The 54,671-nt window shown below is 58.2% G+C and carries 62 protein-coding genes and 3 pseudogenes (1 of these 65 running past the window's edge); 24 read left to right on the forward strand and 41 right to left on the reverse strand.

Features of this window, described 5'->3' with window-relative positions; all coding sequences use genetic code 11:
- Positions 1–1,907 precede the first annotated feature (1,907 nt).
- Positions 1,908–2,222: a DUF6678 family protein gene (locus KX729_RS30310; RefSeq protein WP_246617983.1), complete on the forward strand. Its 315-nt coding sequence runs from the start codon at positions 1,908–1,910 to the stop codon at positions 2,220–2,222.
- A 78-nt stretch (positions 2,223–2,300) separates the two neighbouring features.
- Here KX729_RS30310 and KX729_RS30315 read toward each other — a convergent pair whose 3' ends face one another.
- The 5 genes and pseudogenes from KX729_RS30315 to KX729_RS30335 form a co-directional block, all read right to left on the reverse strand.
- The gene (locus KX729_RS30315; RefSeq protein ID WP_219746181.1) at positions 2,301–2,510 is read right to left on the reverse strand and encodes a DUF2147 domain-containing protein; all 210 of its coding nucleotides are present in this window, start codon (positions 2,508–2,510) and stop codon (positions 2,301–2,303) included.
- 989 nt (positions 2,511–3,499) lie between these two features.
- A pseudogene (locus KX729_RS30320) lies at positions 3,500–3,769 on the reverse strand (transposase); the annotation flags it as partial.
- A 188-nt stretch (positions 3,770–3,957) separates the two neighbouring features.
- Complete coding sequence (locus KX729_RS30325; RefSeq protein ID WP_219746182.1) at positions 3,958–4,257, reverse strand: DUF6894 family protein; 300 nt, start codon at positions 4,255–4,257, stop codon at positions 3,958–3,960.
- 243 nt (positions 4,258–4,500) lie between these two features.
- Positions 4,501–4,614, reverse strand: a complete 114-nt coding sequence (locus tag KX729_RS34705) for a DUF6894 family protein (protein WP_376776099.1) — start codon at positions 4,612–4,614, stop codon at positions 4,501–4,503.
- A 1,850-nt stretch (positions 4,615–6,464) separates the two neighbouring features.
- Complete coding sequence (locus tag KX729_RS30335; RefSeq protein WP_219746183.1) at positions 6,465–6,782, reverse strand: hypothetical protein; 318 nt, start codon at positions 6,780–6,782, stop codon at positions 6,465–6,467.
- Between the two features lie 417 nt (positions 6,783–7,199).
- Here KX729_RS30335 and KX729_RS30340 point away from each other — a divergent pair.
- The 4 genes and pseudogenes from KX729_RS30340 to KX729_RS30355 form a co-directional block, all read left to right on the forward strand.
- A pseudogene (locus KX729_RS30340) lies at positions 7,200–7,718 on the forward strand (DDE-type integrase/transposase/recombinase); the annotation flags it as partial.
- Between the two features lie 185 nt (positions 7,719–7,903).
- Positions 7,904–8,230 carry a hypothetical protein gene (locus KX729_RS30345; protein WP_219746185.1) on the forward strand — a complete coding sequence of 109 codons (327 nt, stop codon included), beginning with the start codon at positions 7,904–7,906 and terminating at the stop codon, positions 8,228–8,230.
- Between the two features lie 392 nt (positions 8,231–8,622).
- Positions 8,623–8,913: an SOS response-associated peptidase family protein gene (locus KX729_RS30350; RefSeq protein ID WP_376776103.1), complete on the forward strand. Its 291-nt coding sequence runs from the start codon at positions 8,623–8,625 to the stop codon at positions 8,911–8,913.
- A 24-nt stretch (positions 8,914–8,937) separates the two neighbouring features.
- Positions 8,938–9,582, forward strand: a complete 645-nt coding sequence (locus KX729_RS30355) for an SOS response-associated peptidase (protein WP_219746187.1) — start codon at positions 8,938–8,940, stop codon at positions 9,580–9,582.
- A 140-nt stretch (positions 9,583–9,722) separates the two neighbouring features.
- Here the strand turns inward: KX729_RS30355 and KX729_RS34490 are convergent, their stop codons facing one another.
- From KX729_RS34490 to KX729_RS30375, 4 genes are all read right to left on the reverse strand, one after another.
- Positions 9,723–9,920, reverse strand: a complete 198-nt coding sequence (locus KX729_RS34490) for a hypothetical protein (protein WP_312992804.1) — start codon at positions 9,918–9,920, stop codon at positions 9,723–9,725.
- 198 nt (positions 9,921–10,118) lie between these two features.
- Positions 10,119–10,535, reverse strand: coding sequence for a hypothetical protein (locus KX729_RS30365; protein WP_219746189.1), 417 nt, complete (start codon positions 10,533–10,535; stop codon positions 10,119–10,121).
- A gap of 18 nt (positions 10,536–10,553) precedes the next feature.
- Positions 10,554–11,180, reverse strand: a complete 627-nt coding sequence (locus tag KX729_RS30370; RefSeq protein WP_219746190.1) for a hypothetical protein — start codon at positions 11,178–11,180, stop codon at positions 10,554–10,556.
- Positions 11,181–11,587: 407 nt separating this feature from the next.
- Positions 11,588–11,902, reverse strand: a complete 315-nt coding sequence (locus KX729_RS30375) for a hypothetical protein (RefSeq protein WP_219746191.1) — start codon at positions 11,900–11,902, stop codon at positions 11,588–11,590.
- A 240-nt stretch (positions 11,903–12,142) separates the two neighbouring features.
- On the opposite strand from KX729_RS30375, the gene KX729_RS30380 reads away from it, so the two are divergent.
- Positions 12,143–12,613 carry an Hsp20 family protein gene (locus KX729_RS30380; RefSeq protein ID WP_219746192.1) on the forward strand — a complete coding sequence of 157 codons (471 nt, stop codon included), beginning with the start codon at positions 12,143–12,145 and terminating at the stop codon, positions 12,611–12,613.
- 156 nt (positions 12,614–12,769) lie between these two features.
- On the opposite strand, the gene KX729_RS30385 is transcribed toward KX729_RS30380, so the two are convergent.
- Complete coding sequence (locus KX729_RS30385) at positions 12,770–13,000, reverse strand: hypothetical protein (protein WP_219746193.1); 231 nt, start codon at positions 12,998–13,000, stop codon at positions 12,770–12,772.
- A 102-nt stretch (positions 13,001–13,102) separates the two neighbouring features.
- On the opposite strand from KX729_RS30385, the gene KX729_RS30390 reads away from it, so the two are divergent.
- The 3 genes from KX729_RS30390 to KX729_RS30400 all read left to right on the forward strand — a co-directional run bounded on the left by KX729_RS30390 (position 13,103) and on the right by KX729_RS30400 (position 16,131).
- Positions 13,103–13,552, forward strand: coding sequence for a DUF892 family protein (locus tag KX729_RS30390; RefSeq protein WP_109460060.1), 450 nt, complete (start codon positions 13,103–13,105; stop codon positions 13,550–13,552).
- Between the two features lie 159 nt (positions 13,553–13,711).
- Complete coding sequence (locus KX729_RS30395) at positions 13,712–14,308, forward strand: alpha/beta hydrolase (protein WP_219746194.1); 597 nt, start codon at positions 13,712–13,714, stop codon at positions 14,306–14,308.
- A gap of 104 nt (positions 14,309–14,412) precedes the next feature.
- The gene (locus tag KX729_RS30400; protein WP_219746195.1) at positions 14,413–16,131 is read left to right on the forward strand and encodes a GAF domain-containing sensor histidine kinase; all 1,719 of its coding nucleotides are present in this window, start codon (positions 14,413–14,415) and stop codon (positions 16,129–16,131) included.
- Here the strand turns inward: KX729_RS30400 and KX729_RS30405 are convergent.
- Positions 16,128–16,520 (reverse strand): response regulator, encoded by a 393-nt coding sequence (locus KX729_RS30405; RefSeq protein WP_219746196.1) that lies wholly within the window; start codon positions 16,518–16,520, stop codon positions 16,128–16,130. The two genes, KX729_RS30400 and KX729_RS30405, sit on opposite strands and share 4 nt — an antisense overlap.
- 1,113 nt (positions 16,521–17,633) lie before the next feature.
- Here KX729_RS30405 and KX729_RS30410 point away from each other — a divergent pair.
- Positions 17,634–17,870, forward strand: coding sequence for a DUF6894 family protein (locus KX729_RS30410; RefSeq protein ID WP_219746197.1), 237 nt, complete (start codon positions 17,634–17,636; stop codon positions 17,868–17,870).
- Positions 17,871–17,891: 21 nt separating this feature from the next.
- Here KX729_RS30410 and KX729_RS30415 read toward each other — a convergent pair whose 3' ends face one another.
- The 5 genes from KX729_RS30415 to KX729_RS30435 form a co-directional block, all read right to left on the reverse strand.
- A complete protein-coding gene (locus tag KX729_RS30415) occupies positions 17,892–18,212 on the reverse strand; it encodes a hypothetical protein (protein WP_219746198.1) in 321 nt (106 codons plus the stop codon).
- Between the two features lie 59 nt (positions 18,213–18,271).
- Entirely contained in the window at positions 18,272–18,829 is a 558-nt protein-coding gene (locus KX729_RS30420; RefSeq protein WP_219746199.1) for a DUF4142 domain-containing protein, read from the reverse strand.
- A 14-nt stretch (positions 18,830–18,843) separates the two neighbouring features.
- On the reverse strand, positions 18,844–19,947 hold the full coding sequence (locus KX729_RS30425) for an alpha/beta hydrolase (RefSeq protein WP_219746200.1): 1,104 nt from the start codon (positions 19,945–19,947) through the stop codon (positions 18,844–18,846).
- A gap of 39 nt (positions 19,948–19,986) precedes the next feature.
- Positions 19,987–21,786 carry a YbhB/YbcL family Raf kinase inhibitor-like protein gene (locus tag KX729_RS30430; RefSeq protein WP_219746201.1) on the reverse strand — a complete coding sequence of 600 codons (1,800 nt, stop codon included), beginning with the start codon at positions 21,784–21,786 and terminating at the stop codon, positions 19,987–19,989.
- Positions 21,787–22,500: 714 nt separating this feature from the next.
- Positions 22,501–22,755, reverse strand: coding sequence for a hypothetical protein (locus KX729_RS30435; RefSeq protein WP_219746202.1), 255 nt, complete (start codon positions 22,753–22,755; stop codon positions 22,501–22,503).
- A 436-nt stretch (positions 22,756–23,191) separates the two neighbouring features.
- On the opposite strand from KX729_RS30435, the gene KX729_RS30440 reads away from it, so the two are divergent.
- Together KX729_RS30440 and ligD are read left to right on the forward strand one after the other, a co-directional pair.
- Positions 23,192–23,500 carry a hypothetical protein gene (locus KX729_RS30440; RefSeq protein WP_219746203.1) on the forward strand — a complete coding sequence of 103 codons (309 nt, stop codon included), beginning with the start codon at positions 23,192–23,194 and terminating at the stop codon, positions 23,498–23,500.
- Positions 23,501–23,557: 57 nt separating this feature from the next.
- On the forward strand, positions 23,558–26,221 hold the full coding sequence (gene ligD, locus KX729_RS30445) for a DNA ligase D (protein ID WP_219746204.1): 2,664 nt from the start codon (positions 23,558–23,560) through the stop codon (positions 26,219–26,221).
- A gap of 7 nt (positions 26,222–26,228) precedes the next feature.
- On the opposite strand, the gene KX729_RS30450 is transcribed toward ligD, so the two are convergent.
- Positions 26,229–26,612: a GFA family protein gene (locus KX729_RS30450; protein ID WP_219746205.1), complete on the reverse strand. Its 384-nt coding sequence runs from the start codon at positions 26,610–26,612 to the stop codon at positions 26,229–26,231.
- 2 nt (positions 26,613–26,614) lie between these two features.
- Positions 26,615–27,571: an SDR family oxidoreductase gene (locus tag KX729_RS30455; protein ID WP_219746206.1), complete on the reverse strand. Its 957-nt coding sequence runs from the start codon at positions 27,569–27,571 to the stop codon at positions 26,615–26,617.
- Between the two features lie 174 nt (positions 27,572–27,745).
- Between KX729_RS30455 and KX729_RS30460 the strand changes: the two genes are divergently transcribed.
- Positions 27,746–27,979, forward strand: coding sequence for a DUF2934 domain-containing protein (locus tag KX729_RS30460; protein WP_219746207.1), 234 nt, complete (start codon positions 27,746–27,748; stop codon positions 27,977–27,979).
- A gap of 49 nt (positions 27,980–28,028) precedes the next feature.
- Here the strand turns inward: KX729_RS30460 and KX729_RS30465 are convergent, their stop codons facing one another.
- A complete protein-coding gene (locus KX729_RS30465; protein WP_219746208.1) occupies positions 28,029–28,547 on the reverse strand; it encodes a metallophosphoesterase family protein in 519 nt (172 codons plus the stop codon).
- Between the two features lie 6 nt (positions 28,548–28,553).
- Complete coding sequence (locus KX729_RS30470; protein ID WP_219746209.1) at positions 28,554–28,955, reverse strand: DUF2177 family protein; 402 nt, start codon at positions 28,953–28,955, stop codon at positions 28,554–28,556.
- A 134-nt stretch (positions 28,956–29,089) separates the two neighbouring features.
- Between KX729_RS30470 and KX729_RS30475 the strand changes: the two genes are divergently transcribed.
- Complete coding sequence (locus KX729_RS30475) at positions 29,090–29,287, forward strand: hypothetical protein (protein ID WP_219746210.1); 198 nt, start codon at positions 29,090–29,092, stop codon at positions 29,285–29,287.
- Positions 29,288–29,464: 177 nt separating this feature from the next.
- On the opposite strand, the gene KX729_RS30480 is transcribed toward KX729_RS30475, so the two are convergent.
- From KX729_RS30480 to ku (KX729_RS30490), 3 genes are read right to left on the reverse strand one after another with little or no spacing between them, the layout of a single operon-like run.
- Positions 29,465–29,797 (reverse strand): hypothetical protein, encoded by a 333-nt coding sequence (locus KX729_RS30480; protein ID WP_219746211.1) that lies wholly within the window; start codon positions 29,795–29,797, stop codon positions 29,465–29,467.
- Position 29,798: 1 nt separating this feature from the next.
- The gene (gene ku / locus KX729_RS30485) at positions 29,799–30,614 is read right to left on the reverse strand and encodes a non-homologous end joining protein Ku (RefSeq protein WP_219746212.1); all 816 of its coding nucleotides are present in this window, start codon (positions 30,612–30,614) and stop codon (positions 29,799–29,801) included.
- 13 nt (positions 30,615–30,627) lie between these two features.
- A complete protein-coding gene (ku, locus tag KX729_RS30490; RefSeq protein ID WP_219746253.1) occupies positions 30,628–31,533 on the reverse strand; it encodes a non-homologous end joining protein Ku in 906 nt (301 codons plus the stop codon).
- 201 nt (positions 31,534–31,734) lie between these two features.
- Here ku (KX729_RS30490) and KX729_RS30495 point away from each other — a divergent pair, with 201 nt between their 5' ends.
- The 3 genes from KX729_RS30495 to KX729_RS30505 are packed head-to-tail and all read left to right on the forward strand — an operon-like array spanning position 31,735 to position 32,917.
- Entirely contained in the window at positions 31,735–31,914 is a 180-nt protein-coding gene (locus KX729_RS30495) for a hypothetical protein (RefSeq protein WP_219746213.1), read from the forward strand.
- Positions 31,911–32,705, forward strand: a complete 795-nt coding sequence (xth, locus tag KX729_RS30500; RefSeq protein ID WP_219746214.1) for an exodeoxyribonuclease III — start codon at positions 31,911–31,913, stop codon at positions 32,703–32,705. Before KX729_RS30495 ends, xth begins: the two co-directional genes overlap by 4 nt.
- Positions 32,706–32,707: 2 nt before the next feature.
- On the forward strand, positions 32,708–32,917 hold the full coding sequence (locus KX729_RS30505) for a hypothetical protein (protein WP_219746215.1): 210 nt from the start codon (positions 32,708–32,710) through the stop codon (positions 32,915–32,917).
- A gap of 31 nt (positions 32,918–32,948) precedes the next feature.
- On the opposite strand, the gene KX729_RS30510 is transcribed toward KX729_RS30505, so the two are convergent.
- From KX729_RS30510 to KX729_RS34710, 13 genes are read right to left on the reverse strand one after another with little or no spacing between them, the layout of a single operon-like run.
- Positions 32,949–34,967 carry a type IV secretory system conjugative DNA transfer family protein gene (locus KX729_RS30510; RefSeq protein WP_219746216.1) on the reverse strand — a complete coding sequence of 673 codons (2,019 nt, stop codon included), beginning with the start codon at positions 34,965–34,967 and terminating at the stop codon, positions 32,949–32,951.
- On the reverse strand, positions 34,964–36,004 hold the full coding sequence (gene virB11 / locus KX729_RS30515; RefSeq protein WP_219746217.1) for a P-type DNA transfer ATPase VirB11: 1,041 nt from the start codon (positions 36,002–36,004) through the stop codon (positions 34,964–34,966). Before virB11 ends, KX729_RS30510 begins: the two co-directional genes overlap by 4 nt.
- Positions 35,967–37,214 (reverse strand): type IV secretion system protein VirB10, encoded by a 1,248-nt coding sequence (gene virB10, locus KX729_RS30520; protein WP_219746218.1) that lies wholly within the window; start codon positions 37,212–37,214, stop codon positions 35,967–35,969. The genes virB11 and virB10 overlap by 38 nt, the downstream gene beginning before the upstream one ends.
- The gene (locus KX729_RS30525) at positions 37,214–38,041 is read right to left on the reverse strand and encodes a TrbG/VirB9 family P-type conjugative transfer protein (protein ID WP_376776100.1); all 828 of its coding nucleotides are present in this window, start codon (positions 38,039–38,041) and stop codon (positions 37,214–37,216) included. Before KX729_RS30525 ends, virB10 begins: the two co-directional genes overlap by 1 nt.
- Positions 38,038–38,730, reverse strand: a complete 693-nt coding sequence (locus KX729_RS30530) for a VirB8 family type IV secretion system protein (RefSeq protein ID WP_219746219.1) — start codon at positions 38,728–38,730, stop codon at positions 38,038–38,040. The genes KX729_RS30525 and KX729_RS30530 overlap by 4 nt, the downstream gene beginning before the upstream one ends.
- A 20-nt stretch (positions 38,731–38,750) precedes the next feature.
- Positions 38,751–39,761 (reverse strand): TrbL/VirB6 family protein, encoded by a 1,011-nt coding sequence (locus tag KX729_RS30535; RefSeq protein WP_219746220.1) that lies wholly within the window; start codon positions 39,759–39,761, stop codon positions 38,751–38,753.
- Positions 39,762–39,768: 7 nt separating this feature from the next.
- Positions 39,769–39,966 carry a hypothetical protein gene (locus KX729_RS30540; RefSeq protein WP_219746221.1) on the reverse strand — a complete coding sequence of 66 codons (198 nt, stop codon included), beginning with the start codon at positions 39,964–39,966 and terminating at the stop codon, positions 39,769–39,771.
- Positions 39,967–39,969: 3 nt separating this feature from the next.
- Positions 39,970–40,683, reverse strand: a complete 714-nt coding sequence (locus tag KX729_RS30545; protein ID WP_219746222.1) for a type IV secretion system protein — start codon at positions 40,681–40,683, stop codon at positions 39,970–39,972.
- A gap of 15 nt (positions 40,684–40,698) precedes the next feature.
- On the reverse strand, positions 40,699–41,790 hold the full coding sequence (locus KX729_RS30550) for a lytic transglycosylase domain-containing protein (protein ID WP_219746223.1): 1,092 nt from the start codon (positions 41,788–41,790) through the stop codon (positions 40,699–40,701).
- On the reverse strand, positions 41,787–44,201 hold the full coding sequence (locus tag KX729_RS30555; RefSeq protein WP_219746224.1) for a VirB4 family type IV secretion/conjugal transfer ATPase: 2,415 nt from the start codon (positions 44,199–44,201) through the stop codon (positions 41,787–41,789). The genes KX729_RS30550 and KX729_RS30555 overlap by 4 nt, the downstream gene beginning before the upstream one ends.
- A gap of 2 nt (positions 44,202–44,203) precedes the next feature.
- Positions 44,204–44,503 carry a VirB3 family type IV secretion system protein gene (locus KX729_RS30560; protein ID WP_219746225.1) on the reverse strand — a complete coding sequence of 100 codons (300 nt, stop codon included), beginning with the start codon at positions 44,501–44,503 and terminating at the stop codon, positions 44,204–44,206.
- A 3-nt stretch (positions 44,504–44,506) separates the two neighbouring features.
- Positions 44,507–44,860, reverse strand: a complete 354-nt coding sequence (locus tag KX729_RS30565; protein WP_246617984.1) for a TrbC/VirB2 family type IV secretion system protein — start codon at positions 44,858–44,860, stop codon at positions 44,507–44,509.
- A 17-nt stretch (positions 44,861–44,877) separates the two neighbouring features.
- Positions 44,878–45,315: a lytic transglycosylase domain-containing protein gene (locus KX729_RS34710; protein ID WP_376776101.1), complete on the reverse strand. Its 438-nt coding sequence runs from the start codon at positions 45,313–45,315 to the stop codon at positions 44,878–44,880.
- Between the two features lie 594 nt (positions 45,316–45,909).
- Here KX729_RS34710 and KX729_RS30575 point away from each other — a divergent pair.
- The 4 genes from KX729_RS30575 to KX729_RS30590 all read left to right on the forward strand — a co-directional run bounded on the left by KX729_RS30575 (position 45,910) and on the right by KX729_RS30590 (position 49,487).
- Positions 45,910–46,524 (forward strand): hypothetical protein, encoded by a 615-nt coding sequence (locus tag KX729_RS30575; RefSeq protein WP_246617985.1) that lies wholly within the window; start codon positions 45,910–45,912, stop codon positions 46,522–46,524.
- Complete coding sequence (locus tag KX729_RS30580; protein WP_376776102.1) at positions 46,524–47,063, forward strand: thermonuclease family protein; 540 nt, start codon at positions 46,524–46,526, stop codon at positions 47,061–47,063. The genes KX729_RS30575 and KX729_RS30580 overlap by 1 nt, the downstream gene beginning before the upstream one ends.
- Positions 47,064–47,383: 320 nt before the next feature.
- The gene (locus KX729_RS33965; RefSeq protein WP_246617986.1) at positions 47,384–47,731 is read left to right on the forward strand and encodes a thermonuclease family protein; all 348 of its coding nucleotides are present in this window, start codon (positions 47,384–47,386) and stop codon (positions 47,729–47,731) included.
- A 1,276-nt stretch (positions 47,732–49,007) separates the two neighbouring features.
- Complete coding sequence (locus KX729_RS30590; protein WP_219746229.1) at positions 49,008–49,487, forward strand: helix-turn-helix domain-containing protein; 480 nt, start codon at positions 49,008–49,010, stop codon at positions 49,485–49,487.
- 99 nt (positions 49,488–49,586) lie between these two features.
- Here the strand turns inward: KX729_RS30590 and KX729_RS34875 are convergent.
- Positions 49,587–49,982: pseudogene (locus KX729_RS34875) on the reverse strand (transposase); the annotation flags it as partial.
- Between the two features lie 120 nt (positions 49,983–50,102).
- On the opposite strand from KX729_RS34875, the gene KX729_RS30600 reads away from it, so the two are divergent.
- From KX729_RS30600 to KX729_RS30610, 3 genes are all read left to right on the forward strand, one after another.
- A complete protein-coding gene (locus tag KX729_RS30600) occupies positions 50,103–50,528 on the forward strand; it encodes a hypothetical protein (RefSeq protein WP_219746231.1) in 426 nt (141 codons plus the stop codon).
- Positions 50,529–50,551: 23 nt separating this feature from the next.
- Complete coding sequence (locus KX729_RS30605; RefSeq protein WP_219746232.1) at positions 50,552–50,833, forward strand: hypothetical protein; 282 nt, start codon at positions 50,552–50,554, stop codon at positions 50,831–50,833.
- Between the two features lie 697 nt (positions 50,834–51,530).
- Positions 51,531–51,680 (forward strand): hypothetical protein, encoded by a 150-nt coding sequence (locus tag KX729_RS30610; protein WP_219746233.1) that lies wholly within the window; start codon positions 51,531–51,533, stop codon positions 51,678–51,680.
- Between the two features lie 29 nt (positions 51,681–51,709).
- On the opposite strand, the gene KX729_RS30615 is transcribed toward KX729_RS30610, so the two are convergent.
- The 4 genes from KX729_RS30615 to traI all read right to left on the reverse strand — a co-directional run.
- On the reverse strand, positions 51,710–51,940 hold the full coding sequence (locus tag KX729_RS30615; protein WP_219746234.1) for a hypothetical protein: 231 nt from the start codon (positions 51,938–51,940) through the stop codon (positions 51,710–51,712).
- Between the two features lie 37 nt (positions 51,941–51,977).
- Positions 51,978–52,862: a hypothetical protein gene (locus KX729_RS30620; RefSeq protein ID WP_219746235.1), complete on the reverse strand. Its 885-nt coding sequence runs from the start codon at positions 52,860–52,862 to the stop codon at positions 51,978–51,980.
- Between the two features lie 972 nt (positions 52,863–53,834).
- Entirely contained in the window at positions 53,835–54,215 is a 381-nt protein-coding gene (locus KX729_RS30625) for a hypothetical protein (RefSeq protein WP_219746236.1), read from the reverse strand.
- A gap of 250 nt (positions 54,216–54,465) precedes the next feature.
- Positions 54,466–54,671, reverse strand: the 3' end of a protein-coding gene (gene traI, locus KX729_RS30630) for an acyl-homoserine-lactone synthase (RefSeq protein ID WP_219746257.1). The gene runs 433 nt beyond the window's last position; only the last 206 of its 639 coding nucleotides appear in the window; its start codon lies beyond the right edge, outside the window; the stop codon is at positions 54,466–54,468.

Here is a 54,671-nt window from a genome sequence, read left to right on the forward strand (position 1 = left end):
AACACTTCAGATGACAATGCGCTATGCGCACCTAGCCTCTCATGACCTCGATGTCTGCTTGCCCGTTCTGGAGCGCCAGCCCAGAGAAGAGTGAGAACGACCTCTGGTCCAGCCGCGATTTTGACTGATAATCAGAATGCCAATTCTAATTATCAGTCTACGGATTGTGCTCGTCAAACACCTGCAGCGCACTAGGGTTTTTTTGGAGCTGAGGGGTAGCCCGTATTTGGCCTACTTCGCAACCCCGGCCAGCTACGTGCGGCCAAGTACTCCCTCATCAGCCTAAACCCTTACCGTCATCGATGAGGAATTATAACTTCTCCGCCGCCCCGGTACCCGGGCCCATCTCGGAAGCCGTCGTTGTTGTCGGCTTGACCCCGATCATACCTGTAGTTGCCTCGATCCCAGTTCCGATCACGGTCCGAACCACGACGGTGCCGATAGTGGTATCCATCTTCGCGGTCGGCCCAGCTTGATCCAGAATAGTAGCCACTTCCTTCGCTCACGCATCCTGAGAGCGCCAAACATGTTAAGCCGACTGCAAAGGAGATGCTGATAATTCGAACTGTCATTGGAGCTTCCGATCGCGGGTTTTGGTCAGCGAACTTGTGAAATGCACCAGAGGTTCCTGACCCCGCCGCCAAAATTCTAATGCCGTGAAATCGCTCGGCTTCGCTGAAAATGCAAAAGCCCGTCCCCGGGGTTATCCGGTAACGGGCTTGGGATGGGTAAGGGGGCTCGGCCTGCTGACGCCGCCGATGCTTAATTCCTCATGAAGTTGCCGTGCCCGTCAGTGGATGTCAGAGAATCGCCATTCAAGACGTACGTCTGGGTATGGGAAACGTTCAACGGCGGAGGCTCGTCAGACCTCGTGTTGATCGTCAACGAGACTGACTTACCACTGCGCTTCCCCTTTACAGAAAGGGTGTATCTGCTGGTGACTACCGTTCCTCCGGGGAAAGTTGACGTCATGACAGTCGTACCAGAGCCTGAGATCGTACCATTTCGGTCGGTCAAAGCGATCGTAGTGCCGTCGCCGGTGGACCATGTGCCTGAGACGGACGCATCACCGGCTGCGTCGTCATCGCCTTTACTGGCCTGGCGGGCGCCTTCAAATGCTGTGCAGTTCTTAATCTTTATGTCTGACTTACCAATAGGGCGAGTCCCGAATAGGCTTTCATTCTCGACAGCGCTATTTCGTATCACCGAAGTGTAAGGCGTCGAATTCACATAGAATTCCACCTTTGAACACGAGCCTGCAGAACTGGTTACTTCGACTTCGGTGCTATAGCTCGGCTTTGACCCTCCGGTGGAGAGAATCCTAATCGAACCAATACATGACCCGGCCTTTTTGTCGAAGTTGCATTCTGCAGAGGCAGTCTGTGCTGTAGCAGCCGCTATAGAGGCGGCGATAATAATGCGACGAATCATCTATTTCCCTCCTGATCCGCGGAAGTAGTGCAGAAAGGCGGCCTACACGCATCCCCCATTTGTGGGAATGCGCCGACAAAGACAGCCGTCAAGGTAGATGGACCGTTCCACACCGAGCCTGAAACACAAGAGCCGCTTCGCGGGCGGCCTGATTTGTGATCGCTTTGCACAATTCGGCACCATATTCGCCACGGAATTGAACAATATGTTACTGTTGATGAAGTTGATGGCAATTTTTTGCGACGACCTTTAACGGGCGGCGACATCAGATAGATATGCAGATCGGTTTGAGATGGTTCACGCAGTAAAACCGGTAACCGTGCTTTTTGAAATGACCGCGTCGTGCCAAAGCAGACCCCTCAGCCAGAACTCGCGCTCCGCCGCTTGGCGCCAACAGCGTCATTCGATCTTGTAGAACCCAGCAGTTCTTCCATATGGTCGCGCTTATAAATCGGTCGGCTGTGAAAGATAGTGGTATGCTCAACTCGGTCATGAATAATACCAAGTGGGACGAGGTCCGCTTGGCAATGTATGCGCTCGATCCGAGCCCGACGTGGAGTACACTAGTAATGAATGGCCACAGTTACGGCTCTGACGGAGAATGGTTCTATCACTTCCGCGACGGTGGATATGAAGACATCATCCATGTCGACATCCACGTGGCCACCTCCCAACAACGTGAACTCGTTCAATCTGCACTGAAGAAAATCCATGTGCCGGGCGAGGAGACAGCCGACGGTTCCCGTGTTTTCGGCTTCATCGAGCGCGGTCAATTCATCCACTACACCTGAATCGTAATTGCGTGTTCGGCAGTATCTGACTGAAGGACTGCTTGGTCCATCGGCTGGAATGTCTCCTTCGGGCCGTTTTTATACGGCCTCGGCCGAAAGCTGACCCAGCACGCACTGACTCGCCGCGAAACGGTAAGTAAGAGTGCCGCTTTTAGGTACAACAATGACGATGGCGCTACCTTTTGGGGTCTTGCCGGTATAGGTGCCAGCGAGGTCGCCAAACTCTGCTGCAAACGAAGATGCTGTAGCTGCAAGAAACGCAAATGAACTGATCAAAAGTGTGCGCATACGGTCCCCCAATAGAGTTGCGGGAGCAGCTTAACCGCAGGTCACGGATCTGCATCACCCAAAACGGGTGAGCGCCCATCTTTCTAGTATCCAGCCTACCGGAGAGTGGGATGGTGCCCCCGCCGAGGAGTTGAATCTGGATCTGCAGCAAACGAGGTAGGTGCTCTAACGTTGAGCTACGAGGGGCGTCTTCTTGTTTTAGGGACTGTTCATTCACAAAACGTCCGTAGTGGCTCTGCGCCCTATCTTCGCATCCGCTCATAAACAAAAAGAAACCCCTCGCGGATAAGTGCGAGGGGTGTGGATGGAGGTCCGCCAAGGCTACAACAAGTGCCCAGATGCGCTATCGCACAGGAAGCGTCACGCCCGCTTATCCGCAGGACCGAATGACTACCGGCGGAATCCCACGTGAAGCAGGTAAAGCCCGAAAAGAAACTGTAAAAGCACAACTGTCCAAAAGTGACCTTGCATCTGAGCCTCCGTTGTCGGGCCGCATAACGGCAATTGAGGACGCGGGTTCCCCTAAACAACCGTCACTTTTCGTTTGCGTTAAATGCCGATTAAAGGGCCCGGCCGGTGTTTCAGAATGAGAGCCACGCCGAGGCCCGCAGCCCAGACTCGCGATCAATCGTCCAGGTAAAGCTTCGCAAAACAGCGAAGAAATATGCCTGCCGCCAACCAAGGCGCCACGGCAAGTGGCAGAAGGTAGATATAGCGGCCAATGACGAATACCGCGCGATGGAAGATCCCATTTGCCAGACGCCAACACGGATAAGCAGGCGCCCCAAAGGGTATGAATTCCACGAGAGTCGACAGGGCGATCTTTTTAGCCGATGCGGCAAGTCACTGAATGCGATCTGATCCAATCTCTTATCTGTGAGTGGCATGTGGTATTTGGCACCCCGGGCCGTCACGCGGACGTCTCACGAATTAGAAAGCATCACGGGCTGGCTCTCGTGGCGGCGGCCAGCTCCTAGAGCGCGTCCGCTTTACTCGGGGTCATATCCGCACGATTTGAAGTAGTTGGTGCATTCTTGTGGTTCGAACAGCGTGACGATGTGGCCGACGGTATCCATAAGCCGTCGATCGTTCGCTCAGCTTTTGCGCGCAAGACGGCCTTGAGCTTCGCGAATGCCTTCTCGATTGGGTTGAAGTCGGGACTATAGGGAGGAAGGTAAAGCAGCCGGCAGCCCGCGTCTCGCGTGGCGTACGCCCTTGGCCTTGTGTGCGGGCAGATTATCCATGATGACAATATCGCCCTCTAGGTTTGATAACGAGCCCTTTTCATCAGTATCACAAGATTTGGTTCCACCAGCATCCCAACTGCGAGGTTCGAACAATGATGCGAATTCTTGCTGGCTTGGCTTCCACTGGTACCCTCGGCACGGTGGAGTTCCAAATTGGCCCGCTTCGGGGCGTGCCGTAACTGCTAAGGCCGTCCTTGGCGTCAGGGATTGTGGCTGCCGTGGTCCGAGCCCAGCTCTATTTCTGCCACGACTTCCGCGATGGGTATGACGGCAGAGATCGCAGATGCTAAGCTCACTGCATCGACCTTAGCGCCCATTTCGTCGTGGATCTCAATGCTACGTATCCGAAGTGTCTCTCCCGAATAAAGGTGCTCTGCCACGATGGCCCGTAGCGTACGACGCGCCTCGTCGCGGGCCGCCTGAATGTCGGCAAAGACAGCCCCTTTAAGGTCTCGGATCGTGTCGCCCTGTTCGCGAAGATGCAGGTAATAGGTTGGCATTCATTCTCTCCGTCAGCGCAATGCGATCGAATCCTACCATGGCGGGACCTGTTCGCAACCCGCGGCCAATCATCGCTCACAAGTGGGTTGCGCCTATTCTGACGGAGCCAGTCGCACGGGAGACCTCAAAGCCATTGAGCGTTGAACGCGAGCTCGCCACGGAAGACATTCTCGCCGGAACCATCGCGCACAATCACCCGGATGGTAGCGTGGGGAGACCCTGGAAGTTCCTCCCGGGTGACGTCACTCAGCTTCGGCGACGTGTCGTGGTATGTCACTTGCCGATGCCAGTTCCTTGCCCTCTTCGTCACGTTCAAGGCCTTGGCCGTTTATCACATCGAAGAAATAGCGTGCCATGCTGAGCTCCACAGTGTTGATGCGGCAAGTCAGATAAAGCAGCTAAGCGGAACGAAAAGTGCTGGTATTTGTCAAAACACGCCAAAAAAGACCCGCCGAAGCGGGTCAGTTGTCAGTCGTTCACGAGGAGCGCGCCAGAGACGGCTCTATTGTCAAACTCATCAGCTGTCGGAAGGTTTCGTGTCCGTTTCCGTACAAACTAACGGCTCGATGGCAATCACTCGCCACGGTCTCCAACGGACCAGCGCCCTATCATCACATCCGCTACCGATCTTACTGGAAGTTGCCACGAGAGCGAAGGTTGCTGTTGAACAAACCGGCTGCGGGGGACAGGCGCTCTCGTGTCTTCCAAGCAATGCGCAATCAGACTGTTTGTTCCGCATTCGTCGACTTTGTCCACAGCCGGAATGCCTCAAGCTGATGCAATTATCGAAATGGCACAAGTTTTGTGCGCCGAGCGGGTCAAATGATCAACCATCACCATTAGGACTGCATGAACCATCTTCGCGACTCATGCAGCAATGCCTTCATGACAAAGCGGTTCAGAAATTACCTGATGGTGTTGGCGGTTTCGCTGGCGATGTGGGCGGTAATTATCGGCGGACTCGTCTGGCTAATTTTATAAAGACCGCGCCTTATCATCGCCTCAGCTTAAGCATGGGGAAACCCCTCGCGGGGTAGTGCGAGGGGTTGGAGGTCCGCCAAGGCAACAGGAGGTGCCCGAGCGCCTACATTACATTTTGAGACGTAAACGTCACCCGAGCATCACGGCCCGTGGACATCTCCCGGTCGCTCACATTTTGCGGTAAAAGCTAGTCGTCCAGCACATTGAAAGCCTGGCGCGCTCTAAAAGAAGCGGACAATCCAGCCAAAGTGAGGGGCGACAATCTTGGTCCCAATTCGTGTTTCAAGTTTTGATATGCGAAACCGGGATGCTCGTGATCGACTATCGCCTGTACCGTGTCTGGGCCGACGTCTCCGTACACATGAACACGACCATGTTTGGTCAATATACAAAGACGCCTGTTCTTCGGCTCGTAGTGAACGCCTTTTATCATCCTAGATCGGAGCGGCAAAGTTACGGGCTCCGTGTTTCCAATAGTGTGAGCGTAGGTCATGGCGTTGTCCCTTGCTTGTTTCCTCCCGCCGAAAATTGTAGCGCCCTTTGATCTTCCGTCAACTCGTACGAAGCATGGTCCGTACCCTTGCGCCCTTCGCCTACGCATCATGCGACCGACGCTAGACGCCAGTCTCGAAATGGTACACTTTCTCCGCAGGGAGGAATTGGGGTGAAGGTTCAACTGCACATAATTCTGCTGCTATCCGGACTGCTGTTATGGGCCTTAGCTTTTCAAGGCACGCGGGGGGTGTACCAAGCGGCACATTCCGCTGGCGTCATACCGAACCTCCACATTAAAGCTCATTTGTCAGAGCTCCTTTAGCTCAGACAGCACCCAGCCCTATCACCTCACCAAGCGGCGAAGTAATAAAGTGCGCCTCCTAAAGCCAGAACTGCGGCTGCAAACATCGTGCCGGAGATCATATACCTGATATGCATTAGGTAGGTCTTTCGCTGCTCGAATGATAGGTGGCGACCGAGCCGATTTAAGAGGTCGCTCGGTCGCCGGCCGCGTCGAGGGACTTTGGAGCAATCCAACGCGACGTTCGATTGATGGGATGAAATCTGCCGTCTGACAAGTGAGCTTTTGAAGGCTGACGCGAAAAGCTCCTCGCGGGGTAGGTGCGAGGGGCCAGACAGGAGAGTCCTACGGGGCGATTATAGGTAAGCGCTTCTCCCCGATTATCATCCATTCGTAAAGGTACGTAGCCCGCCGCCAATCATCTTCGCTTCAGTCCAAGACTAGCTGGCGCGTGCTTGAAAGGCGCATGTCGGGATGACTCGCCTCAAAACCATTCCTGGCGAAGCGGATTAGCTCCTCACGGACTGCCCTGGGTATTGTCATGGTGGTCTCCACCGGTTCGCCCAAGAAAACGCCGTCGGCCAGCATCTGAAAAGGCTGGACCTGTAGAGCTGCTGAAACAATGAAAAGCCATGAAGCCTGATCAACACGCTCTTCCAAGTGGAAGATGTGGTTGGCATAGCCAGCGGAAACTAGCGCTGAATGCACCGCGACTTTATTTGGCCCTAGAATGACAAACGTGCCCATGCATCACCGATTGATGAATGATCGAAGAAAAACGAGCTAACGGAACAATATCTAGTTATGTTGCGAATTTCTACCCATCACCCTATCATCAATCTCACCTTTTTCAACGCACCTAACGGCGAGTGTAGACCTTCCCGCCACGAGAAGTCAGACTACTATTAAAAGTGTACGTCGCAGTTCCCGTTCCCAATGTAATCGTGAGTTGATCTGCACTCCTTGTTCCGGAGATAGAGAATTTCTCTGTATTTGTGACGGAAGGAATTTTCTGGCCTTGGTGCGTGAATATCGAAGTTATTGTCGTGTTGCCGGAGCCGGATATACGACCGTTCTTCTCGGACAATGCCATACTGGAGGAGGCACGAGTACTTCCGTCTCCGTTTTGATAATCATTGACCCAAGTACCGGAAATCAAGCCATCTAGCTCATGTTTGCAGACAACATGGGGTGAGCCAGCGTCGGGCGTGTGAGGTTTTGTCCGTTGATCGGTCGAGTGTGCGATATCGTAGCGTTCGACCGGATGACGCTGATATCCGTGAGGCAATGAAGCTGGTGGCGTCCGAGCGCCGTCGTTTCGGCTATCGCCGCATTCACGTCATGCTGGGTCGGCAGGGCATCATCATGAACCTGAAGAAACTGCGGCGTCTCTATCGCGAAGAGAAGCTGACGGTGCGCAAACATGGTGGACGCAAACGGGCTTTGGGGACGAAACGCCCTCTGGCGCTGCCCTCGCGTGCCAACGAGCGATGGAGCTTGGATTTCGTCAGCGACGCTTTCACAGATGGTCGTCGTTTTCGGGTTCTGGCCGTCGTCGACGACTTCACCCGCGAATGCCTGGCGCTGGTCGCCGACACGTCGCTCGCAGGCCGGCGGCTTGCGCGGGAACTCGATGCTGTCATCGCGCAACGAGGGAAGCCGCGAACGATTGTCTCCGACAACGTCCTATGTGGGCAAGCAAATCGGGAACAGGCCAACAGGATCGTTCCCTGCCATAGCAAACACAGGATCCATCGGCATGTCTGCTAGCAGCGACTGAGCGATTTGCTCGATACGGTTGGCGTCGCGTGACAATTCACGGAAAGGCAACCTGATGGATGATGGGTAGGAAAATATGGCGATCGCGCTTGATCGCATCCGAATCCAACGTGAGGTGCGCCGGGATCGGTGGTCGCCTCGCAGAGCAAGCAACGCGCACTTATGCGGCAATTGCCTGGCTTGTCATCGGCTCCATTGACCCTAGGTGGTCTAGGAAAGGAGCCAATATGAATCCCGAGCAGAGAGTTAAGCTTTATCAGGAGACCGTCGAGCGATTGCGTGCGGATCTGGAATGGCTCCACACGAGTGGATTCTACGTGCAGTCAGCTACAAATGAAGAGTTGGCCGTTGCTCTTGAACAGGCAGCAACCAGCTACCTAGCAATTATAGAAGAGTTTTCCCGTCCGCCGGGCTGACATCGCGCAGTTAATGCCTTGCGTCGCCCTGTCTTTCTTGCATCTTGCTGTAGCTGAGTCGACGGGAAATAAAAAACTCAGGTTTTATAGTGAATATCGTAGACCAGGCGCCTTTTGAGTGCTGCCGAAATCAGACGAGAGGCTTTGTCCCTTCAAAACGAAAGCGGACCCAGTAAACTGATCCCAGGGGATTCCCGCGCCAGACCGGCGAGATGCGCAAATCGGCGAGCCGCCCGCCCGCATCGGTCTCTCGGCAGACCTGACAAACCCGCTGTGGAGCAGACTGTCATCGACCGACGCTACGGCTGCCTGATCCTGATGACGCATTCCGCCAACCCGGACGGTCCAAAAGGTTCGAAGACTCAGACCTGGTTCTCGCTTCATCGGCAGCCCTGACGACCTGGCTGGCTTCTGCCGAAACACCAGGGGGTAGTCCTTTTGCCGGGATGACCGGAGAGGCGAACGATCTCGTCCGCCCCTTGAATAACCGCATGCCGGTCATCCTAAAACCGGATGATTACGAACGCTGGCTTCACGGCGGTATCGACGAGGTGATCAAGTTCCAGTTGCGCGAGACGATCTCCTCCGGGGACTTTTCCATGCTCGAGACCATGGACAGATGGCAAAGCGGCATTCCGCCCGCCCGATCCATTCCCCGAAAATCTAGCCGCTCTATGTTGTAGTCTTATCAGCTTGAGGAAAACCGCATGTGCAACCTGTACACTGTCCGCAAATCGGCCGCCGAGATCGCCGCCCACTTCGGCGTGCCGAACCTGATGGCATCGAACGCCGCGGAGGAAGTTTATCCCGGGACGCCGGGAATGGTGGTAACCGAGGCCGACGGCGCTCGCGAACTACGTTCGATGGTTTGGGGCTTCCCTTTGAGGCTGAAGGGTATGAAGCCGGAAGCCAAGCCAAAACCCGTCAATAACATCGCCGATCTTGGAGCGCGGATGTGGGTGGGCCTTGTGAGGAAACCGCAGGCACGGTGCTTGATTCCGTTAACGGGCTTCGCGGAAGCAGAAGGACAGAAAGGCCGCATGACGAGAACGTGGTTCTCGCATCGCGATGACCCGATCTTCGCCTGGGCCGGGCTCTGGCGCGTCAGCGATGAGTGGGGACCGGTTTATTCCGGTGTCATGACCGACGCGAACGAGGCGATCGCCCCGGTCCACAACCGGATGCCTGTCCTGCTCCATCGCGACGAATACGAGCGGTGGCTGCATGGAAGCTTCGATGACGCGCTCGCGTTTCAGAAACGGAGGTTTCCGCCAGAGCTGATCGTCATGGATCGCACGACGGAACTGTGGTCGAAGAGGAAGGCGGCAGCGGAAACTCCGCTTCTCCTGTGACCGCGACATCGGAAAGAAGAAAGGCTCGCTGTTAAGAGAGCGAGTTTTTCTGATGGAACGCACCGTACTTGGGAGGAGGATCGCGGTGCTGATGATGAAGCTACGCGATCATGGTTAACGACACCGTGCGTATTGATCGCCTACTTCGGCAGGCCTGCAAACCAGTCGGCATATGGCGTGTTCTTGGCCATGTATCGATTGTAGTCAGGCGATCCATCGGTCCACCAGACCTCTCCGCGCTCGCCAAGGCCGACCTTCGCCTCATCGACGCGCCTGCGCGCCTCGGCCATGGCTTCCCTGTCGCCTTTGGCATCCCGGACCGCACGCCGAGCCGCCATCAACTCCCCCACCAGCCTTTCCCGTTGGTGATTGCCGAGTTGGGGATTACTCTTGCGCCAAAGTCTACCTCGCACGACGAAATATCGGCCGTCCGGCGTGGCGGGGATGCACTGGTGACTCGAACGTTTCGCTGCCATCCCGCGAGAACTTCCCGGCGCTCCATTTGGTTTCACATTCCAGGTCCCGGCCTGCGCTACTCAGGGACTTGGCTGGTCAGGTCGCAACGTGATGAAATGCTCAAAGCCGTCGAATCTCTCGCTGATCAGCGCAAAGGACTGGCGCTCTAGGTCATTGCTGGCTTCGCGATGCTTTTCGAGGAACGCAGCCGAGGTGACTTTGATAGTCCTGACAGAACTCGATCCCTTGAGAAGCTTCTCAGGATCGGTGAGGTCTTCGCCTGTCACGAAGGTTATGTCGACCCGCTGCTTGGCACCGAGATGCAGCTTGGCAACCGCACCTCCGCCGAAATGGTAGATCAGGTAGAAGTGAACCCGACCTTCGCTAAGCCTGGCAACTGCATCCAGTATGAGCTGCCTGACGGGACCAAGACTTTCCCGCGCTTCCGGCGGCTCGCTTTGGCAATACAGCTCAAACTCGTCGATGTTTCCGGGCATGTGATCATCTCCTCCTGATCACCGAAGCAGCCCGTCAAGGTCGAAGTCCTCCCAGCCCTGAAGTCCGGATGCCGATTCCTCGGCGCCCCTGCCTGACTTCTTCGACCTTTTGCGCGGTCTCGACATCCGGGTCAGCTTCGCCTGGTACGCTGCCTTCGCTCGCTTCTGCGCCTTCGCCTCGGCATCCTCGACACGCCATTCATCGACGGCACCACGGTCAAGGAGATCCTCGACCAACTTCGGATCGAAGACATGGAAGGTGATCTGCCGAGCGCGTCCCGCAAGCCTCACGGTTCTGGTACCCGCACTCTGGAGACGTCCGTCCGCGAGCCAGCGGTGTCGCTCGCTGGAAGTCATACCAAGGATGTCCTGAATCTCGCGCGGGATGACTGGAAGCTCTTCAATGCCGACCAGTGCCTTGGAGACAGCCGGGCATGTCCGCAGGAATTCATCCTCCTGCTCCTCCGGCATGGCCAGCGTCAGGATCATTCCTTCAACATCAAGCGACTTTCGGATTGCGATGGGAAGCCGCGCCCGGATCTCGAGGAGGATGCCCTTGGCACGGACCGCCGATCCGAACGAAGCTGCCGGCGACAGTGTCCAAGCCTGGACAAGCGTGGGGACGATGGTGGTTTTCTTCGGCATCTCGACTAGATGGGTCCTAGGCCGTCGAGCGTCAACAAGGCACGGATCGTGTGACTTCAGCCAGAACACTCTGTTGTCCGCACCTCATGCGCCTCAGTGTAGCGCCATCGCCTTCCTTCTCCTTTCGACGAGCTTCTCCACCACCGGTATCAAGCGACTAGCACGGATGAGGATTTCGGTTCCGTACCTGCTTGAGGCGATGTCCGCCGCCATGCGATCGAGGCATCCGGCGATCTCCTCTAGCTGCTCTGCAAGATCCCGACGACCGATTTCCGACGAAGCGCGGGCCAGTCGGCTTATGCAGTCTGAGTACCGTTCCGCGACTATCAGGCGGCTGCTAATCTCGGATTCTGCAAGCGAGGCTCCGTATCGTTCACCGCAAAAACGTTTTTCTCCCATCGTCCGCCTCACAGAAGATGACGTGCCCGATGCCGCGGCCATTCGCGATCATCGTCCAACTGCATCAGAGCGGCTATCACGTCTGCGTAGCGGACGGGATGATCGAGTCCAGGAGGTTGGCGCAGGGCAGGCACGGATTCGACAGCATAGAGATCGGAGGCCCACGATGCGAGGATCGCGCGCTTCTCCTGGATGGAAAGGTGACGCGCCGACAAGATATCGCCGGGGTCATCGAAGTGGTCGTGGGGGCGGAGGATATGCGAAACGGCAACGGCCGCGTTTGCACCGCTACCGGACTTCGGGATGAAGGTGTCACTGTTCATCGATGTCTCCCAAAAACTTCAATTGGTGGTCAAAATTCTCAGGTCCAACAAAGATTGTCCCTGCAATAACAGGGTTCAAGAGGTTAAAAATCATCGCGTCGAAAAATTTTCACGTCAGGTCTTGAATCAGAAAATCCCGAAACCAGATCATTCCCCGTCAGTCGCCTATTAGGGACTGGCAGAACCCGGAGACGCAGGTTTCCGCGTCTCTATCCAACTCGCTTCAAGGAGGTTTTGGTCATGAGAACTGAATTCGACTTCGCACCGCTGTATCGGTCCAGCATCGGCTTCGACCGTGTGTTCAATCTCCTCAACAACCCGCAGCGCCCTCAGGCGATCGACACCTGGCCGCCGTATGACATCGTCAAAAGCGGTGACGACGAGTACCGCATCGTGATGGCTGTCGCAGGCTTCGGTGAAGGCGATCTCGACATCACCCAGGAACGCAACGTCCTGGTCGTGAAGGGCGGGAAGTCGGAGGAACAGCAGGGCGAATACCTTCATCGCGGCATCGCAGGCCGGGGCTTCGAGCGCAGGTTCGAACTTGCCGATCATGTCCGCGTCGAGGACGCATCCCTCATCAACGGCCTTCTGACCGTCTCACTTCGCCGCGAGATCCCGGAAGCCATGAAGCCTCGCAAGATCCAGATCGGCAGCCACGGCCAGGACGAGCAAGTTCTGCAGATCGAGGCTGATCAGCAGGCCGCATGATCACCTGACGTCGCATTCAGCGCTGCTCTCCGCCCAGTGTCGGGCGGAGAGCAGCATCTGTCCGTGCTTCGGCGGCATCTCCAACATAAGCCGAGTTTCCAATGTATCTCGAATCCAGCATGCAGAGCATGACCGTTTAAGAGCGGGAAGAGGCGTTTACAGACGTTGCCCGCCTTCTCGATAGCGCCGCGTTAGAGGCGATGATCGAGAGAAATTAAAAAAGCTGCAATCTTCTCCAAGAATTTGGCTGAAGCGATCCGCCTGAACGCGGATGAACTCCCGCGTGAGGATGCCCGTCGCGCCCAAAGGGTGATGCAGCAGGCAACCAATTTTATCTGCCAGTTCGAAACCATTCATCCCTACCGAATGCAAAGCCACTCCGTTCATTAAGAGCCTTGCATCCGTATTGGCATATTGAGGTCTTCCCGCAGGAACCTTGTTTCCGGCGGTTCGTTAGCGGGGTCCCTACCACGCAAACGGAGAAGTTCTATGGTCACCATGGTCGGCAACGAAGGCAACATCGAAAAGCTCGTCAAGGATCTGCTCTATCTCGAGCACGACGCGATCGCCGCATATGACTCCTGCATTGAACGGCTGGACGACAAGACACTCAGCGCCAAGATCGCCGAATTCAAGCAGGATCATCTCCAGCATGTCGTCGTGCTGAACGAGATGGCGCGCGAACTTGGCATAGAGGCCCCGACAGAAGGTGACATGAAGCAGATGCTGACGACGGGCAAGATCGCGCTCGCGGACCTCATGGGCGACGCGGCCATCCTCAAGGCAATGAAGACCAACGAGGATGACACGGTGACGGCCTACGAGCGTGCATCCCGCCACGAGGATGCCATCCCGCAGTCGAAGGCGTTCTTCCTCAAGGCACACCAGGACGAAGAGCGGCACCGGGCCTGGATGGAGACGACCGCGAAGGCGATGTGATCTTGAAAACGGGATCGATGATGCTCATCTGAGGGTCACCACCCACATAGCCGATGGCCTGCAGCGACTATGACGTCGCGCGTTCGCCGTCGCGGGTGACGAGGGCGCTCCCCATGCTGGGTCGAGCGCCCTCTGTATGTTTCCCGAAGTCGAGATCACATGACAGCGTCGCACCTCATCATCTTCCTCCACGGCCTCGGCGCATCCGGCGAGCAGCTCGCGCCGCTTGCCTCATCATGGCGCGCTCACCTGCCACGTTTCGCGTTCGCAACCCCGGATGCTCCCTTACGGAATAGCTACGGAGGTCACCAGTGGTTCAAAGTCGACGACATGCAGCTCGATCCTGGACGGATCCGTGAAGGGCGCGAGGCCTTTGACCGAAAGATCCGAGACGTCCTTTCCCGGGAAGGGTTCGAAGGCCGGCTTCAGGATGTCGCCTTTGTAGGGGTGTCGCAGGGGGCCATCGTTGCGCTGGACGCCGTGGCATCCGGGCGCTGGAGGATCGGCGCCCTCGTTTCCTTCTCAGGACTGCTACCTCCGACGTCGGTTTCCAGGGACAGTAGTCAAACCCCGATCCTACTTGTCCATGGAGCCGATGATCGAACCATTCCTTCGGTGGCCTCCACGGTCGCGGCGACGCAACTCAGGTCGGCGGGCTTCGATGTCGAATTGGATATCGAGCCGCGCGTCGGCCACACAATCTCGCTCGGTGGAGCTGAAAAGGCGCTCGCGTTCCTGGGTCGGACCTTTGAATGACGTCGTCACTCAGGCCGTTACGGAACATTGCTTTAAATATCCGGCGGAATATGCGAGATTGCGGATCTGCTGAAACGGCCTTCGCCGGAGAGGAACGATGATCCATGGATCAGCGTACCAGACCATCCACCCCACTCGCCACCATGACGAAGGCCCTTAGTCGGATCAGCCGCTCGCGTGATCGCGACGAGATCACGACCGCCCTGCGATCCTCTGCTCGGTCACTCATCGGATGCGAGGGGATCACCGTGGTCCTCCGGGATGGCGATCTTTGCCACTACGTCGAGGAAGATGCCGTCGGCCCACTTTGGAAGGGCCAGAAATTCCCTGCGTCGGCATGTGTTAGTGGATGGGCGATGCTTCATGGCGAGACAGTCGTCATACCCGACATCACGAAGGACGATAGAGTTCCGCAGGAGCTCTACGCGAACACCTTCGTCCGGGCAATGGCGATGGCTCCTATCCAGTCGGATGATCCAGTGGCGGCGATCGGTGCCTACTGGTCGCACCCTTACACGCCAGCGGAGTGGGAGGTTGAGACGCTGGAGGCGCTCGCCGATGCCGCGGCGACTGCTTTCCTGAATGCGGAAGTCGTCGCCTCGGTCAATGCCATGCCAGCTACCGCAGCGCTTTCCAATGCTGGCGGCGAGCAAACCGACTTCACGCATGACGTCGCCCGGGTCGCAGGGATCGCTGCCGTGCCGACGATCCTCGACGTCGTGCTGCGGATGACCGGTATGGGTTTCGCCGCGGTTGCCCGCGTCACCGACACGAAGTGGGTCGCCTGCCAGGTTCTGGACCCGGTTCGTTTCGGGCTGAAGCCGGGTGACGAACTCCCGCTGGAGAGCACGCTCTGCAACGAGATCCGCGGGCATCGCCAGACAATCGTGTTCGATGATGCTGTCGCCGACCCGCAGTACTGCGATCACCATACTCCTCGGATATACGGTCTGCGAAGCTACATCTCCGAGCCGATCATCCTCGCAAACGGGTCCTTCTGGGGAACCCTATGCGCGATCGATCCCAGCCCGGCGATAGTGAAGACCCCGGAAGTTCTCGGCGCCTTCAAGCTGTTCGCCGAACTCATCGCGCATCATCTCGACGCCGACGAACGTCTGCGGATGACCCAGGAATCCCTGGTTCGCGAACGGGAGCTCGCCGAGCTTCGAGAGCATTTCATCGCCGTGCTCGGCCACGACCTGCGCAACCCGATCGCCGCCGTGGATGCAGGAACGACGAGGCTTCTTAAGGAGGGTTGGACCGACAGAAGTCCACTCGTTCTGAAACTGATGAAGTCGAGCCTCTCGCGGATGACGGGCCTCGTGGAAAACGTCATGGATCTGGCGCGCGCAAGGCTGGGCGGCGGCATCAGCACTGTATTGGTGGAGGCGGATCTGGTTCTGACCCTCGCCAACGTCGTCGAAGAGGTGAGGGTGGCGCACCCCGAACGCCAGATATTGACGAGGTTCGAGCTTCCGGCAACTACGGCAGTTGATCATCAGCGTGTCGCACAAATGGTGTCAAACCTACTCTCCAATGCCGTGACCCACGGCGATCCGGAAGCGCCCGTCGAGGTCAGCGCCCATATAGATGGCGGGGCCCTGGTAGTCAGCGTCAGAAACGGCGGCCGCCAGATCCCGCCGGAATCCATCGCCAGGCTCTTCCTTCCGTTCAAGCGGGGTGATGACCGGTCAGGCGTTCAGGGCCTAGGGCTGGGGCTCTATATCGCCTCGCAGATCGCGCAAGCACATAACGGGCGGATAGATGTCCGCTCGGATGAACACGAGACCTGCTTCACCTTCAGAATGCTTTCGCGCGATTAGGCAAACAGCCGGAGGGTCGACGGTGGGGGAACGTTGCTGCCGGTTCGGCAGGAACTGGCGTACTGGATCACACCGACAAGATCGAGATCGCGCACGGGCTTCGAAATGACCCCGAGCGCTCCCTCAACTCCGGACGCAACCATCTCAGGATTTCCGGTCATGAAGATAACGCTGCAGCCGTGCCGCGCTAGGTGGCGGCCGATCTCAGGGCCGGTGGGGCCATCGAGGAGGTTCACGTCAACCAGGGCGATATCTGCCCTGTCCCCGAGCTTCTCCGCGTCCGTCCTGTTTGATGCGATGCCCACCACGTGGTGTCCCAGCTCAATGACCGCGTCCTCTATCGCCATTGCGATGAGGAACTGATCCTCTACGATCAAGATTTGATGCATGCAGCCGCCCTGAGTTTCCCGCAAAGATGTAACTCGCAAGTTGTCGGACGGTTCCACGAGTTGATGATTTCTCATGTTGGGCAAGGTGCCTGATTGCGCAGCGACATGACCCCTGCTTGCTCATCTCGTGTCGCGCAGTGCGTCCTCGCCAGTGACCCGGGTTGTGCCCACCGCAACGCCGACCCAGGCAAACACGGCGCCAACGGCGAGCGAAATGAAGGCCATGATCGTACCCCGCTATGTGGCGGTGACAAAAAGGCCCGCACAACGGCGGGTCAATTGCGGTCTGGTCGAATTGGGAGAGGGACCGGACCGGACACAGATTACCTGTTTATACTCCCATGACGTGTCAGCGCCACGTCTGCCGCAAAATTGGGCGGCGGCCTCTACCATTGAACAGCAAACTCAGCGGCATGGAATTCCCGATAACCTGTTTCGACTGCGTGGGATTGCCTGAGATTGGCAGGATCCGTCGCTCTGGAGTTATCGGTAACTCGTTGATCATGTCGATATCCAACTTGAACTATTGCCCGAATTGACCGTCTGCGCAATGCAGCCGCGAGATCGGTCATGAGCACTACAGACAGGTTTGAACGTTATCGCAAAGCAGTGCGGCTGATGCGGCAAAACGAGCGAAAGAAGTTCAGCGAAGCGCTCGCGCGGCATATGGCCGAGGTTCTCCGGCTAAAGGGTCGCAGGGAGGTGCTTTCTCTATGTTCGCGGTGAACAGCCGATGCATTGTTTCGGCAATGGCTTGTTCGACCGGGCGGTCCAGCAGGATCTCCGGTTCTTCTGCGAGAGCCGTTACGGTTTCCGCAATGAGCGCGTCGCGCTCGCGTCCGATGATATGATATCGAGCAGCATAGCGACGCATTAAGCTTTTCAGGAGCTCACGGTCGTCGTTGGTCGGGGCGTTCGCCGGAGAGCAAAGCAAACAGCTTCCTCCTTTTCGCAGGCGAGAGCACGGTGTCTCTCCCAGTCACCGGTGCCTACGGTCAGTGGCTAGGAACGTTTAGCATAGCGCATTGGTCGAACCCGTCGATGTCATATGACATAGTGAGGGAACAAAAACACTCTTGATGGGATTTTTACCGCGCTACGAAAGGTGTCATCATGCCCAGGTATTTTTTTGACGTTGTGAACGGTCATGGTTTGGAGCGAGACGAACAGGGCAAGGATTTGCTGTCGCGGGATAAAATTCCCACCGAAGTCGCCGCGATCCTCGCTGATATCGCGAGAGAAGAGCTTCCAACGACTCCGCTAGCAATGATGCAGGTCAATGTGCGCGATGACGCTGGCAAGAATGTCTACCACGGCGAGCTGTCATTTCGAGGTGAATGGGACGACTGAGAGTGGATCCCGCGGCGTGCTTCAACGCAGCATAAGCAGATCACTACCACTCACCTTCGATAAGGTCGGCATCGAGAGAAGGACGGTTGTCGTTGGTAAGGTTGTATTGCAGCCGAGCGAGCTGTGCGATGTGATTGGTAACGTTGCGTTGGGCGTTGCGACGCTCATCTCAGCGATGTCACCAACATCATCGTTTACGACCTCGCCGCCCTTGCGATGCAGTTGAGGAGATGATTGCCACGGCCATGCTGGATTGCGGCGTCGACAATTTCGATTTCCCAGCCTTGCAGATCGGATTTCGCCCGTCGCCACTTGTGCTGTGCGCTCCTGCATTTCGCCCATGGCATGTTCCGTTTACGTCCTCACATGCTCCGACGCGAGTCAATCGTGTCGAGCGGGTATTACTGCATAGCGACTAGCATCTTCACGTGGGCGAGGTGAGTTTCGAGGCTGGGCAGTGTTTCCTTGGCAAAGCCGACCAGCGATTGATCCTCCCCCGAACCTGCATAGGTGCGGAAAAACCCGACGGCCTCCATATGCGCCTGCGTCTGCATATCGAGGAAGAGCGTATCGAAATCCTTGCCTTCGGCCGCCTGCAGCTGGTCGAGCATCTTCTGCTGCTTCGGTGCCAACGCGGGCGGCATGGCGGGCGCCGGTCCCTTGGCCTCAAGGGTCGCCTTCATCTTGTCGCCGGCCTTGCGATGATCGGCAATGATCATTTCAGCCGCCTTCTTCAGTTCCGGGTTTTGCGCCTTCTGGCGGGCAAGTTCGCTGGAGCGGATTTCCCACTCGTTGGCGCTTGCGGCGACCTTCACGAAGGTGGCCTTGTCCATCACCATCACCGGAGACGCGTCACCGGCCGGTTTTGCCTTCATCTCCTGCGCCGCCAAAGGCGAAAGTGAGAGCGTAGAAGCAGCGAAGGCGGCCATCAGGGTTGTCGTCAGGTTGAGTTTCTTCATTGTTCGCGCTCCACTTACTTGCTCTTCGAGAAGGCTTTGGCGAGATCGGCATTGGCGGCATCGACAGCGGTTTTCGCCTTGTCGACGACCTTGGCCATGCCAAAAAATTCGTGCGTCACGCCGTCGACATTGATGAGGTTGACCGTAACACCGGCCGCCTTCATCTTTTCGGCATAAGCCTGTCCTTCGGATCTCAACGGGTCGATCTGCGCCGTAACGACGGTGGCAGAAGGAAGCCCGCCGAGATCGCTGCGCCCAACGAGGTTGATGCGCGGATCAGCGGTCTGGTCTTTGGACTTGAAGACATGCGCCACGAACCATTCCATGTCGGCTTTACCGAGCGGAAGGGCGTCAGCGTTCTCCTGGTAGGATGGCGTGTTCATGTCGTTGCCGGCGATCGGATAGACCAGCAGCTGGTGAACCGGCATCTTTGTTTTCTTCTCCTTGGCCATCAGCGCAACATTGGCGGCAAGGTTGCCGCCGGCGCTCTCGCCAGCGACGGCAATCCTGTCGGCATCGCCGTTCAGCGTGTGGATGTTCTCCACCGTCCAAATATACGCCGCCCATGCGTCGTCATGCTGCGCCGGGAACTTGCTTTCCGGCGCATGATGATAATCGACTGACACGACAATGGCCTTGGAGCCGAGCGACAGCGCTCGGGGCGTCGCGTCATAAACGTTGATGTCAGCAACAACCCAGCCGCCGCCGTGGAAGTAGAGAACCACTGGGAACGGGCCGTCGCCTTCGGGAATGTAGACCCGGGCGGGCAGAGCGCCGCCGGCAGTCGGGATCGCGATGTCCTTGGTGGCGAACTTCGCTTCCGGGAAGGGCGATATTTTCCTGTCTCGCTGTACGGTGCGGGCGGCATCGGCGGGGCTCGCCTGGGTCCGGGCCTCCGCGACGCCCAGCGTGTGGAAAGGTTTCGCATCGAGGGCTTTCAGAGCCTCCAGCACGGCCTGCATCTGCGCGTCGGCTTGCGCCTGCCGCGGCGACGCGGCCGGCTGGGTCGAAGCCGGGGCGGGAGCGGGCTGGGCCTGCTGCGCCAACGCCAGCGAGGCCGAAGACAGGAGCGCGACCGAAAGGCCGACCGCTCGCAAAGCGGAAGAATGAACCGGCATGATGGATCCTTGTTTAGTAAGATTGCTTTGCGTTTCGAGTCACTGCTTGGGCGGGTCAATCTTCTGCTGATAGATGCCGACCAGCTCCCCCTTTGCGATGACGTGACCGGAGACCGCGGCAAGGAGAGCGTCGCGATCCGACGTCGGCGGCAGGTCGAGCATCTGGTCGAGCGCCAGAACCTGGATATGGTAGTGATGGGCCGGGTCGCCGATCGGCGGCTTTGGACCGAAATAGCCATGCGTGCCGGAGCTGTTGCGGCCCTGCGAAACACCCTCTGGCTCAGTCAGGCGCAGCTGCTCCTGCAGCCCCTCGGGCAGGCTGGTGACGGTAGAAGGGATATTCCAGGCCAGCCAATGGACGAAGGGCTTGATCGGCTTGGAATCGGGATCTTCCATGATGATCACATAGGATGCCGCATTCGTAACCGCGTTCCACTTGAGCACCGGCGACACGCCGTCGGCATATTCGCTGTGCTGTTGGGGAATGGTCTGATCGGCGGAGAAGGCCTCAGAAGAGACCTTGATCGGCGGCTGAAGCTTGGCATTGGTCTCCGGTCGATCAATGGCGATTGGGACGCCGACGCCCTTCGCAGCCTGAGCTTGCATCGGCTCTGCCGGAGGCATCGTTGCCGCGGCGGTCTTTTCGGCGTTGCCGGAATAGGCGATGCGGTAGATGACGCCGTTGGTGTCGTCAGCCATCAGCAGCGCGCCGTCTTTGGCCACGGCCAAACCAACCGGGCGAGCGAAATGGGTCTTGCCGCCATCCGTCAGGAAACCGGTGAGAAACGGTTCGATCGTTGTCGGCTGGCCGTTTTCGTAATGAATACGAACGACCTCGTAGCCGGAGGCCGGGTTGCGGTTCCACGATCCACGCATCGTCGCGAAGGCGTCACCGGCATACTCCGCCGGGAAAGAGGCGCCGGTGTAGAATTTCATTTGCATCGGGGCGGCGTGCGCCGTGTAGCCTAGAACCATCGGCTGGCTGTGCGCGCGCCACTGCTCCTTGGTCACGCCGCCGACCGGCGTCGATTGTGGATAGATGTCGCCCTTGCCGTAGACATGCGGCCAACCATACTGCCTGCCCTGCTCGAGCCGGTTGAGTTCCTCCGGCTGAACCTCGTCACCGAGAAGGTCGATGCCGTGATCGAGGCCCCACAACTCGCCGGTCTGCGGGCTCCAGTCAAAGCCAATCGTATTGCGCAGGCCGGAGGCGAAGATCGTCCGGCTCTTGCCGTCGGGAGTCGCGCGCAGGATCGTCGCATTTTCCGCGTTGCTTTCGTTGCAGGCGTTGCAGGTAGAACCGACGCTTATGTAAAGCATGCCATCCGGTCCGAACGCCATCACCCGGTTCGGGTGCTGCCCGGCATCCGGCAGGTCGCCGATGATCATTTCCAGCGGACCGAGCGTTCCGTCCTGCTTGATATCGGCGACGAAGACTTCCTTGACCGTCACAAGGTAAAGTTTGTTGCCCTTGACGGCGAGGCCATGGGCCTGCGCGCGCGAAGCCACTTGAACCGGCGCCTTGTCGGCCTTGCCATCGCCGTCTTCATCCTTGAGCAGCAGGACGTCGCCCTCTTCGCGGCGGCTCACATAAACGAAGCCCTGGTTCGATACCGCAATGATGCGGGCATTGCCGAGCCCCTGCGCAAACGGCTGGACGGAGAAACCCTCAGGCACCTTCAGTTGACCGATCCGATCAGTGGTCGTTGGCAGCTTGTTCGGCTTAAAGACGTTGGTGGTGATCTGAACTTCCGTTCCATCGCCTTGCTGAGCATGGGCGGCAGTGAGCATGGCGAGTAGAGCTGCCGCTGACGCGGCGCCGAGAAGTCCAGCTTTCATGCGATGTATCTCTCCAATGGGGTACGGCGCTTCAACAAGCGGCAAGCACCGTTGTTCCCGGGCAGGGCGAATATTGACAGGATCTAGGCCGCGCGCCGCAGCGTCAACGGTGATCGCCCGTCGGTTGTAGCTCGCTTGACGACCTCTAGGCGCGGTCGAGAGTGAACAAGGCCCGGTCACTATCTCTGACTGCACCGCAACGGTCTTGTCAAAACCCTGTAGTGAACTCAAACAACGATCTGGCGTTTTCCATCCTCGCTGACGTCAGAAAGCTGATCGGCAAGCACCCGGTCCCTCGCGGAGTCTTTGGAAAAGGAGATTGAAATATAGGAGAGAAACTCAAAAGGACCTACCAGCACCTCCTCGAAGGTGCAGCTGACGGCTTGGCGCGACAGGAACCTGTTCGATTATATCACAGATCATTGTCCGAAGACGTCCGCGAAGCGGATCGTCAAAGCTTGACTGTTTGCGCTTAGCGATCCGCACGTGCGCGACCGTGATGTCCTCAATGCCGTCTAGGCGTTTGCGATCACCTACCGTCTGTCATCGCTTGGTGTCGAAGCCGATGCCCCCGAGGAGAATAACGATAATGCTCAGTCGCCGTCCGTATCGTGAAACCTAAAAGCAAAGCTTGAAACGTCGGCATCAAAGCTTCTCCTTCCGGTAAAAGGAGGACGCCGGAATATCTAGGTCACGGCACGGCGATCCACTGATTCAGCCGTCCCCTTCTTCGCGTGTCTCCACGGCTAGATCGTGCAGGGCCTGCGTGTCCTCCGGCGAGTATTCGGCCGACAGTATGACGCTCAGAAACGCTGCGCGCGCAATTTCCTTCTTTGACGCTTCCGGATGACGATTTTTAACCGCGTCGATCAGCGCTTTCGGTTGCATTTGAGGGGTCGCCAGCTCTTTGATCGTCTCCGCAATACGCTCGATCTCGCGTAGTTTCTTTTCCTGTATCCGTTGCTCCACCGCTGTCCCCCGAAGCTTAACGACACAGCGCAAGGGTTTTGTGAACGTTGCGTCGTTAAAGAAAGCGCAGACCTTCTCCGCCGAGGGCTAACTCGGCAATGGCAAAGTCATTGGTATCGACGCAAAATGTGTGCTTGGCGCCAACCGATTTGCGGATGCGATCGGGCCGCACCTGCCGCTCGTCGATACCGTAAGCAATGCCATAACATGACGGGACTTCCCAAAATGCTCGACCTGGAACTGGAGTAGCTCCGGTTTGAGATCGGCGCCGTGTGGCGGTTGCGAGATTGGGCCAAGACTTCACAGCGAAAACGAAAAGGAAACATATGAGTTTTTTACCTGAATCCACCTCGATTGAGGGAGGTTTTCGGATTCAATCGAAACCTACGAGCTTAAGCGGCGTTTGGACTCAATCAATCAGCACAGGGAACGACCGATGTCCGATAGCGCCACCACCACGATCTACGCAACATTCAAAACCCGAGAGGCAGCCGAGCTTGCGGTCGAACACTTGGTGCAACAGCACGGTATTGCGCGCCCGGACATCTTCGTGCAGCCTGTCGGATCGAAGAACTCGGCGGGTTCAGAGCCATCCGGCGGTGACGTTCGCGACGAAGGTGAAGTCAGGACGGACGCACCGCTCGAGGGGGAGATCGAAGTGTCTGCCGATATCGCCGCAAGCCAGATTGCCGCCGTCCAGCGCGGTTTTGGTGATCTGGACGCTATTTGGGTTTCTGGTCGCTGAGAAATGTGGAGCGGGTCTAACCGGCTCTTTCGTATCCTGTAACGGAGTTTCGAGATCATGGCTGACAGTCTTTCGACATATCGGTCGAAGCGGGATTTCCAGAAAACCAAGGAACCGAGCGGAGAGGACGGCATCAAGCCATCCAGCCGGCTGCGCTTCGTCATTCAGAAACACGATGCGACCCGACTGCATTATGATCTGCGCCTGGAGATCAACGGCGTATTCAAAAGCTGGGCGGTGACGCGCGGCCCGTCTCTCGATCCGCATGACAAGCGGTTGGCCGTCGAAGTCGAGGATCATCCGCTCGACTACGGCGATTTCGAAGGAACGATCCCGAAAGGCGAATATGGCGGCGGCACCGTCATGCTCTGGGATCGCGGCTACTGGGAACCGGAAGGAGCCAAGTCGCCGGAAGAGGCGCTAAAGAAGGGGGACTTCAAATTCGTACTGCACGGTAAGCGCCTGCATGGCAGCTTTGTCCTTGTGCGCATGCGGCATGATCGCGATGGCGGCAAGCGCACGAACTGGCTGCTGATCAAACATCATGACGAGTTTTCGGTTGAGGAGAACGGGTCGTCAGTCCTGGAAGAAAACACCACTTCCGTTGCGTCAGGCCGCCCGATGGAAACCATAGCATCCGGCAAGGGCAGGAAGCCGAAGCCATTCATGTTACAGGGTGATGCGGCCGAGGCGGATGCCGTGTGGGACAGCAGTCACGGCCTTGCAGCCGAAGCGCGCAAGACGACAGCAAGGAATGACGGAACACGGGGTAAGAGGCCCGCAACCACCAAGCGCGCCAAGTCAGCTATGCCCGACTTCATCGCGCCCCAGCTTTGCGAAACCCTTTCACGCCCGCCGGCGGCCAAGGGGTGGATCCACGAAATCAAATTCGACGGTTATCGGATCCAGATGCGGGTCGAGGATGGCGAGGTCACGCTGAAGACTCGCAAGGGCCTCGATTGGACCGCGAAATGGCCCGCGATCGCAGCAGCCGCCTCTTCCCTTCCCGACTGCATCATTGATGGCGAGATATGCGCACTTGACGAGAACGGCGCACCTGACTTTGCCGCCCTGCAAGCCGCACTCTCGGAGGGAAAGACGGATGATCTGGTCTATTTCGCCTTTGATCTCCTCTTTGTCGGTGATGAAGATCTGCGTGACCATCCCCTGACGAAGCGGAAGGAACGGTTGACCTCGTTTCTGTCCGAAGCTGGCGAGGATCCGCTTCTTCGTTTTGTCGAGCATTTCGAGACCGGCGGTGATGCGGTCCTGAAGTCGGCTTGCCGGCTGTCGCTGGAAGGTATCGTATCCAAGCAGGCGGACGCGCCGTACCAGTCCGGGCGCACGGAGACGTGGGCGAAATCCAAATGCCGCGCCGGCCATGAAGTCGTGATCGGCGCTTATGCCACGACCAATGGCAGGTTCCGATCGCTGTTGGTTGGCGTCAATCGCGGCAGTCATTTTGTATATGTGGGCCGGGTCGGCACGGGATACGGCGCCAAGGTCGTCGAGACGCTCCTGCCAAAATTGCAGGAGATGGAAACCCCGAAGTCGCCGTTCACAGGCATTGGCGCTCCCAAGAAGTCTTCCGACATCGTCTGGCTCAAGCCTGAACTTGTTGCCGAGATCGAGTTCGCTGGCTGGACCACGGACGGCCAGGTCCGTCAGGCGTCGTTTAAGGGTTTGCGGGAAGACAAGCCGGCGGGGGAGGTCGAGGCCGAGACGCCAGCGTCCCCAGACGAAAATCAGGTACCCGATCCCGAAACCGCCAAGCCGGCGCACAAGCGATTTGGCAAAGGTGCGAAGGCAGAGGTGATGGGCGTGATGATCTCAAGCCCGGACAAGCCGTTGTGGCCGGACGCTGGCGACAAGAAGCCCGTCACGAAGGTCGATCTGGCTCGCTATCACGAAGCTGTTGGGTCCTGGCTGATCGAGCATATCAAGGGAAGGCCGTGCTCGATCATCCGCACGCCGGATGGTATCGGTGGCGAGCAGTTTTTTCAACGCCACGCCATGCCGGGGACGTCCAATCTCGTGGAACTCGTCACCGTCTTCGGCGACAAGAAGCCCTACCTGCAGATCGACCGGGTCGAAGGTCTAGCGGCGATTGCGCAGATCGGCGGCGTCGAGTTACACCCCTGGAATTGCGAGCCCAACCAGCCAGAAGTGCCAGGTCGTCTGGTATTCGATCTTGATCCAGGTCCGGACGTCGACTTCTCCACCGTCGTCGAAGCCGCGCGCGAAATTCGTGATCGCCTGGATGAGCTCGGCCTGATCAGCTTCTGCAAGACAACCGGCGGCAAAGGACTGCATGTCGTCACGCCTTTGGCGACACCGAAAGGCAAGAAACTGGGCTGGGACGAGGCAAAAGCCTTTGCACACGACGTCTGCCAAGAGATGGCTCGGGACAATCCGGACCTCTATCTGATCAAGATGGCCAAAAATCAGCGGGAGGGGCGCATTTTCCTGGATTACCTGCGTAATGACCGGATGGCGACGGCTGTCGCACCTCTGTCGCCCCGCGCCCGCCCAGGCGCAACAGTATCGATGCCGCTTAACTGGACGCAAGTCAAAGCCGGCCTCGATCCTAGTCGATTCACTGTCAGGACAGTGCCGGACCTCTTGAAGAAAAGTACGGCGTGGGAGGACTACTGTGATGGCCAGCGGCCCCTCGAGCCGGCCATCAAGCGGCTTGCAAAATCCCGGAAGGTCGCGGCGTGATTCGACGTCACGGCCGATCCTCGTCGAACTGTTCAGCACCGTCTATAGCCACGAGCCAGGGTTCTCGGCGTCTTACCCACAGCTCGTAGACCGGGACAAGATCCGCTGGCGCGTCACTCAGGCTTCCAAGTTTTATTTCGGCCTCTGTCTCATCATATGCGAACAAACGCGAGCCACAGGACGGACAGAATCTGCGGCCCTCGAAGACTGCCGTCTCACCGGCAGTGGTGAACTGATCGGCGGACCAGATTCCGAAATAGGTGAAAGCCGAACCGCTCTCAACGCGGCAGTCGGTACAGTGGCAAATGCCAATACGCATCGGCTCGCCTCGCACGGCGAACGAGACCCGACCACATCGGCATGAACCTTGACGTTCGCTCAATATCGCCATCCTCAATACCCTCCGACGATCGGCAGGATCTCGCCGGTGATGTAGCTCGAGCATTGGGGTGAAGCGAGGAAGACGTAGGCTGGCGCGATCTCCTCGGGTTGGGCCGGGCGCTTCATCGGCGTGCCGGAACCGAATTCGGCGACCTTCGCGGGCTCCTTGTCGCTTGGATTGAGCGGTGACCACACAGGGCCGGGGGCAACGCAGTTCACGCGAATGCCTTTCGGGATGAGCTGCGATGCGAGTGCCTTGGTGAAGGCGTGGATACCGCCCTTGGTCATCGAATAATCGAGCAACGTCTTTTCGCCGTCGAAACCGGTGACGGAACCGGTGTTGATGATCGCAGAGCCGTTCCTAAGATGCGGAACGGCGGCCCGTGCCATGTGGAAATAGCCGTAGAGATTGGTCTTCAACGTCTCGTCGAAATGATCCTCGATCAAGTCGACGATGTCGTAGGTATGGACCTGGAACGCCGAATTGTTCACCAGGACATCAAGCTTTCCGAATTCATTGACAGTTTTTTCGACGGCGTCGCGGCAAAACGCGGACTCCTTGACATCGCCTTTAATCACCAGGCAGCGGCGACCTTCCTTCTCGACGGCGGCAGCCGTCGTCTCGGCGTCGGCATCCTCGTCAAGGTGGACGATCGCGATATCGGCGCCTTCCCGCGCGAACAACACCGCTACGGATCGTCCAATGCCACTATCGCCACCGGTGATCAGCGCTACCTTGTCCTTCAGCTTGGCCGAGCCGATGTAGAACGGCGCGTCATACATGGTCGCCGGCACCAAGGCGGCTTCGTCGCCGGGCTTGTCCTGATGCTGCTCCGGAAACGGCGGCTCGGGATATCGACGGGCACCGGCCTGCATCGCCCGCGGTTCGGGAGAGATTTCCTGCTGATCCGCTTCAGCCACCTGTTCCTGGATTTCGCGCTGCTTAGCTGCGGTAAATGCTGCGGTCATCGTCCTGTCTCCATCTCAATACGTGATCCAAACGAACAAGAAGGGGATTGGTTCGAGAGGTGGATACCTCGACGATCGACATGCGCTCGGGTCGCGGTGATGTTTGAAAGGAACCTGGCGACGTCAGCGGGCTTATTGTCTCAAACAAATCAGGGTTTTTCGAGAGGTTAGACGATGGCCAGGGATCAATACGAGCGCATCCAGCAGCGGGCTTATGAGATTTGGGAAAACGAAGGGCGCCCGGAAGGCGCGGCTGCCCGGCATTGGGATCAAGCCCAGGATGAAATTGCCGGCGACGACGAACACGAAACCCTTCGGGACTTGATCGATGAAGATGACATAAAGGACGAGGAGCGTGCGGAGAGCGCTTCACTCGAGCCCGCTTCGGAAAATCCCGAGCGCCGCTGAGAGAAACAGTATCCGTTGGAATGAGACGAACGACATGCGTTTCAGCATCCTAGATGCCGCCGGTAGAGCCGTTTGTTCTTTTCTTGGAAACGAGGATCTCGGCCAAGCTTACCGGCTTCAGCCCGTGCGCATCGACACCGACATCAAATTGGCGAGGTGCAGGCTTTAGCCGGCCATGCGAGTGGCCGTGGAGATTGATCGATCCCTTGCCCATCTGGTTCCACGTCCGGAATGCGTAGTGGCATAGGATCAAATGATGGCCACCCTCCCGGAATTCAACATAGTGCTGGACGCTGGCCCATCCCTCGGATGCAGTTGTTGTCGCCGGATCGTTATTGCCGACGATCAGGTGTTTTCGACCAGCCAGCCTTCGAAGCAAGGCCGCGCAGTCGCCACCTTTTACCGACATGAAGTCGCCGAGATGCCAGACATCGTCATTCTGCCCGACGACGGCGTTCCAGTTCTCGATGAGCGAAGCATCATGTGCCGCCATGTGCGGAAACGGACGACGGTCGATCCGCAGCACGCGAGGATCCCCGAAATGCGTGTCTGCGGTGAAGAAGATCACCGCCGGCTAACCAAACTGACGAGCCGCGGCGAAGCCGCATGCGCTCGCGGCAGATGTCAGGAGCGTGCCCCAGACCAGGTCAACGATCGTCAGCGGAACCGGCCACCCCTTCAGGGTCGACAGGTTTGTCATATCGTACGAACCATAAGCTGCAAGGCCCAGTGTCGCCCCGTAGCCAATGCTAGTCCACACTGAGCCGGCCTCGATGCCGGGACGGACCGCGAGGATCACGATGGCGACCGCGAAGAAGAGATAGAAGACAGCAGCGACCGCGAAATTCGGCGACGGCAGCATCAACTCACCAAGCTGTTCCTGATAAAAGTTCTTGGCAACGACACCAAGCCAGATTGCGTCGATAAGCAGAAATGAAATCAGCGTTCCGGCGTAGGCGATACCAAGCGTCTTCATCCGTTGCGTCCTTTTGGATTTGCTCGCCGGGTGAACACAATTACCGCGGTCTTGTTCCGCGCTCGCCTTTACGCGCGGGCAAGGAAGCTCAAGTTTATCCTTGCTGTACGCCTTCGTCGCCCTATTTAGATAAAATGGAAAATGAAGCACTTAAGCCCAAGCTCACAAAAACCGAAAAGCTCGACGCGACGACCGATGCGGCTTACGAAATCATCGACAGGCAGATTTCGGAACGGGAGAAGAAAACGGCTCTTCTAAAGCAGATGCGTCTGGCTCGGGATGCCGCGACAGTGGCTTCGACTTCGCTGCAGAGGCGTACGAGGGCGAACTGACGCTACGAAAGTGTCTTGATCAGCTTCTCGGCCCTATCCAGGCACACGGCCGCACCTTCCACCACGGTCGACCGCGGTTGATTTTCCCTGAAATCAATAACCGCATTGCTTCCCGGCCCTGTAAGGACTGCAAAGTGGTCATTGGGACTATAGATTGAAATGCGGTAGCCGTTAAAGTCACGAACCATGCTGGGCAAGCCTGCCTCCCAGGCCGCTAGGCATTTTCATCGCTCGCGGTTGCGAGGACATCACGGCCGCCTCGGTGACCCATACCTTTCCATCGACATCCTCCCCCCTGGCGATCGCGGCTGCAGCCAGGTCGCGATAGAACTCCGCGTACCGGATCAGCCGTCGAAGAGTTTTCTCCGGAGGTGGCGCCGTAGCCTTGATCGCTTCGCATGTCACGATCACCAGCCAGACGGTCGAACCGTCAGTGACGGCAATCTGGCCGTTCTCGTGATAGAGGAATGGCGCTGGTTCGCAGAGCGTAATCTCGGTCTCGTCGATCATCTCAGCCAGCCTTCCGGTTTTTCAGTTCAGCGGACACTGATTTGCGAAGCGCATCCATGATATTCACGACATTCGACTTCGGTTCCTCCGCTTCGGCCTTCTTGCCCTTGGCGGCCTTCCTGGGCTTCAACGCCTTTTTCTTTTCTGCGATCAGCTCGAGGAGGCTCTCCTGGATCGGATCGCTGACCATGTCCGGGGACCAGCGCTTCGTCTTCTGTTTGATGAGTTGCTGCACGAGCGGGACAAGGTCGGAATCGGCCTCGTCTTCGATATCCTCGAAGTAGTTTTCTTCCGGCCGCACCTCGTCTCCGAAACGGAGTGACCAGAGTACGATGCCTTCGGCCCTCGGTTCGAGAACCACCGCCTTCTCGCGACGCCCGATGACGAGCTTCGATATCCCGACGACCTTGTCCGCCTTCATCGCGTCGCGGATCACCGCGAAGGCTTCATTACCGACGGCATCGTCGGGCATCAGATAGTGCGGCTTTTCCAGGTAGACCCACTCGATGCTGTCGGCGGGCACGAACTTCTCGATGTCGATGGTCTTCACCGTATCGAGCGCGACGTTATCGAGGTCGTCTTCGGTGAGGATAACATAGTCGTTCTCGCCGCGTGCGTACCCCTTTGCTTCGTTCTCGTCCTTCACCGGTTTGCCCGTGACGGAGTCGATGTACTGGGAAACGACCCGGTTGCCGGTGTCCTTGTTGAGGGTGTGGAACCGGACCTTCTCCGATTCCGATGTCGCGGGGGTCATGTTCACCGGGCAGGTGACGAGGGATAGCTTGAGGTATCCCTTCCAGTATGGACGCAGAGCCATGGCAATCTTCTCCTCAAGCCGACTTGCGCTGCGGGGCCGCCTTCGAAGCGGCGGACTTCGCGGCAGCCCCGCGCGCGGCGCCCTGACGGCCTGCGCCGGTGTTGGCGTTGGCCGCAGTGCGTTTCGGTTTATCGTTGGATGCCTTCGTCATGCCAGCGCTTTCCCTGAGGGCCGCCAGTAGGTCGTTGGGCTTGGACACCTCGACTTGTCTGCGCTTGGGCAGGGACTTGCCCTCGATCTTCGCCTTCACGAGTTCCTCGAGCGCGGCCTCGTAGCGATCATCGAAAGTGGCGGGATCGAAGTCGCCCTTCTTCGTTGAAATGATGTGCTTGGCGAGATCGAGCATCTCGCCCTCGATCTTGATCTTTGGCATTTCCTCGAATGCCTTCTTTGAAGAGCGGACTTCGTAGTCGTAGTTCAGGGTGGTAGCTATCAGGCCCTTGCCGTGCGGGCGGATAAGCACGGTCCGCATCCGCCGAAAGAGCACCGTCCTGGCGATGGCTGCGACTTTCGACTTCCGCATGCCGTCCCGCAGGGCCGCAAAGGCTTCCGATCCGAGCTTGTCTGGGGTCAGGTAGTAGGGCTTGTCGAAATAGACGTCATCGACATCCGAGCATGGGATAAATGCTTCTATCTCAAGGGTCTTGTTGCTGTCAGGGATTGTCGCAGCGACCTCGTCAGGATCAATGATGATGTACTGACCGGTTTCGATCTCAAAGCCTTTTGTCTGCTGTTCCTTCTCGACGAGTTCTTCGGTGCCGCTGTCGATGAACACTCGGTTGACCCGATTTCCAGTCGCCTTGTTGATGGTGTTGAAAGTGATACGCTCGGATGTCGATGCCGCCGTATAGAGAGCAACCCCTGCCGAGACCTCGCCGAACTTGATGAACCCTTTCCATTGGGCGCGCATGCCTGCCATCGAACTCTCCACAATCTGACGCAACTTTGGCGATTCAACCGAATCACCATGCGAATCGTTCCGGCGTGAAAAGCGACTCTTTTTCAATGACTTGATTCAATTATGCGCTGCAACCTGAAGAGTCAGATCAAGCCGCTGGAATCGATGCATCTTTTCGCACGTTTGCGAGTTATCAAGAGACCGCAACCGAAGGAGGACCCCATGACCAAACGTGAACTCATCGATACCGGAAACGACAAGCGCTACGTCCGCCGCGACGAAGAGGGAAAGTTCAAGGAGTCCGTCGATGTCGGCAGATCCCTGTCGGCCGACAAGCGTCACGATGCCAAGCATGATGCCAAGCCCGGCGAGGGCGATAAGGGCGACCACAAGTCCAAGTGAAAATCGCCACTTACAACGTCAATGGCGTCAACGGTCGTCTCGAGATCCTGCTTCGGTGGCTGAGCGAGGCGAGACCTGACGTCGTCGTTCTTCAGGAGTTGAAGGCACCGAATGCAAAGTTTCCCGCCAAGGCCATTAACGCAGCTGGCTATGGCGCAGTCTGGCATGGCCAGAAATCATGGAACGGCGTTGCAATTCTGGCGCGCGGTCAAGAGCCGCACCTGACACGCAAAGGTCTCCCGGGGGAGCCGGAGGATGAGCAGAGCCGCTACATCGAAGCGATCGTGGACGGAATTGTCATCGGCTGTCTCTACCTGCCAAACGGCAACCCCTATCCCGGTCCGAAGTTCGACTACAAGCTCCGCTGGTTCCAGCGCCTGCACTCGTACGCTGACGAGCTTCTGGAGCTCGAGGTCCCTGTCATTTTGGCAGGCGACTACAATGTCATGCCGACCGATCTCGATGTCTACAAGCCCGAACGTTGGAGAGACGATGCACTTTTCCGCATCGAGGTGCGGGAAGCGTTCCGCAAACTGGTAGGGCAGGGATGGACGGATGCCGTCCGAGCGCTTCACCCAGGCGAACGGATCTACACATTCTGGGACTACTTTAGGAACGCCTACGGAAGGGATGCGGGGCTTCGCCTCGATCACTTCCTGCTCAGCCCCGACCTTGCCGAGCGCCTGATGAAGGCCGACGTCGACAAGCACGTGCGCGGGTGGGACCACACGAGTGACCACGCCCCGGTCTGGATCGAACTCGCTGAAGAACCTGTCAGTAAAAGGAGGTAGTGATGAGCGGTGAATGGAGAGCCGATCTACGGTACAAACTGGAGGATTTGGTCGATAGATTCGTAGTGCAGGGGGTCGAGCAAGCAGACGTTCTCAAAGCGATCGAAGAAGAGATCGGAAATCTCCGCACGGCACACGAACGCGACCCCGATCCCGCCGACGATGAAAGCCCGATCGACGAGCCCGCCAACGATTGGCCAAGTGCGACTTGACGACAGCTTCGGTTTCTTGCGAGCAACCGTTTCACCAATCCTGTTGAAGACCGAGTTCACTGGGGTCGGGCACGGTCTTCGCCAAGATTTCCTGGATGCTCAGCCGATGCTGGCTGGAAGCAGTCGCCTGCGAGTCCAGGGATGCAGTGATGTTTGATTTCAATCGCTTTGCGCTTTCCACCAGCCGCGCTTCAGCGGGCCCCGGCAGGGGAGTTCCTTTTTTTGCCGGGGACCGGGAGGATTTTCCGGAAGCGGTTTTACCAATCGCCTTGGCAATCGCCTGGGGTTTCTCCGCCAAAGCTGGCGCATCGAGACTTATGATGACGGGCGACGAGGCGCTGTCGAGCTTCCCCTCAGTTGAAGCATAACCCGGCAGGGTCGCCGGCACTGGTGGCATCGTCCCGAGTTCCACCTCCGGGATTTCCACCGATACTCCCGAGCTTGAGCCGACGGCGTTCTTGAAAGGCTGCACCGCGTGATATCGCAGCTTGCTGGTAAAAATCGGCCGTTGACCTTCGACCAGCAGCACCGCACGATCCTCCGGCATCTGTCGCACCTCCTGCGGCATCATCAGGTCGCGCTCGCGGATCTGTTCGACCTTGGTGCGGCGGGGAATGCCCATCATTTCGAGCGTTTTGGTTTCCGACTGGTAGCGAATGGTCCGCTTGCCGAGTGCACGTGATGTGTAATCGGCTGTCGCCTGGTCGTTGGCGCCTAAGATGAGCTGCAGGCCGCAATTGCCAAGAAGAGAATGGCGAGCCGTCTCGCCATAGATTTCATCCAGGTTCTTCAGGTCCTGGATGATGAAGGCCATCTTGATGTTGTAACCGGCGACATAGGGAAGCTTGTTGAGGATCTCATCCATCTTCTTGAGCTGACGGAACTCGTCGAGAAGGAAGTAGACAGGCAGCGCTGCCGGATCGTGCTCTCGGGTTAGCAGGTCCATCACCTGCTGGACGAATAGCGTCAGCAGGGGACGCAGGATCGTCATGTCGGTGATGTTGGGCGCAAGATAGACGGTCACCGGGCGTCTCTGCATGGAAGCGATATCCATGTCGGTGACGGCGGTCGCCGCGACCACCCTTTCATTGCGGAAGGGCGCCAGCGCCTTCTGGATGTCGAGGAGCGCCGATCGAGCGGCGCGTTCGTTGAGCGAGATATAGGCGTTGAAGCTGTCGATCGTGAAACGGGAGAGATCTTCCTCGGTCTCCTTGACCAGCTTCATTAGCACTTGCAGATCCAGGCCGGCATTGAAGAAAGCGTTGACCTCGCCGAGATTGCGGCGGTTGCGATAGAGCCGGCTTTCCAGAACGTAGCTGATGACGCCGCCGATGACCTGTTGCGCAGTCCCTTGCCAGACGGCGTTCTCCGACCCGACCGTTTCGGGTATCAGGATCGCCGCCATGTTCTGGATGTCGATCGTCCGGCTGCCGCGGTCGGGCCGGATGAAGTCCAGCGGATTCCAGCGATTTGTTTTCGGGGCTCCTGGCGAGAAGAGGAAGACCGAATGCCCTTGGGCTTTTCGATAGCCGGCGGTAAGCTCGAATATCTCGCCCTTCAGATCGGTGACGATCATCGATCCCGGAAACATCAGGGCGTTGGGAATGACATAACCAACACCCTTGCCGGAGCGCGTCGGGCCAATGACAAGATGATGGCGATCGTCTCTTCTTCGCAGGATCCGGTTTCCAATGCGCCCGAAGATATGACCATCCTTGCGGAACCAGCCGCCGCGCCGGATCGCTGAAACATCCTGAAACGCAGCATCCCCGAGCGGGTTGGTCGGACGCCGCAAACCGAACACGGCCGTTGCGCCAGCGACCGCCAGTGCCGGGATGAGCGATGCCATGGCGACCAGCTGCAGCTGCCGGTTTCCGGCATAGGCTGCGAACTGCTGGATGGGTGCGACGACGTTGGTCGTCGTCATCATCGTGAAAATCCGCCCGTCCTTCCAGACGATCTGCAGGATGAGGCTATAGGCAAGCATCCAGACCGCGACGGCAACCAGGCTGCAGAACAGCAGGTAGAAGATCAGAAAGCTGCGGTTCATGGCGCGCGCCGCGCGTAAAAAATCTCCGACACGCCGCGCCGGCCGCCGTCACGCCTGAGTTGGATGACGATCGGGATGACCATGCGAATATAGGACATCAGGTCATGCTTCGAATAACCCGATGTCATGCCGGCCTGCATCATCATCATGGCGAGCTGTTCATAGGCGCCCATGGGTGTGTCGGCGTGAACGGTCGACATGCTGCCAGGATGGCCGGTATTGATCGCTCTCAAGAACGCAAAAGCTTCCGAGCCGCGGATCTCGCCGACGAACAGCCGATCCGGGCGCATACGCAATGACGCCTCGAGCAGCGATTGGATCGTGACCTGCGCCGTGCCCTGGTCACCGCGGGACGCGATGAGATGGACACTATTGCGATGGGGCGGAAAGAGCTCGCGCGTATCCTCCAGGGTGAGGATCCGTTCGTGCTCATCAATGCTCTTGAGGCAGGCATTGAGAAACGTCGTCTTGCCGGTTGAGGTGCCGCCGCTGATCAGCATCGATATCCGCTCCCGGATGGCCGTCTCGATGAAATCGTGAATGCGGTCTTCCTCCAGCAATTGGACGAGCCGGGCCTCGACATCACTCAGTCCATCAATGGCCACGGCCACCTTGTCGAGCGCGCCGCTGTCGCGATACTGCGACAGCGTATAGTCGCTGATCACCTGCTTGCGGATCGAGATCGAGCCGCCGTCCGGTGCGGCGGGCGGAAGGACCACCTGAATGCGCTCGCCGGAGGGCAGGGCGGCGCTTAGCAGGGGATTGATGCGGCTGATGAACTGGTTGCTTGCCGCCGCGACCCGTTCTCCGATGTGCTCGATCTCCGCCGAGGTGAGGGCGGGGATATGATGGCGCTCCATATGCGCGGAGCCAAGCCGCTCGACGAAGACGTCGCCAGGACCATTCACGGAGATCTCAACCACCTTTGGATCATCGAGAAACCCGACGAGCGGCGATAGTGCCCGCCGCAGGAAATAATGCGGATCGCTTTTCGTCGAGCTACTGTCGGTAACGACCCGTATCGAGGCCTCGCTCATGTTTGATTTCCTTCAGCGCTTCCTCGACGGGATCCGGATACATGGCGGAAAAGTCGAGGTCTTGGCGGACATAGACGAAGATGCGTTCCCCCTGATGGACGCTGATCGTCGGCGGAATGTTCAGGCTATCCGAGAGCGCCTGATTGGCCATGTCGGAAAAGGTCTGGGCGATGGTTTGGCGGGCTAGGTCGGCGGCGCGATCTGCATCCGAACTGCCGTTGCCGCCGCTGCCACTCCCCGAGCGGCTGCTGCCACCGTAGCCGGTCAGGTAAGACGAACCTGCGCCGACGACGGACAGGAGGATTGCCGATCCGAAGCGCTCGCGCCATTTGTTGTCGACGAGGCCAGTCAATCCGGACCGCCCGAGGCTGTCGGTGCCGATGCTGTTCAAACGCACGGTCACCCCATCATCGCGCAACAGCCTGGTCCAGATCACGAAGATGCGCTTCTGGCCCCGGGTTACCTCCGACTGGTATTCGCCGATCAGGCGCGTTCCGTTCGGGATGAGGATACGCCGCCCGTCAAAGGAATAGACATCCTGCGCGGTGATCGCCCGGATCTGGCCCGGAAGGTCGCTGACAATAGCGGTCTCGAGGATGCCCGGGATCAGCGTGCCTTCCGGGATCATCGCATCGATGCGCTTGATCTGTCGGGCCTTGGCAGATCGATCGCCCACCGCGGACGCTGCCGCCAGATATTTGCTGTTGCGATCCTCCCCGGCAACCGTCGGCTGACCATCAGCGCCGCTGCCGGCGAGCGATCCATCTTGCCGACTGCCGCCGCCAGAGTCTGTGACGATCTGTTTCGAGCGATAGCGTTCGGGAAACTCCTCCTGTGGCGGCTCCCCGGCCTGAATGGGCTGGGTGACCATGGGAGGCGGCGGCACAGCGAATTCGGTGGTGTCCGACTTTTCCGCCGGTTTTTCCGGTGGAGGTTCGGGGATATTTATGATCTCCGGCTGTTTTGGCTGCGGCTTCACCTCTTCACGCAGGAAGGACGGCGGCCGAAACGTCGTCGTCCTGAATTCCTCGTCGCTCTTTGGAGCATCACCGGATTTACGTGCCGGGGCGACGACGACGATATAGGCGAGTGCCGCGCCAACCAGGAGCAGGGTGGCGCCTCCGAGTAACTGCTTGCGACGGGCGCGCTTGTCGCGCACGTCCGCCTGGTCTGCGGCAAGCATGGCTTCGAGTTCTGGAGACCGCTGCATCAGTTGCCACTCCTTCTACGCCTCGTGGCTTCAGTGTCCCTCGCCGGGCCGAGATATGCCGGATCGGGTTGCCCAAAATCCGGCTTGCGAAGATTGAAAATGCAGGTCCATTGATCGCCGTCGCGCAAGGTGAACTGCGTCGCCGTGCCATCCAGCACGATATACTCACCCTCGCGCCGGAAATTGCGCAGCGTTTCGGTGAAGTCGGAATTCACCGCGAATATGGCCGGCACCTTTGAGCCGAATTTGAAGAAGGTCTTTTTGCCATCGTCGAAGACCATCAGGGGTTTGAGGCCGGTGTCGCCCGAAAACGAATAGTCGAGATTGACGTTGGTCTTGTCGATGCCGGCAATGTTTGGATAGCTGGCGCGGGCTTCCGCTTCTTTCCGGAGCGATGCATTCAGATCCTTGTCTGGATAGACAAAGCGGATCCCGAAGACCTCTTTATTGTCCTGTGGGGCAAAGTCGTTGAGCTCGAGATAGTAGATCCGTTTCGTAGTGACGACGTTGAGGTTCGTCGCGACATTCTTCGCCTTCGGCTTGACGAACAGGATGTTGCCCTTGTCCGTCGGGACGACATCCCAGCTTTCCGTGTCGCCAACCGCAATGGTCTCGAATTTCTCGTCTTCATCGAAGATGATCATGGTGGAGATGCCGTACGTGGCCGAGACCCGAACGACGTTGTTGGCTTGGTAGGTGATGCTGGTGACGCGCGGATCGAGCCGTCCGCCGGCCGGTGTGGCTGCGGCAAAAGCGGGAGACGGCGAAACAAGGCAAGCGGACAGCGTCACTGCAGCGAGCAGAGAAAGAGAGACGTGATTGGTCACGGATTGCTCCCCGTCACTGTCTCCTGATCGCGGCGGTAATCGTAGACTTGAAATCCGAGAGGGTTTTCGAAGCGCCACTCGTTTGTGGCCGGTGTGTCGGTGTATCGGAAACGGACGACCGCGATCCAGTGGCGAACGATCGACTCGCTCTCCGAGACCTCGGCGGTTGAGAACCGCACGATGCCGGTGGAGCTGTTCGGAAAGGTAACCGAGGCGATATCGGTCGTCACCCGCTTGTTGCGCCCGTAGACCTTGGCCGGATTGCGGGCATTTGCGGAACTATAGAGTTCCTGCAGTTCACGCGCGGCCATGCCGGTCGACAGAAGTGCCGCGATCCCGAAATTGTCTGAGATCGCGAAAGGATCATATCCTTCCCGCGACCGGATATAGCGCACGATGTTGGCCTGTGTGATCGCCTGGTTCTCGGTGAGATTTGTCGGTCGGGTCAGACCGCTCTTGACCTCGAGATAGCCGGTGTTTTTGTCAACGACGACCAGATAGGGCTCGAAACTCTTGAGCGGCACGAGCATGACGAGGGCCAGCAATGACAGCAGTGTGATGCCAGCCGAAACTGTCGTGACGAACCAGGCCAGTGCGCGCGAGCGCTTGGCGCGTTTGACGATCTCCTGTTCCCAGAGATCACCGCTCTGGTAGTAGGTGGTGAGATCGATGTCTTTCGTATCAGCCATGTGAACTTTCCGCGAAGCCGTCAGGTCGGCATGCCGTTTCGAGAAATTTTGGTCTGCATTGCCGATCGGGTTCCGCCGTCACCGTGACCGTCGTTTTTGCTGCCGCGCCAGGGGGTAAGGACTGAACCCCCGGCGCGGTAGACCGCCGAAGCTGCTGCGATTGGGGCTCGAATGCCGGCGGTATGGGCAAGCCGAGATCCGGCATTGCCGACCCCCGAGGCGATGCCGCCTGCAATGCCCTGACCGATCGACTGGATGTGGAGCATGACAAAGGCACCGGCCGCGCAGAGCAGGAGAAAGCCGGCAATATCGGCGAGTGTCAGCGTACGTATGCCGCTCGCGGTGTTGATCTTTGACAATTCCGGGTTCACCGCCGAGATCAGGAAGGCGGCAATGACATAGATGAAGAGTGGTATCAGGGCGTAGGTCAGGACCTGTTTGAACCAGCCGATTCCGTAGTCGCGCGTCCGCTCGAACAGCATGCAGGCGATGAAGATCGGCGCCGTGCCGATCAGCACCCAGAGCATGACCTTGGCGAGGATCAGGATCGCCAGCGCCACCGCGATGAAAATGCCGGCGCCGACCATGATCAGCACGCCGATCATGCTGGGAAGGATCGAAAAATAACCGGATTGCTCGGCGAAGGCGGATGCGGCCTGGCTGGCAGTCTTCCAGATCTGCGACATGCCATTGGTGGGCTCCGTGATCCCGGTTCCGGACGCCGCGAGGATCGCGCGGCCGACATCCTCCGGGGTGTCGTTGAGCCATTGGTAGAAGAGATTGTTGAAGTTCGCCCACGAGCTGACGAGTGACAGGATGAGCATCATCCTGACAACGCGGCCTATGATTTCGCCAACACCGAGACGAGAGGTCCCCATGATCAGCTGCAAGCCGTACCAGGCCACGTAGACGATGAACATGATGCGCAAAAGCGGCACGAGTTCGTTGCCGACCACGGTATAGGCCTGCTCGGAAAAGCTCGAACCGGAGGTCTCAATACGCTGCAGGAGATCGCCGAGGAAATCTTCCATCCGGTCCTTACTCCACGATGCCGATCGCGACGAAGGCCGCGCCAGGCTCGTTAACCGACATCATGGTCGGGCACTTCGCTCGCGGATCGTGCGTATAGGAGGTCAAGTTCGCCGGCCGTTTACACGGCGCGGTCTTTTCCTTCACCGTCCCGCAGCTCGTGACGAGAAGGGACGCGATCAGTAGAGCGACGGACTTGCGGATCATCGGTCAGTTTCCGTAGGCCAAGGTCTTCTTGGAATTTGAGATATCCGTGAGGCGTCGCTGGTTCTCCGCCTGCAGGGAGGTGACAACGCCGTTCATCACGCCGATCATTTCGTTGAGGGTGAGGCCGGACTGCACCTGCAGCTGTGTATTCTGGTCGATCGAGCCCTTGATATCCTGCGCGGTGCCGATTTGGCTGCCGGCCTGTTCGAACGCGCTCTTCCGGGTTTCGACAGCCTTCTGCGATCCGTTGATCATGGCGGACACGCCGAGCACGGTGTTGACGAGCTGCTCGTAGGACTTGTCGCTGGCGAGCCCGCTGTTTTCCTTGCCCGACAGCGATTTGACGAGCTGCAACCCATTGATGAAAACGGTCGCGGCCTGAGCAATGTCCCCGCTCATTGCCCCGAAATTCGGCACGCCCTCCTTCAGGAGACTGTCGAAGGAAGGAATGGACGAGACGCTGAAACCATTGCCGACAGCAAGATCTCTCAAGGACGAGGCCGTGCTCGCGCGATCACCGGTTACGGCTTTTAAAGTGTCACGCACGGTGGTGAGGATGTTCTTGTTGGTATCAAGGATCTTGTCAGTGGTTTCGGCTGTCTGTTTGGCGACGGCATAATTCGTCTTGTCGATCACGGGCACGTCGGCCAGAACGTGGGTCGAAACTGCGACGAGAGCGGTCGTAAGGGCTGCAGTTACCAGACTTTTGAACTTCATGGTTCGTCTCCTTGGTTATTGCGTTTCCAGCATCAGTTCGACCTGGGTCTCGTCCTCGCGCGTCTTGATGCAGGCCGCTTGCTTGTCGCTCCATAGGAGGTTCTGGCGCGGGTCGCAGAGACCGGTGATGACCCGTTGCCCTTCGTCGGTCTTCGAGGGTTTTGCGGTCTGCGAAGAGCTGGAAATATTGGCCGACGAGACGGCGTTGCGGGCATTGACCAGGTCCGCCATCACTGTCCCGAGCTTGATGACGTTGTTGATCATCGCGAGATTGGCGTTACGAGCCGTCGAGTTTTGGTCCCAGCTGTCCTGGATCGTGCCCGAATGCATCTGCGCGAGCTGCTGGTACCAGCTTGCGACATTGCCAAGACTGTCGCCCGTGGCGCGCGTCGTGCCCATGGCGTTCAAGGTTGAGGTGCGCATGCCGGTATAGGCCGTCTCGCCACCCCCGAAATTCAGGGGTATTCCAGACTTGTCGGACCCGCCGAATGCCGGGAGCCAATCCTGCGTGATCGAGGCAACATAACCTTGCGTTTCCTTGAATGGCGGAATGCCGCCATATCTGTGGACGTTTCCTGGACCTGCATTGTAGGCCGCGAGCGCCAGCGATACATCGCCGCCATAGTGCTGAAGCTGCTGCCGGTAATAGCGCGCACCGCCGCGCAGGTTCTGCTCGATATTGTTTTCATCGACACCGAGATCGGACGCAGTGCCTGGCATGAGTTGGGCAAGACCGGTCGCGCCTGCACCCGACTTGGCGCAAGGGTTGAAGCGGCTTTCCTGATAGACCAGGGCCAAAAACTGGTTCTCATCGACACCTTCTTCGCGGGCAATGCGTCGCACGAGGCCAGAGATCTCCGGGTTGGCTTCCGCCGCACCCACCGGATCGTTGCGCCGCCCGGGTTTGTACATCGAGCACGTCACCGATGTGTCGATCGTGTATCGATCGTTGTCGGTATCCTCGATCTTTGTCGTGCTCTGGTCGCGCTGCTCGCGAGGATCGAGATTGGTGCCGTCGATGACGGACACGTCCGCGAACGCAATGCCGGCGTTGAAAACGACGACGCCAAGCGACACTTCCAGAGTGGAAAAACGCGAGGTGCTCATGAGGCCGGCTCCCAACAGCAGAACTCCGCCAGCCAGCCGGCTGGGTCGTCGCCATGCAGGTCGCGCAACCGCGCGCATTCCTCGACGGTTTCCTTGCGTCCGGACAGGACCTTGATCAGGTCCGGCATTCCGCTAAGATCCAGTCTCGCGATAACGCTGTCGTTTCCGTGCTTGACCAGGAAGGCGCGCTTCTCCGGCGCCGTGTTGCGGATGAAGTTGAACTCCTTCACGGACAGCCCGAAGCGTTGGATATAGCTGTCTTCGTCCGCTCTCGGGTTGGGGAAATGGATATTGGTCGCTGATTGCTCGATCAGCGTGTGCGATGCCGGCGAGCGGGCGATATCGGCCGCCGACTGCGTGCCGAAGCCGACGATGCCATTCAGCTTTCGGATGGTCTTCATCTTGTCGACGATGAAGTCGCTGAACGTCTGGTCTCGCAGGAGGCGCCAGCCTTCGTCCATGAAGATCATCACCGGCGTGCCGTCGAAGAGCTCGTCGAGCCGATGGTAGATGTACATCAGGGCAGGTGTTCGCACCTCGTCATTGTCGAGGATGTTCGTCATGTCGAAACCGAAGGCCCGGTGGTCGGAGAAGGACAGAAGATCGTGATGGGCGTTGAACAGCCAGGACTTCTCGCCCTCGATCCATGGCCGAAGGCGGGCGTGAAGGTCGTTCGGTCCGGCGCGCGACCGCCCGGTGAGCAGGCCCGACAGGTTCGTCAATGTCCGTTCCGCGACCGGTTCCTGCATCAGGCGAACGATGGCGCGCTCGAGCGTGTCTTCTTCTTCCTGATCGAAGGTCGCGCCATGCTCCTTTCGCAGCATGGCTTTCAAAAGGCGCACGAGGAATTCGCGGTTCTCGCCGGTATTGTCGATCTGCAGCGGGTTAAAGCCGGTCGGCGTGCCGGGTGAAAGGATCTCGTAGGAGCCGTTCATCGCACGGATGAAGATCTCCGCGCCGCGATCCTTATCGAAGAAGACGGCGCGAGGAGAGGGTTTGACCCGGAAAGCCTGGGCCAACAGGAATGTGAGGGCCACAGTCTTTCCCGAGCCGGTCGGGCCCGTGACCAGAAAATGGCCAATGTCACGCCGATGGAAGTTGAACCAGTAGGGCGTCTGGCTGGTCGTTTCCAGGATCGTGATCGGGCGTCCCCAATGGGTGCCGTCCTGCTGTCCGGAGGCGAAATTATGCATCGACGACAGGCCGGAGAAATTGGCGCTCGACAGCATGGCGCGACGGGCGATGTAGGCGTGGTTGCCGGGAAGCTGCGCCCAGAAGGCCGCCTCGAGGTTCAGATCCTCGCGAAGCCAGTTGATGTTCATGTCGGTGAGGCAGGCGCCGAGATCGGAAATCGACTTGTTGATGCCATCGAGATCGCGGGAGAGGCACAGAAGCGTCAGGTGATGGAAACCAAACACGGCCTCCTGGTTCAACAGGCTGTTCAACGCGAAGTCGATGTCGTTTTCGACATCGCTCCCCGACTCATCGGAGGCGCTGATCTGCCGCTTGAGCCGGCTGATCCGCTCCTGCGCAATCGGCTTGTCGGCAAGTGTGAAGGATTGCGTCAGGATGAATTCGTGGTTCACCTGCAGCAGCCCGTCGAGCATGCCGGGGCCAGTGAAGGGCGGATACTCCTTGATGGAAAGCATTGCCCCGAAGCGATCGTCCTCGCGGATTGGCCCCTGGGCCTGCATCGTGCGACGGGAGAAATGCAGCCGCGACGTGCCGATATAGTTTGCAAGGCCCATGCGCGGCAGCCGCATCTTGCGCGGCACGCCGCAGGTCAGCACGGCGTTGAGGAATGCGCAAGGTTCTGAATAGGGTTCGCCGCCTCGGTCCGTGATCGTCAGAACCCGCGCCCCATACTTTTTGAGGTCGCGGACGATGTTGCCGGTCAGTTCCTCAAGCTCGTCGGTCGCCTCGCGCAGGCGATCGTCCTGGACGATCTGCCCTTCGGTCTTCGCAAAAACACGACGCGCACGATCCCCGACTGCCAGCACACCGCGCATTCCAGAGCGCAGCACCGTAAGATAGATTTCATTGGTGAACATGCGCTTGCCGCCGAGTGACGCAGAGTAGCGGCGGTCGAGCTCCGCGCAAAACGGATCGTCGAACGATCCCTCGATTGCCGTATCCACTTGGCGCCGGATCACGGTGGACCACACTGAGAATCGGCTCGATCCCAACGCACGGATGAGCGTGTTCTGCACGACCGAGCGCATGTTGATCTCTGCCTGGTCTTCGGTCTGGAAGAACAGGCCGTCGAGCTGAACGACGCTCATTAGCGCACCGTCTTCAAGCTTGATGACGGTATCGGCGAGATGGCGGAGATAGGGGATATGGCGCGACATCGCTCGCTCGCGATGCCTTCGGGCACCAAAACCAAGTTCTTCGCGGATCACATTCAGCATCGTCACGGTCCGTAGGAGTTGGCGCCCCAGAACGTCTTGTTCGGCGTTCTGGGGGTATGACGGGTGGAGACCTGGAGCACATCGAGGAGGCGCGCATCCCAACTGCACAGTGTGAACAGGAGCGCATAGGCCGCAGGCGCGGTGAGCAGTGACCAGAAGGTGTTGGTCACGAGCCAGGCGATGATGGTGAGGCCGATGACGAGGACGCCGGCCATATAGGGAATGCCCCAAAGCGTCGGTGGCCGGGTGAGGCCGATCACCACGGGTGTCACCAAGGGCTTGTCGTCTTCGAGCTTGGCCATCGCCTAGTTTCCGACGACGGAGATCATCTGGTCGACGATCGCTGGAGCACCGAAGACGAGCCCGATGCCCAAGACGACGCCCCCGGCAAAGAACCAGCTGAGACGACCGGCAAAAGCCAGAAAGCCCATGCTGATCACGGCGATGATGGCGCAAAGCCTTCCGAAAGGTCCCGTGATGAAATCGACGATCGCCTGTACCGCAGTCTGGATCGGTGCGAACGCTTGATTGGTTGCTTGCGCGAAAGCGGTGTCGGCTGTGGTGAGCTGGATCAGGGCCAATGCTGTGATCAACGCAGCGATGCGGCGATATGTATTCGGCCTGGAGAGCCGGCTCATGCGAAGGGTTTGGACGTCCATCTTCGTTTCCTTTTCCGTTAAAAGTTCAGGACGCCGCCGACGAAGGTGGCGGCGCGCGCGCCCATGACGCTGCTCGGTGTGGGAGGAGGGATCGATACTGCGGCCCTGGCGGTGGCGTCGCTGCGTTTGCGCGGAAGCTCGAAGCCGATCTGCCGATTGATGACGGCGGCGACATAGCGAACGGTTTCGGTATAGGGCGGAACGCCGCCATGGTCGTAGACCGCCTGTTCGCCGGCATTGTAGGCGGCGGCGACCAGGACTGGGTTACGGAACTGATCCACGAGAATGCGCAGATATCGGACGCCGCCGTCGATATTGGCTGCGGAATCGCAGACGTCTCCCACGCCAAGCCGCGCCGCGGTGTCCGGCATAAGCTGCATGGGGCCGCGAGCGCCCTTGGGGCTGTTGCGGACCTGGTCGAACCTGCTTTCGGTCCATGCGATGGCATTTGCCAACCCGGCATCCACCCCGTGCCTTTCGGCCGCGACGGCGACCAGTTCGGCAATCTGCCTTGGTGGCAGCGGAGAAGGTGGGCACTTCGATGGAGAAGAGACGTTACTAATATTATTCTCAGTTGGTGTTCGCGTAGTTGCCGAGCGTTCGCTGGGTGGAGCCAATGCGCCAGGTATCTTATCACTGATATTGTTCGTAATTGCGCTTAGGTTTGATCGCAAAATTATGCCGGAGCGATCAAGGCTGAACGCGTCGGAAGCAGTCTCGGAAGACGGGAGCGATGCAAGAGGAAACTCCTGTCCGAGGGGGCGGATATTCCCGGAAAAGCGGCTATAGTCAAAGATCTCAGCGGATTGTACGCCGCATTCAGCCGTGATCGACCCTGACAGTGCGGCCGCGAGGGCCAATGTGGAAATAGGGTGCCCCATCTAATAAACGCGCTCCAGTTCGTATGGTCGGCGGGGTTTCAACGACAATATTGGTGTCGCTTGCGGTTGCGTGTGTTTACTAAATGAGGTAACTGCTACATCAAGAATGTCGAGTCGAAAAGAGGAAAAATCTTGAAAATTCGAAAAGTGAAGATATCAAAAATAGATATGTACCGTTTTAGAGCTATGTGCTGCGCCGCCTCTTTGACGGTTTGCCAGGGCGCTTCTGCCTCAGCGGCAAGCCAGGTCGACGGGACCTATGTCAGGTCGTTGGCGGCTCCGGGGAAAACCGTTCTGGTGATCGAATATTACGACGGTCAGAAATCGATCGTCGGCCGGATAGGCTTCGCCTCGGCGAACGGCTTCCAGCCAGTTTCTCCGACGACGTTCAACGTGGACGACAGGGTTTCGCTGCAGCTGTTCGGGGTGGAGCCGTGCCAAGGCGACATGGTCAATCGGACGGAGGGGTTTGCGGGGCGTTGCGACGACTTCGCCAAAGGGCAACTCGCGATCAAGCTGAAGGCGGCCCGCGTTCTCTACTGCCGGGCCTTCGTTTCCGAGCAGGGAGCACGGAGCCAGGACGTGACCTGCTTCGGCTACTATCACTATCCGGGCACGCTGGACACGATCGACAATATCGAGGAACAGCTCGTCTCGCTTGGGGCGCTGCGGCTTTCGAAGAAAGCAGGCGGCGGCGTCCTGCGGCCCGATCTTGTCCAGGCCGAAAAAATCGGGCGAGGTGGATTTGGCATGTGGGCCGATCCGCGGGTGAAAAGCCAATGATGCGGGGCGCCTCAATCCTGGCTGCGACCATTGCGATAATCGCGTCCCCCTGCGCTGCCGCTTCGTCGGAGTTTTTCAGCCTCTCCGGTGACATGACCCTGGAGAGCGGCGATACCTGGTCGATCGGCGCTAAACGCTATCGCCTATACGGCGTCCAATCGTGCATCCGTGGAACCTCCTACACCGATCGACGCGGCAGCAAACAGGATTGCGGCGACGCCTCGCTCGCAGTTCTTGCCGCCTTCATGCAGGATACCCGCCCTTCCTGTGCGCCGATCGTTCCCGACGCCGACCTGACCTATGCCGTCTGCTACGCTACCGTGGCAGGCCAGCGTCTCGATCTTGGTACGATGCTAATTTCCGAAGGCTTCGGTTTTGCAGCGCTCGATCCGTCCGGGCTTCCGATCAATCCTGCCTATGCGGTCGCCGAGCAACATGCGCGCGCCCGCAAGGCCGGGCTCTGGCAGTTTCCAGACGTCCAGCATCCGTCCCTGTTGATAGGTCGGGCGTCTGGCGCAGATCAACGGCGGTCCCCATGAAAATCATCGGATACGGATTTCTTCTGGCACCAATGCTGCTCCCATCGCATGCGAAAGCAGCCGATCTGAACAAGGGCGCCGCAGTCGCCGTGCCGGAAGCCAGGGTTGTGTCTCCGATCAAGGGAAGAGCATCCGTACTCAGCGGAGACACGCTCTGGTTCCCAACCCCAGGCGTCAGGATCCGCCTTGCTGGGATTGCCTCTTGCGCCTTGCCGCAATGGGCTTTCGATCCGTCGAAAGAGCGCGGCGCACAGCTGAAGCCTGTGCCATGCGGGCCTTTTGCGCGAGCCTGGTTGAAACGGACCCTCGGAGACGCGCTCGTGTCCTGCCGTGTTGTGCTGTCACCGACCGCACGAGAGGTGAGGGGGCGTTGCGACGTGAAGGGGCGCGATCTCGGCTACGAGATGGTGAAGGTCGGTTGGGCGCGCGTCGACGGACCCGGGGGCATTGACCCCCAATACACGGCTGCGGAGCGTTACGCGCGCTCGGCACGCTACGGGCTTTGGGGCACATATGTTCTCGATCCGGATGAATGGCAGGCGCGGGCAATCGATCGCACCGTCGACCGCCGGCCAGTCGCAGACCACAGCCTCCTCCGCGACCGCCACAGTGAATTCACGCCGGCCTTCACGGACTGGCGCCATCGTCCCCGCCGAACTGATCGATAGAGGAAACGACCGTGTTGAAGTCTGCTCTGAACGCAACGATCATCTCTGTCATGGTCTATGGCGCGATAGCGCCGGCTGACGCCGCTCGTGCCAGCGAATGGGGATGCCAAGTCCTGCTCTGCGCCGCGTCCGACAATCCGAGCTGGCAGGGTGTCCAGAGTTGCCATCCTCCCATGGAGCGGCTGATGTCAGCCATGAAGCGTCCCGGTTTCTCCTGGCCAACCTGCCCGGAAGGAGGAGCAGGAAAGCCGGGTTACGAGCGTTACGATATCTGCCCCTCCGGATGGAGTCCCAGCCGTCTTCCAGGCACAGGCGGCGAAGACGATTTTACCGATCTTGCCCAATGCAGTAGAGCGGTTGAGCGATGCGGTGCTGCGCAAAGCCTTGGGGATGGTCGCGCTCGCGTGAACACTGGCGATGGGATCGTTCGAATCTATTCAGGCTTGGGTGCCTGCAATTACGTTGAATTCGCTCCGAGACCTTTGCGGAGCAAGCCTTATTTTTTCGACATCCGACCCGACGGTGGCGGGGATGACACCCGCCACTATTTTAGTTTGAATCAATAGCCGACAGCGGCCGGTCGATCACAAAGTCCTGATTGTCACCTGCGTGCCGACAAGCGAAAATCGCTCGCAAAACGTTAGCGTTAACCAGGGCGAGCATGACGACGACCACAAGAAGCTGCAGGTGCCCACAGCCATATCAGCCGCGGCCAGGGAAGTGATAAGTTCGGCCCTATTCTGCGCCGGGCTGCTGAACCGATCGATCCGATTCGGCTGCCCGGAGCGATCGCGGTCCGCTGCGCCTTGCCGAACCCGATCTCGGCGGCCGAGACGATCGCCCGGTATACGAAAAGGCCAGCGGCGCTAACCGATCTCGACCGAAACGACCGGGTCATCCACGGCGAAAGCCTGCTCGTCATCCTGTTGCCAGATATCAACAACGTTCCTTGCGCGATGAGGCCACGCGCCTGAAAGCCGATTTCGGCGACAGTGCCGATCTGGCGTTGACCTGCGCCGCCGGCCGGACGATCAGCTTCGCCTGCACCAGCTTCTTATCTTGCCAGGCAGGCGGGCGTCCCGACGGTGGTTACCAATGACGTTGTTCATCATGCCCGCGACCGGCGCATTCCGCAGGATACATCACCTGACTACATCAAGGCCCATCCAAGATAAGCGCCGATTGTGATAAGTTTGCTTAACGATAGTCCTCAAGGCTTGTCGTGGCGCACGCTTCAAAGGATAAAGCCAAAGTTGAAGGCCCGAAGAGTTCAGACATGACGACGAAAATCGAAAAGCATATCGAGGCTGCGCGACTGATTGAAGTCCGTGATCCTGAGATGGAAAACACAATCCATCGGCGGCCGGGATTCGAAGAGATGGTGGATCTCGGCGAGATGGACAATCGTCTTGGCGAGGCGCTGAGCAGGGTAAGGAAAAAGCGTGGCCTGACGAGACCTGAACTCGCGCCTTTGCTCGGGCTCACAACCCAAGTTTATGGGCGATATGAGCGGGGCGAAGCGAAGATGCACGTCACTCGCCTTGTGCATTTAAGCGAGCTGTTAGACTTTGCGCCGTGGGACCTCATCTATGCCGCTGCTCCTCATCTCTGGGGAGACTCTCAAGAGGAAGCAGAATTACGGTTTCAGCTCATGAAACATGTCGAGCAACTTCCCCCTGAGAAGGCAAGGCTGCTGATGGATCTCATCCGTTCGTTTCTCGAATTGGAGAAAGTTCAGCCAAACCGCGACGCATAGCGCGCAGAGTTCCGCGGTTGGTCGCGGACAACAATATCACACGATGTCTCGAAATTCACTGTTTTTTGGACGCAACAGCCCGGTATCGCCAAACGACGCGCGGAAATCGCAGGCAGGAGGGTTCTTCTGGTTTGCTTTCGGCGGAATTACCGGCCTGAGCCCGTGGATCAGGAGTTCTACACGCAGGAAGTCACCGTCGTAGCCTTTGTCGGCGAGGGACAGCCTCGGCTTGCCAACTGGCATACCCAGCAGATCAGGAACGGCGCTGTAGTCCGAAGCCTCTCCGCCCATCAGGACGAAGCCAAGAGGCGTCCCTGGCCGTCTGCACGGGAGTGGATTTTCGTCTTAAAGCCACCACGTGATCGACCAAAAGCCTCCTAGTGAGTCCCCCTTAGCGCCCGCAGTCTGAGAATGGCCGCGAATTGTGGTGCTGTCGATCATGTGCTGCCAGTTATCTGTCAGCCCAAGTCCAACGAGGGTCCCAAGCGAAGCGTTTCAATGACCGGCCCAGCGGCAGGGGTGGCGTTCACCAGAAGCGAATTTATTCAGCCATAAATATTCGCTAGACTCTTCCTCAAGTTGTGCCATGATCAATATGGGATTAGGGAGAATTCTTTGACTTCACTCAGCATTGCGCGGCTTGTGTTCGCCGCATCTCTTTCGCTTGTCTTGGCGAGCTGCACAACCTCGACCACCGAAATGGCGCAAAATCCCCGTCAAGTCCCAAAGGTCAACCTCTGTCGAACGTTGCTTGAAACGCAGGATCCAGCGTTGTCGCAACAGGTCATCTCCGAGTTGAGCCGCCGACGCGTCAATATGGCTGACTGCCCGACGATGGTGCAGCAACAAAATCAGGCGGCGGCGGCACTTGCCGTCGTGGCTGTGGGAGGTGCCGCAATCGCGTATTGTTCAAAACACAACTGCGGCGGCGGCTACGGGCGTCCAGCTTATCCAGGGAACTGCTATTCATATTACGACCGAGCTGCGGATGGCTCCCTCTGTGGTTACCGCGCTGCATCAATGCGACAGGGCGGATACTAACCTTTCATGTAGGAGAACTTATGATGAAAACACTTATAGCAGCTTTTTGCCTACTCGCTGGCGCTACTGCGGCAAACGCCGGCAGCGTCGACGGCTATTTCCGTAACAACGGCACGTACGTGGCACCACACTACCGCAGCAACAGCAACGGAAGTGTCACCGATAACTACTCCTACAAGGGGAATTCCAACCCATATAGCGGCAGCACCGGCACGAGCAAGTATGGACACGACACCACGTCTCCATACTTCAACGGCACACCGGGCTCGAATGGCAAATACGGCCATTCTGGAAATAGATGGTAGGGGCGGAAGTTGTACTAGGGCGGTTGCGATAGGGCACTTGGCAGCAGCGAAGCTAGAAACGCGTTTGGTCCTCATCAAGGTGATTTGGACAGTGTCGATTATCATTGTGGCCAGCGGAATAGGCGCGGGTGATAGCTGGCGTCCAGTTTGCGCAGGCGACATGTGGCCGAAACCTGCGCCCGCTAAATCCATCGCATCAACGAACGCTTCGATCACTCGTGCTGCGTGATCTTCGTCGATCCACTCCTCAAGGCGGTCTGGAAACAGCGTCACCTTATCACGATTAATGCCTTCGACATAGCCTGACATTGCGACCTCCGATCGACGAAGATGATTCTACATCAGAATCGAGTTTTTTACACCGCCTCGGCCGACAGGAGACATTGAGGTTCAGGACAGCTATCGTACCGGCTCAGCCTTCACTTCACCGGTTTCCGACGATCAATCATCCAGTGCTCAAGGAGCATCTTCCTACGTGAAGACTTATCCAGTCGAGGATTCCTCTATCGTGCTCGTACCCAGGTCAGCATGACCGCTTCGGGCCGAAGGGCGTCATGGCACAGAATCGCCACAAGCGGTCATTGGCCGGCTTAACCACGCTTGACCGACTTGGGGCCGATATTGGACTGACCGGTCCTGGCGTCCAACATCGACATGCGGACCTCCATCTCGGTGGGATAAGTTCTCGAATGGCCCGATGCAGACATTCTTGAACACCGAAGCAAAGCTGGGTGAGGAAGCCGGGCTTGCACCGCATTGGCTGTCAAGCTCTGCGCCCGTATTCGGTGGCAATTCAGTCGAGGACGGCTTCTGCTGCGCCGGTTACCGGGAACTGCTGAAGTGGTGAGGCGGTGAACGCCGCACCACCGCTTGTGCTCACTCGGCGACGGGCATTGTCGATCGGACGAGTGTGTGGGTCGCTTCACCGCCGATTGCAACGCAATCGTCGGCGGACTGAGCCAGGACAACAACGTTCTTTACCTTACAAACGGTACCGGCGCCGACGTCTTCGGTGCCCAACCAGGCGTCAGTGATCCACTCACCGGTGTGGGCAAATGCCGAGGTCGCCGAGGCGGTCAAAAATAGTCCGATCAGGATGGTCTTCATTCTATTTTTCCTTGTGTTGACGATTATAGCTGCCAGGTCAGTCATGCAGGACGATCCGGGTCAGCACGGCGTCAGGATCATGCGTCGCGGGCTGCTGCGCGCACGACAGCGGATCCATTCCCGCCTTCTCAAGCGCCGATTTCAGAGGATCGCAGATAGCGATCGCCGCAGTATGTGTTCGCGATGCAGCAAAGTCCGCGGCTTGTTGAAAAGTGCCGCGGCCGTCAGCAATCGACTGTGCCAACTGCTGGGAATAAAGGGCGATCGATCGGTCCGCGGCGAAATTGGCAAATTGGGACGCCGCGGCGGAGACGATTACCGCTTCCGCGCGGTTCGCGTTATTCTGCGGATGAGCTTCGATGAACAGGGGCGTGACGGCGCCGGATTCGCAGGCATCGAGAATGAAGATGACTTCTCCAGCCGGTAAGGCGTGCACCCAGCCGGCGAAATCGCTGGCCATGATCCAGTCTCCCTCAGCGACAGCAAACCGTACCGCGGCCGGTTTTTCGTTAGTCCACAACACGAACACGTCGTTGTCAGGCCCAGCCTCTGCGGTTGGGTCGAGAGTGCCGGCGTGCATATTCGCATAAATAATCAGCCGGTCGTTGGCGCCAAGGCCGCTCAAGCCCGCAAAAGCTACCTTCAAACCTTCGGTGGTGGCCGCGGCATTCACAAGGGTGGTCACATTCTTGTCGTCTATGTCGAGACGTTTGGCCAAGGCCGCCTGGATGGCATCCACGCCGCGGCGGCATGCCTGTGTATCCAGCGATTTCCACGGCGGGCAAATGCCGATCGCCATCAGATGTGTCGTCTTGGTATCTATACCTTCGGCCCGCACCCCAGTCATCGGAATAGCTGTTACCGCGCCGACAATTAGGCCGGATAGCGCTGCCAATCGACGGCTCATACCTGAAAGAAGCATTTAAAACATTCTATTTGTTTGGGAATTTCGCAAGAAACCTGCGCCAGAAATATTAAGAAATCCCCTATGTGCCGATTATGACGCCGACCTTTTTTGACGGTGAGAACTCAGGGTGGGCCGGTGGGCGCCGGCGGTTCGATCCCGCCCTGAAACCCTTTGTAGTGTTCTCGCCCGATCGCGAACTTTCGGGCGACACCTAGTCTGGGAAATCCCGGGGCCACCAACCGGATGCTGGAGGCGGCGCCTGGGGACGATATCTGGTTTTGGCGGCCAACCTCGCTAGCTGGAAATGAACGAGTTAAGGCGCAAAACGGACGTCCCAAAAGAAGCTTTCCAACGTCCGCTTCGGGCTGACTGCTGTCATGTCGCTGATGCGCCATAAGCGGTCATCACCGCGACGCCAGAATTATCTGAGGCAACGCGTTCGGACCGAGCCGTCATCTGGCGGATTTACGCTGTGCAATTTATAATGTCCGATGGCTAAATATGCTGCCGCGTACTTTGCATGGAAAGCATGAAATTTTGGAAACGATTGGGCACTTAATTGCTTACGACGAAGCAGCAGAACTGTGTTCCTTAACGCCTCTATCGGATGAGCAAGTTGCGGCGATAGCCGCGCAGTATCCAGGAATCTCGGGCCAATATCTTGAGTTCGTCCGAAAGATTGGTATCGGCTCAACGACAAGAGGTCTCAACGTTTATGATCCGGAGCCTGCATTAAACGCTGGACTACATCCGTCCTACCAAGCTTATGAAGCTGCGAGTTGTAAAACACTGACTCGACGCTCCGACGCTGCGACTTCGATAACAATATGCCAAAAAAAGCATATACGGAGATGCCCTACCGGATGCATTCCCCATGCCGTCAAACAATAACCGGCCGCTAACGCGCTGCTCCCAGCATTCTGGGCATTATGGCAAACGCTTCAGATGCCTCAGTGCTCTTTAAACTGAAAGCCGCTTGCCAAGGCATCACTCGTTTGGCGATGTCTGCGTACCGCTGTCGGGAAGACGGATGAGGCATTGCGAGAATTCGATCAAGAATTTCTCATAGGACGGGTCTTTGACTACGGCCGAGGCAACAATAGCAGCGGCGGAGAACATCCGAAGGGATGGATTGTCTCGATCAAGGTGCGCCGATAAATCAACGGCTTCCGAGATAATTGAAAAGGACGCTTCTCTCCTGTCAAGATCATTGTCACCGAAAAGCGCGCCGTCCTTGTCGTCTTTTGGTTGTTTCCGCCCAAGACGAGCGAATGCCAACAGCAAAGCTTCGATGCGTAGCACTTCACCTGTTTGATTCGCGCTCACGATAGACCCTCGCTGTGGCGGCCATTCCAGGCGATCAAACATCGCCCCTTTGCTTATGAAGCCGCGTCAACTTTCGACGTCGCGTTAAAAGGCGGTTTCCAACCGGATGAGCTGAGAGCCGTCATTGGCAGAGTCAGCGATCAACATGTAATAAGACCAACGGCGGTCTTGCGCGGGACGAGATGTCGATGCGGTTGTTGACTTCAAGCCAATCATGATATTCGGGCTGCGCGCGGACGCAGCAGTCTCCTATCGACATTCGGTTCCCATTGTCACGCAACATGCTCAAGCCTCATCGGCATTTTTGACTCCGCGCAGGCATAGGTGAGAACGCGGTGATCGGCTGATAACCAGGCGGCTTTACGTTTCGAAAGCTGGCGTCGTCTGCAGGCAGGACGCCCGCAACGCTTTCGACCTGATCGATCAGACGAGGCTCGCCCAGCCTCTGCATCGGCCATCCGACACGGCGGAGCAGTCTTTCAAGCTTGAGATCTGTTG

It is taken from the genome of Neorhizobium populisoli (genome assembly GCF_019430945.1).
Lineage (GTDB): Bacteria > Pseudomonadota > Alphaproteobacteria > Rhizobiales > Rhizobiaceae > Neorhizobium > Neorhizobium populisoli.

Coding starts and splice junctions, on each gene's coding strand:
- KX729_RS30325 (WP_219746182.1), bottom strand. CDS start 4,257: ATGCCAACCTATTACCTGCATCTTCGCGAACAGGGCGACACGATCCGA.
- KX729_RS30470 (WP_219746209.1), bottom strand. CDS start 28,955: ATGAAGACGCTTGGTATCGCCTACGCCGGAACGCTGATTTCATTTCTG.
- KX729_RS30545 (WP_219746222.1), bottom strand. CDS start 40,683: ATGAAGTTCAAAAGTCTGGTAACTGCAGCCCTTACGACCGCTCTCGTC.
- KX729_RS30440 (WP_219746203.1), top strand. CDS start 23,192: ATGTCCGATAGCGCCACCACCACGATCTACGCAACATTCAAAACCCGA.
- KX729_RS30610 (WP_219746233.1), top strand. CDS start 51,531: ATGCAGACATTCTTGAACACCGAAGCAAAGCTGGGTGAGGAAGCCGGG.
- KX729_RS30575 (WP_246617985.1), top strand. CDS start 45,910: ATGTACCGTTTTAGAGCTATGTGCTGCGCCGCCTCTTTGACGGTTTGC.
- KX729_RS34490 (WP_312992804.1), bottom strand. CDS start 9,920: ATGGCGGCTCGGCGTGCGGTCCGGGATGCCAAAGGCGACAGGGAAGCC.
- KX729_RS30425 (WP_219746200.1), bottom strand. CDS start 19,947: ATGCCGGTTCATTCTTCCGCTTTGCGAGCGGTCGGCCTTTCGGTCGCG.
- KX729_RS34705 (WP_376776099.1), bottom strand. CDS start 4,614: ATGGCACGCTATTTCTTCGATGTGATAAACGGCCAAGGCCTTGAACGT.
- KX729_RS30475 (WP_219746210.1), top strand. CDS start 29,090: ATGGAAAATGAAGCACTTAAGCCCAAGCTCACAAAAACCGAAAAGCTC.
- KX729_RS30535 (WP_219746220.1), bottom strand. CDS start 39,761: ATGGAAGATTTCCTCGGCGATCTCCTGCAGCGTATTGAGACCTCCGGT.
- ku (WP_219746212.1), bottom strand. CDS start 30,614: ATGGCTCTGCGTCCATACTGGAAGGGATACCTCAAGCTATCCCTCGTC.
- virB10 (WP_219746218.1), bottom strand. CDS start 37,214: ATGCAGCGGTCTCCAGAACTCGAAGCCATGCTTGCCGCAGACCAGGCG.
- KX729_RS30390 (WP_109460060.1), top strand. CDS start 13,103: ATGGTCACCATGGTCGGCAACGAAGGCAACATCGAAAAGCTCGTCAAG.
- KX729_RS30550 (WP_219746223.1), bottom strand. CDS start 41,790: ATGAGCACCTCGCGTTTTTCCACTCTGGAAGTGTCGCTTGGCGTCGTC.
- KX729_RS30625 (WP_219746236.1), bottom strand. CDS start 54,215: ATGTTTGATCGCCTGGAATGGCCGCCACAGCGAGGGTCTATCGTGAGC.
- KX729_RS30395 (WP_219746194.1), top strand. CDS start 13,712: ATGACAGCGTCGCACCTCATCATCTTCCTCCACGGCCTCGGCGCATCC.
- KX729_RS30555 (WP_219746224.1), bottom strand. CDS start 44,201: ATGCTGAATGTGATCCGCGAAGAACTTGGTTTTGGTGCCCGAAGGCAT.
- KX729_RS30375 (WP_219746191.1), bottom strand. CDS start 11,902: ATGAACAGTGACACCTTCATCCCGAAGTCCGGTAGCGGTGCAAACGCG.
- KX729_RS30365 (WP_219746189.1), bottom strand. CDS start 10,535: ATGCCCGGAAACATCGACGAGTTTGAGCTGTATTGCCAAAGCGAGCCG.
- KX729_RS30355 (WP_219746187.1), top strand. CDS start 8,938: ATGTGCAACCTGTACACTGTCCGCAAATCGGCCGCCGAGATCGCCGCC.
- KX729_RS30540 (WP_219746221.1), bottom strand. CDS start 39,966: ATGATCCGCAAGTCCGTCGCTCTACTGATCGCGTCCCTTCTCGTCACG.
- KX729_RS30510 (WP_219746216.1), bottom strand. CDS start 34,967: ATGAACCGCAGCTTTCTGATCTTCTACCTGCTGTTCTGCAGCCTGGTT.
- KX729_RS30385 (WP_219746193.1), bottom strand. CDS start 13,000: ATGAACGGAGTGGCTTTGCATTCGGTAGGGATGAATGGTTTCGAACTG.
- KX729_RS30620 (WP_219746235.1), bottom strand. CDS start 52,862: ATGCTTCTTTCAGGTATGAGCCGTCGATTGGCAGCGCTATCCGGCCTA.
- KX729_RS30410 (WP_219746197.1), top strand. CDS start 17,634: ATGCCCAGGTATTTTTTTGACGTTGTGAACGGTCATGGTTTGGAGCGA.
- KX729_RS30450 (WP_219746205.1), bottom strand. CDS start 26,612: ATGGCGATATTGAGCGAACGTCAAGGTTCATGCCGATGTGGTCGGGTC.
- KX729_RS30580 (WP_376776102.1), top strand. CDS start 46,524: ATGCGGGGCGCCTCAATCCTGGCTGCGACCATTGCGATAATCGCGTCC.
- KX729_RS30370 (WP_219746190.1), bottom strand. CDS start 11,180: ATGCCGAAGAAAACCACCATCGTCCCCACGCTTGTCCAGGCTTGGACA.
- KX729_RS30315 (WP_219746181.1), bottom strand. CDS start 2,510: ATGCGCACACTTTTGATCAGTTCATTTGCGTTTCTTGCAGCTACAGCA.
- KX729_RS30405 (WP_219746196.1), bottom strand. CDS start 16,520: ATGCATCAAATCTTGATCGTAGAGGATCAGTTCCTCATCGCAATGGCG.
- KX729_RS30460 (WP_219746207.1), top strand. CDS start 27,746: ATGGCCAGGGATCAATACGAGCGCATCCAGCAGCGGGCTTATGAGATT.
- KX729_RS30455 (WP_219746206.1), bottom strand. CDS start 27,571: ATGACCGCAGCATTTACCGCAGCTAAGCAGCGCGAAATCCAGGAACAG.
- KX729_RS30605 (WP_219746232.1), top strand. CDS start 50,552: ATGAAAACACTTATAGCAGCTTTTTGCCTACTCGCTGGCGCTACTGCG.
- KX729_RS30430 (WP_219746201.1), bottom strand. CDS start 21,786: ATGAAAGCTGGACTTCTCGGCGCCGCGTCAGCGGCAGCTCTACTCGCC.
- ku (WP_219746253.1), bottom strand. CDS start 31,533: ATGGCAGGCATGCGCGCCCAATGGAAAGGGTTCATCAAGTTCGGCGAG.
- KX729_RS30400 (WP_219746195.1), top strand. CDS start 14,413: ATGGATCAGCGTACCAGACCATCCACCCCACTCGCCACCATGACGAAG.
- KX729_RS30615 (WP_219746234.1), bottom strand. CDS start 51,940: ATGAAGACCATCCTGATCGGACTATTTTTGACCGCCTCGGCGACCTCG.
- KX729_RS30505 (WP_219746215.1), top strand. CDS start 32,708: ATGAGCGGTGAATGGAGAGCCGATCTACGGTACAAACTGGAGGATTTG.
- ligD (WP_219746204.1), top strand. CDS start 23,558: ATGGCTGACAGTCTTTCGACATATCGGTCGAAGCGGGATTTCCAGAAA.
- KX729_RS30590 (WP_219746229.1), top strand. CDS start 49,008: ATGACGACGAAAATCGAAAAGCATATCGAGGCTGCGCGACTGATTGAA.
- KX729_RS30420 (WP_219746199.1), bottom strand. CDS start 18,829: ATGAAGAAACTCAACCTGACGACAACCCTGATGGCCGCCTTCGCTGCT.
- KX729_RS30380 (WP_219746192.1), top strand. CDS start 12,143: ATGAGAACTGAATTCGACTTCGCACCGCTGTATCGGTCCAGCATCGGC.
- KX729_RS30415 (WP_219746198.1), bottom strand. CDS start 18,212: ATGGGCGAAATGCAGGAGCGCACAGCACAAGTGGCGACGGGCGAAATC.
- KX729_RS30310 (WP_246617983.1), top strand. CDS start 1,908: ATGCTCAACTCGGTCATGAATAATACCAAGTGGGACGAGGTCCGCTTG.
- KX729_RS30565 (WP_246617984.1), bottom strand. CDS start 44,860: ATGGACGTCCAAACCCTTCGCATGAGCCGGCTCTCCAGGCCGAATACA.
- KX729_RS30530 (WP_219746219.1), bottom strand. CDS start 38,730: ATGGCTGATACGAAAGACATCGATCTCACCACCTACTACCAGAGCGGT.
- virB11 (WP_219746217.1), bottom strand. CDS start 36,004: ATGAGCGAGGCCTCGATACGGGTCGTTACCGACAGTAGCTCGACGAAA.
- KX729_RS30495 (WP_219746213.1), top strand. CDS start 31,735: ATGACCAAACGTGAACTCATCGATACCGGAAACGACAAGCGCTACGTC.
- KX729_RS30335 (WP_219746183.1), bottom strand. CDS start 6,782: ATGGGCACGTTTGTCATTCTAGGGCCAAATAAAGTCGCGGTGCATTCA.
- KX729_RS30480 (WP_219746211.1), bottom strand. CDS start 29,797: ATGATCGACGAGACCGAGATTACGCTCTGCGAACCAGCGCCATTCCTC.
- KX729_RS30560 (WP_219746225.1), bottom strand. CDS start 44,503: ATGGCCAAGCTCGAAGACGACAAGCCCTTGGTGACACCCGTGGTGATC.